At 60.0% G+C, this 54,630-nt stretch carries 56 protein-coding genes and 1 tRNA gene; 21 read left to right on the forward strand and 36 right to left on the reverse strand.

The features are described from left to right. Positions 1–208: hypothetical protein (locus tag Q0562_RS00670; protein ID WP_298639782.1), on the forward strand; the 208-nt coding region annotated here is incomplete at its 5' end. A 363-nt stretch (positions 209–571) separates the two neighbouring features. Here Q0562_RS00670 and Q0562_RS00675 read toward each other — a convergent pair. The 5 genes from Q0562_RS00675 to Q0562_RS00695 form a co-directional block, all read right to left on the reverse strand. Then, positions 572–985 carry a hypothetical protein gene (locus Q0562_RS00675; RefSeq protein WP_298639783.1) on the reverse strand — a complete coding sequence of 138 codons (414 nt, stop codon included), beginning with the start codon at positions 983–985 and terminating at the stop codon, positions 572–574. Continuing rightward, positions 978–2,648 (reverse strand): hypothetical protein, encoded by a 1,671-nt coding sequence (locus Q0562_RS00680; protein ID WP_298639784.1) that lies wholly within the window; start codon positions 2,646–2,648, stop codon positions 978–980. The genes Q0562_RS00675 and Q0562_RS00680 overlap by 8 nt, the downstream gene beginning before the upstream one ends. Then, the gene (locus Q0562_RS00685) at positions 2,641–3,246 is read right to left on the reverse strand and encodes a hypothetical protein (protein WP_298639785.1); all 606 of its coding nucleotides are present in this window, start codon (positions 3,244–3,246) and stop codon (positions 2,641–2,643) included. Before Q0562_RS00685 ends, Q0562_RS00680 begins: the two co-directional genes overlap by 8 nt. Positions 3,247–3,402: 156 nt before the next feature. After that, positions 3,403–3,684 (reverse strand): hypothetical protein, encoded by a 282-nt coding sequence (locus Q0562_RS00690; RefSeq protein ID WP_298639786.1) that lies wholly within the window; start codon positions 3,682–3,684, stop codon positions 3,403–3,405. A 53-nt stretch (positions 3,685–3,737) separates the two neighbouring features. Then, on the reverse strand, positions 3,738–4,994 hold the full coding sequence (locus Q0562_RS00695) for a lytic murein transglycosylase (protein ID WP_298639788.1): 1,257 nt from the start codon (positions 4,992–4,994) through the stop codon (positions 3,738–3,740). Between the two features lie 179 nt (positions 4,995–5,173). On the opposite strand from Q0562_RS00695, the gene Q0562_RS00700 reads away from it, so the two are divergent. The 7 genes from Q0562_RS00700 to Q0562_RS00730 all read left to right on the forward strand — a co-directional run bounded on the left by Q0562_RS00700 (position 5,174) and on the right by Q0562_RS00730 (position 12,651). Next, positions 5,174–6,055, forward strand: a complete 882-nt coding sequence (locus Q0562_RS00700) for a factor H binding protein domain-containing protein (protein WP_298639790.1) — start codon at positions 5,174–5,176, stop codon at positions 6,053–6,055. A gap of 38 nt (positions 6,056–6,093) precedes the next feature. Then, entirely contained in the window at positions 6,094–6,978 is an 885-nt protein-coding gene (locus Q0562_RS00705) for a factor H binding protein domain-containing protein (protein WP_298639791.1), read from the forward strand. Between the two features lie 90 nt (positions 6,979–7,068). Further along, positions 7,069–8,364 carry a tRNA lysidine(34) synthetase TilS gene (tilS, locus tag Q0562_RS00710; protein WP_298639793.1) on the forward strand — a complete coding sequence of 432 codons (1,296 nt, stop codon included), beginning with the start codon at positions 7,069–7,071 and terminating at the stop codon, positions 8,362–8,364. After that, a complete protein-coding gene (locus Q0562_RS00715; protein WP_298639795.1) occupies positions 8,361–9,995 on the forward strand; it encodes a CTP synthase in 1,635 nt (544 codons plus the stop codon). The genes tilS and Q0562_RS00715 overlap by 4 nt, the downstream gene beginning before the upstream one ends. Next, positions 9,992–10,804 carry a 3-deoxy-8-phosphooctulonate synthase gene (gene kdsA / locus Q0562_RS00720; RefSeq protein WP_298639797.1) on the forward strand — a complete coding sequence of 271 codons (813 nt, stop codon included), beginning with the start codon at positions 9,992–9,994 and terminating at the stop codon, positions 10,802–10,804. The genes Q0562_RS00715 and kdsA overlap by 4 nt, the downstream gene beginning before the upstream one ends. 18 nt (positions 10,805–10,822) lie before the next feature. After that, on the forward strand, positions 10,823–12,115 hold the full coding sequence (gene eno, locus Q0562_RS00725) for a phosphopyruvate hydratase (RefSeq protein WP_298639799.1): 1,293 nt from the start codon (positions 10,823–10,825) through the stop codon (positions 12,113–12,115). 5 nt (positions 12,116–12,120) lie between these two features. After that, positions 12,121–12,651 carry a septum formation initiator family protein gene (locus Q0562_RS00730; protein WP_298639801.1) on the forward strand — a complete coding sequence of 177 codons (531 nt, stop codon included), beginning with the start codon at positions 12,121–12,123 and terminating at the stop codon, positions 12,649–12,651. Between the two features lie 390 nt (positions 12,652–13,041). Here Q0562_RS00730 and ilvE read toward each other — a convergent pair whose 3' ends face one another. The 14 genes from ilvE to Q0562_RS00800 all read right to left on the reverse strand — a co-directional run bounded on the left by ilvE (position 13,042) and on the right by Q0562_RS00800 (position 25,035). Next, a complete protein-coding gene (ilvE, locus tag Q0562_RS00735; RefSeq protein WP_298639805.1) occupies positions 13,042–14,043 on the reverse strand; it encodes a branched-chain-amino-acid transaminase in 1,002 nt (333 codons plus the stop codon). Between the two features lie 180 nt (positions 14,044–14,223). Next, positions 14,224–14,775 carry a metallophosphoesterase family protein gene (locus Q0562_RS00740; protein ID WP_298639807.1) on the reverse strand — a complete coding sequence of 184 codons (552 nt, stop codon included), beginning with the start codon at positions 14,773–14,775 and terminating at the stop codon, positions 14,224–14,226. Between the two features lie 124 nt (positions 14,776–14,899). Continuing rightward, complete coding sequence (locus tag Q0562_RS00745) at positions 14,900–15,688, reverse strand: transferrin-binding protein-like solute binding protein (protein WP_298639810.1); 789 nt, start codon at positions 15,686–15,688, stop codon at positions 14,900–14,902. A gap of 575 nt (positions 15,689–16,263) precedes the next feature. Beyond that, the gene (locus Q0562_RS00750) at positions 16,264–17,178 is read right to left on the reverse strand and encodes a mevalonate kinase (protein WP_298639813.1); all 915 of its coding nucleotides are present in this window, start codon (positions 17,176–17,178) and stop codon (positions 16,264–16,266) included. 465 nt (positions 17,179–17,643) lie between these two features. Next, entirely contained in the window at positions 17,644–17,823 is a 180-nt protein-coding gene (locus Q0562_RS00755; RefSeq protein ID WP_298639816.1) for a hypothetical protein, read from the reverse strand. Between the two features lie 102 nt (positions 17,824–17,925). After that, positions 17,926–18,546 (reverse strand): YdbL family protein, encoded by a 621-nt coding sequence (locus Q0562_RS00760; protein WP_298639819.1) that lies wholly within the window; start codon positions 18,544–18,546, stop codon positions 17,926–17,928. Between the two features lie 24 nt (positions 18,547–18,570). Then, positions 18,571–19,140, reverse strand: a complete 570-nt coding sequence (gene efp, locus Q0562_RS00765; protein ID WP_006984540.1) for an elongation factor P — start codon at positions 19,138–19,140, stop codon at positions 18,571–18,573. Positions 19,141–19,187: 47 nt separating this feature from the next. After that, positions 19,188–20,282, reverse strand: coding sequence for a redox-regulated ATPase YchF (gene ychF / locus Q0562_RS00770; protein ID WP_298639823.1), 1,095 nt, complete (start codon positions 20,280–20,282; stop codon positions 19,188–19,190). A gap of 66 nt (positions 20,283–20,348) precedes the next feature. Beyond that, a complete protein-coding gene (pth, locus tag Q0562_RS00775; protein WP_298639825.1) occupies positions 20,349–20,921 on the reverse strand; it encodes an aminoacyl-tRNA hydrolase in 573 nt (190 codons plus the stop codon). 2 nt (positions 20,922–20,923) lie between these two features. Further along, complete coding sequence (locus Q0562_RS00780; protein WP_298639828.1) at positions 20,924–21,565, reverse strand: 50S ribosomal protein L25/general stress protein Ctc; 642 nt, start codon at positions 21,563–21,565, stop codon at positions 20,924–20,926. A gap of 69 nt (positions 21,566–21,634) precedes the next feature. Further along, a complete protein-coding gene (locus Q0562_RS00785) occupies positions 21,635–22,573 on the reverse strand; it encodes a ribose-phosphate pyrophosphokinase (protein WP_298639830.1) in 939 nt (312 codons plus the stop codon). A gap of 44 nt (positions 22,574–22,617) precedes the next feature. Further along, positions 22,618–22,693 (reverse strand) — tRNA-Gln (locus Q0562_RS00790). Between the two features lie 109 nt (positions 22,694–22,802). Beyond that, positions 22,803–23,357 (reverse strand): lipoprotein insertase outer membrane protein LolB, encoded by a 555-nt coding sequence (locus Q0562_RS00795; protein WP_298639832.1) that lies wholly within the window; start codon positions 23,355–23,357, stop codon positions 22,803–22,805. After that, entirely contained in the window at positions 23,341–25,035 is a 1,695-nt protein-coding gene (locus Q0562_RS00800) for a tetratricopeptide repeat protein (protein ID WP_298639834.1), read from the reverse strand. The genes Q0562_RS00795 and Q0562_RS00800 overlap by 17 nt, the downstream gene beginning before the upstream one ends. A gap of 88 nt (positions 25,036–25,123) precedes the next feature. Between Q0562_RS00800 and hemA the strand changes: the two genes are divergently transcribed. After that, positions 25,124–26,407, forward strand: coding sequence for a glutamyl-tRNA reductase (hemA, locus tag Q0562_RS00805; protein ID WP_298639837.1), 1,284 nt, complete (start codon positions 25,124–25,126; stop codon positions 26,405–26,407). Continuing rightward, complete coding sequence (gene prfA, locus Q0562_RS00810) at positions 26,408–27,487, forward strand: peptide chain release factor 1 (RefSeq protein WP_298639841.1); 1,080 nt, start codon at positions 26,408–26,410, stop codon at positions 27,485–27,487. Between the two features lie 79 nt (positions 27,488–27,566). Here prfA and Q0562_RS00815 read toward each other — a convergent pair whose 3' ends face one another. Continuing rightward, positions 27,567–27,776 (reverse strand): hypothetical protein, encoded by a 210-nt coding sequence (locus Q0562_RS00815; RefSeq protein ID WP_298639844.1) that lies wholly within the window; start codon positions 27,774–27,776, stop codon positions 27,567–27,569. A 134-nt stretch (positions 27,777–27,910) separates the two neighbouring features. Here Q0562_RS00815 and prmC point away from each other — a divergent pair, with 134 nt between their 5' ends. Further along, entirely contained in the window at positions 27,911–28,741 is an 831-nt protein-coding gene (gene prmC / locus Q0562_RS00820) for a peptide chain release factor N(5)-glutamine methyltransferase (protein WP_298639846.1), read from the forward strand. A gap of 76 nt (positions 28,742–28,817) precedes the next feature. Here the strand turns inward: prmC and manA are convergent, their stop codons facing one another. The 5 genes from manA to pbpC all read right to left on the reverse strand — a co-directional run bounded on the left by manA (position 28,818) and on the right by pbpC (position 33,701). Next, positions 28,818–30,005: a mannose-6-phosphate isomerase, class I gene (manA, locus tag Q0562_RS00825; protein ID WP_298639848.1), complete on the reverse strand. Its 1,188-nt coding sequence runs from the start codon at positions 30,003–30,005 to the stop codon at positions 28,818–28,820. Between the two features lie 72 nt (positions 30,006–30,077). Further along, complete coding sequence (locus Q0562_RS00830; RefSeq protein WP_298639850.1) at positions 30,078–30,740, reverse strand: hypothetical protein; 663 nt, start codon at positions 30,738–30,740, stop codon at positions 30,078–30,080. Then, positions 30,737–30,988, reverse strand: coding sequence for a hypothetical protein (locus Q0562_RS00835; RefSeq protein WP_298639852.1), 252 nt, complete (start codon positions 30,986–30,988; stop codon positions 30,737–30,739). Before Q0562_RS00835 ends, Q0562_RS00830 begins: the two co-directional genes overlap by 4 nt. After that, entirely contained in the window at positions 30,985–31,491 is a 507-nt protein-coding gene (locus Q0562_RS00840; protein WP_298639855.1) for a DUF986 family protein, read from the reverse strand. Before Q0562_RS00840 ends, Q0562_RS00835 begins: the two co-directional genes overlap by 4 nt. 218 nt (positions 31,492–31,709) lie before the next feature. Next, positions 31,710–33,701, reverse strand: a complete 1,992-nt coding sequence (pbpC, locus tag Q0562_RS00845) for a penicillin-binding protein 1C (RefSeq protein WP_298639858.1) — start codon at positions 33,699–33,701, stop codon at positions 31,710–31,712. Positions 33,702–33,718: 17 nt separating this feature from the next. Between pbpC and Q0562_RS00850 the strand changes: the two genes are divergently transcribed. Further along, on the forward strand, positions 33,719–33,967 hold the full coding sequence (locus Q0562_RS00850) for a hypothetical protein (RefSeq protein ID WP_298639860.1): 249 nt from the start codon (positions 33,719–33,721) through the stop codon (positions 33,965–33,967). Between the two features lie 187 nt (positions 33,968–34,154). On the opposite strand, the gene Q0562_RS00855 is transcribed toward Q0562_RS00850, so the two are convergent. From Q0562_RS00855 to rapZ, 6 genes are all read right to left on the reverse strand, one after another. Further along, on the reverse strand, positions 34,155–34,757 hold the full coding sequence (locus tag Q0562_RS00855) for a VWA domain-containing protein (RefSeq protein WP_298639862.1): 603 nt from the start codon (positions 34,755–34,757) through the stop codon (positions 34,155–34,157). 36 nt (positions 34,758–34,793) lie between these two features. Next, positions 34,794–36,053, reverse strand: a complete 1,260-nt coding sequence (gene sstT, locus Q0562_RS00860; protein WP_298639865.1) for a serine/threonine transporter SstT — start codon at positions 36,051–36,053, stop codon at positions 34,794–34,796. A gap of 137 nt (positions 36,054–36,190) precedes the next feature. Continuing rightward, positions 36,191–38,032: an ABC transporter ATP-binding protein gene (locus tag Q0562_RS00865; protein WP_298639867.1), complete on the reverse strand. Its 1,842-nt coding sequence runs from the start codon at positions 38,030–38,032 to the stop codon at positions 36,191–36,193. Positions 38,033–38,061: 29 nt separating this feature from the next. After that, entirely contained in the window at positions 38,062–38,997 is a 936-nt protein-coding gene (locus Q0562_RS00870; RefSeq protein WP_298639870.1) for a hypothetical protein, read from the reverse strand. 36 nt (positions 38,998–39,033) lie between these two features. Further along, on the reverse strand, positions 39,034–39,681 hold the full coding sequence (gene grxB / locus Q0562_RS00875; protein WP_298639873.1) for a glutaredoxin 2: 648 nt from the start codon (positions 39,679–39,681) through the stop codon (positions 39,034–39,036). 26 nt (positions 39,682–39,707) lie between these two features. Beyond that, complete coding sequence (gene rapZ / locus Q0562_RS00880) at positions 39,708–40,580, reverse strand: RNase adapter RapZ (RefSeq protein ID WP_298639875.1); 873 nt, start codon at positions 40,578–40,580, stop codon at positions 39,708–39,710. Between the two features lie 110 nt (positions 40,581–40,690). On the opposite strand from rapZ, the gene fumC reads away from it, so the two are divergent. Both fumC and Q0562_RS00890 read left to right on the forward strand, forming a co-directional pair. After that, complete coding sequence (fumC, locus tag Q0562_RS00885; RefSeq protein ID WP_298639878.1) at positions 40,691–42,079, forward strand: class II fumarate hydratase; 1,389 nt, start codon at positions 40,691–40,693, stop codon at positions 42,077–42,079. A gap of 69 nt (positions 42,080–42,148) precedes the next feature. Next, positions 42,149–42,664: a hypothetical protein gene (locus tag Q0562_RS00890; RefSeq protein ID WP_298639881.1), complete on the forward strand. Its 516-nt coding sequence runs from the start codon at positions 42,149–42,151 to the stop codon at positions 42,662–42,664. 163 nt (positions 42,665–42,827) lie between these two features. Here the strand turns inward: Q0562_RS00890 and Q0562_RS00895 are convergent, their stop codons facing one another. After that, on the reverse strand, positions 42,828–43,133 hold the full coding sequence (locus tag Q0562_RS00895) for a PepSY domain-containing protein (RefSeq protein WP_298639883.1): 306 nt from the start codon (positions 43,131–43,133) through the stop codon (positions 42,828–42,830). Between the two features lie 202 nt (positions 43,134–43,335). Between Q0562_RS00895 and Q0562_RS00900 the strand changes: the two genes are divergently transcribed. From Q0562_RS00900 to uvrA, 3 genes are all read left to right on the forward strand, one after another. Next, positions 43,336–43,590 (forward strand): BrnT family toxin, encoded by a 255-nt coding sequence (locus tag Q0562_RS00900; RefSeq protein ID WP_298639886.1) that lies wholly within the window; start codon positions 43,336–43,338, stop codon positions 43,588–43,590. Beyond that, complete coding sequence (locus tag Q0562_RS00905; RefSeq protein ID WP_298639889.1) at positions 43,583–43,837, forward strand: hypothetical protein; 255 nt, start codon at positions 43,583–43,585, stop codon at positions 43,835–43,837. Before Q0562_RS00900 ends, Q0562_RS00905 begins: the two co-directional genes overlap by 8 nt. A gap of 105 nt (positions 43,838–43,942) precedes the next feature. After that, complete coding sequence (gene uvrA / locus Q0562_RS00910) at positions 43,943–46,777, forward strand: excinuclease ABC subunit UvrA (protein ID WP_298639892.1); 2,835 nt, start codon at positions 43,943–43,945, stop codon at positions 46,775–46,777. A gap of 224 nt (positions 46,778–47,001) precedes the next feature. On the opposite strand, the gene Q0562_RS00915 is transcribed toward uvrA, so the two are convergent. Next, the gene (locus Q0562_RS00915; protein ID WP_298639895.1) at positions 47,002–47,457 is read right to left on the reverse strand and encodes a peroxiredoxin; all 456 of its coding nucleotides are present in this window, start codon (positions 47,455–47,457) and stop codon (positions 47,002–47,004) included. Between the two features lie 92 nt (positions 47,458–47,549). Here Q0562_RS00915 and dapA point away from each other — a divergent pair, with 92 nt between their 5' ends. Together dapA and bamC are read left to right on the forward strand one after the other, a co-directional pair. Beyond that, positions 47,550–48,425 (forward strand): 4-hydroxy-tetrahydrodipicolinate synthase, encoded by an 876-nt coding sequence (gene dapA / locus Q0562_RS00920; RefSeq protein ID WP_298639898.1) that lies wholly within the window; start codon positions 47,550–47,552, stop codon positions 48,423–48,425. Positions 48,426–48,459: 34 nt separating this feature from the next. Next, positions 48,460–49,620: an outer membrane protein assembly factor BamC gene (bamC, locus tag Q0562_RS00925; RefSeq protein ID WP_298639901.1), complete on the forward strand. Its 1,161-nt coding sequence runs from the start codon at positions 48,460–48,462 to the stop codon at positions 49,618–49,620. A 46-nt stretch (positions 49,621–49,666) separates the two neighbouring features. On the opposite strand, the gene Q0562_RS00930 is transcribed toward bamC, so the two are convergent. After that, positions 49,667–50,431, reverse strand: coding sequence for an ADP-ribosylglycohydrolase family protein (locus Q0562_RS00930; RefSeq protein WP_298639903.1), 765 nt, complete (start codon positions 50,429–50,431; stop codon positions 49,667–49,669). 175 nt (positions 50,432–50,606) lie between these two features. On the opposite strand from Q0562_RS00930, the gene dhaM reads away from it, so the two are divergent. After that, complete coding sequence (gene dhaM, locus Q0562_RS00935) at positions 50,607–52,010, forward strand: dihydroxyacetone kinase phosphoryl donor subunit DhaM (protein ID WP_298639905.1); 1,404 nt, start codon at positions 50,607–50,609, stop codon at positions 52,008–52,010. Continuing rightward, positions 52,007–53,071 carry a dihydroxyacetone kinase subunit DhaK gene (gene dhaK / locus Q0562_RS00940; RefSeq protein ID WP_298639908.1) on the forward strand — a complete coding sequence of 355 codons (1,065 nt, stop codon included), beginning with the start codon at positions 52,007–52,009 and terminating at the stop codon, positions 53,069–53,071. The genes dhaM and dhaK overlap by 4 nt, the downstream gene beginning before the upstream one ends. 187 nt (positions 53,072–53,258) lie before the next feature. On the opposite strand, the gene Q0562_RS00945 is transcribed toward dhaK, so the two are convergent. Both Q0562_RS00945 and Q0562_RS00950 read right to left on the reverse strand, forming a co-directional pair. Next, positions 53,259–54,254: a zinc ABC transporter substrate-binding protein gene (locus Q0562_RS00945; protein ID WP_298639910.1), complete on the reverse strand. Its 996-nt coding sequence runs from the start codon at positions 54,252–54,254 to the stop codon at positions 53,259–53,261. Positions 54,255–54,421: 167 nt separating this feature from the next. Then, the coding region (locus tag Q0562_RS00950) for a U32 family peptidase C-terminal domain-containing protein (protein ID WP_298639913.1) at positions 54,422–54,630 on the reverse strand (209 nt) is incomplete at its 5' end.

Raw genomic sequence — 54,630 nt, forward strand, 5'->3', positions numbered from 1 at the left:
GCGCGGCAAGCTGTGCGGCGCTTTGCTTGCCTTCGCTGTAGCGCTGCCAAAGGGTGTTGGGATTAAGGCGTTGGCCCCCTATGAATTGGCGCTTACAGGAGCCGCAATGGTATTGCTGTTTCCCGTTGTCACGATGCCCGTTTTTCTTGACCTGTTTGGAGCCGCAGAAAAAGCATTTTTTGTGTTCAAAGGTTTTGACCCCGCGTAAAGCCTTGCAGCGTAAGGGCTACAACGATTTTTAGCATGAAATTTGTCCATTACGCCGCATATCCCCATATATAGCTAATGCTCTTAATCCTTCATACAAATATGCCCTGAATGCTGCGTAGATGCAGCAAGTTTGGCATCAATGCCGTATGAAAAAATAAGCTGATTAACTCTAGTCGCTTCAAACAGGATGAGACAAGGCGGCGAGCCGAAGATAGCACAAATAATACGGCGAGGCTCGCCAACAACGTATCAGTTCTAGTTGAAACGGCTATACGCCGCTTGGCAGCATTTCTTCCGTGCCACTATCAAGAACGCAAAAGCAGGTGATGCCATAAAGATTTGTCATTAAATTTTTATCATTCTATTGAATTTCTGAATATAAGAAACAATAGATCTCCTCTAATTTGAAGAGTAAAAAGTAGATTTTCTCAACTCCGCCTATACTAATATAATTATAATATCTGTTTGTTTTATCACATAATTTGCTGCATAATACTTTATCAAATGAAATGCAAATCTTTGTTTTTACTTCTATTTTTTCTCCATTCCTACTTGTATTTAATAAGTATTTATAAAAATATTCAAATTTTATTTTTTCATTTCTATAAAAATCACTGAATGATATCTGTTCTTCAAAGGGTACTATATCAAAATTATAAATATCTCTAACAAAGAGAAATTTTTCTATTTCTTTCTGAAAGAAGCAGGTAAATATTTTATCATATTTATTCAGCGTTATTCCAATGACAAAATTACTTATAAAAGTATCATTCATCTAAGTAAGCCTCCTGTATCATATAAAAATTTACATATATAATCTCAATTCCCGATATATTCGTTTCTTTAGCCGCAGAAAATGGACATTGTGATTTTGTATAAAACAGTAATCCAAATTGACTTCTTATCTTTTTCTCTTGGTAAGTTTTTTGACTAGAAAGACAAAATTCATATATTAATTGCTTATTAATATCAAGTACTAATTTCTCAGATTTCTTATTGAAGAAATCAAGCGACAAATATTTCCAATCTATAATATAAATATCTGGATTACTATCTTTAGGTTTCATTCCTTTTTGAAAAAAATTATCTAGCATTAAACTTAACTTCTCTTTTTCTATGTTTTTTATAGAAAAAGAGTATTTGGTTCTTGGGAGAAAACGAGCTTTTGGGGAAATTCTTTTATGTTGGCTAGAAAGATTGTTACGTAATCTGTCAAGAAATCCAAGAAAAAATGTATCATGATGATACTCATCTTTAAGTGTAAATTTAACTTCCTTATATATATAAGAGAAATGGCTTTCTTCAGCCCGTCTGCGTATACCATTATTAAAAAATTCTTCAGCTTTACTATTGACTGAAAAATTTTCTCTATTCTCTAGAACCATATCAGGGCGCATCCAGCGTTTTTTGTCATTAAACTCAATATAGAAAGGATTATAAAAATCTTTATTTATATATACTGAGTGCCCACCATAATTTTTCTTTATTAATCCCTCTCTATTAATAGGTGTCAGAGTATCGCAGTACAATATATTTTGTTCTTTACTCTCACTTGCCATATAATAATTGCACATATCTTCCCAAACTTGAGAGAAATTGTTAATCCCCCAGAAGCCTTCTTCATTATTATCTATGTTTGCTTCTAATTCTCCATATAAAAATTTTTCTATCGCTTCATAAATCAACCAATATTGGTTACTCTTATACGAAGTTAAATTATGTATTTTATTTAGAATATCTTTGAGAGTTAAAATAGTGGAAATAAAAGAATTTTCATTAAATAAGCTTTGATTATAAGAGAGATGTTTTGCAGAAAAAGATGCTGATATATCTGCTATAGCAACATCCAAGTCTACTTTTAATTCAACGGCAAGTTCTTTATAAATATAACAGTACATCTCAATTAAGTCTGAAGGAATATCCTTTATCGCATTTCTCCTGTCTAATGTAAACTCTATAAATATCGCATTATTTTTTTGATAGATACCTTTATCAATCAAATAATCTATTTTTGAATAGTCTACATCTTCTGTTAGTCCGATTTCCCTAACTAGGGTAGCAATTTCCAGCTCTTTGCAGAGATCTATAATGCTATCAATAGCATCAATCTTGCTATATAAAATTACTTCTTCATTATTTTCCTTATTGACAAATCTATATAAAAACCCATTGTTTTTCATTAGATTATCTTTAGATTGTGGTTTTTCATCAGAAATATCATCTAATTTATTTTCATAAACATGACGAAACTTTTTAAATGTCCTATATATCTTAAAGAATAATTCTTTAACATTGTTATATGTTTCTTCAAAATCATCAAATCCCTTAGGAAGGCTAAAGGCTAAATTACCGCTCTTATCTCTTCTAATTCCCACAAAAGAACCATATCCTTCTAGTTCTTCACCTTTAACTATTTTTATTTTATTAAAATCAAACATAATATTCTTTTATGGCATTAATAAAATCATCTACCTTTGATGAAAAATCTCCAAAAGTTACCAGTTTATTGTTATTTAACAAATCCATAAGCGGCTTTTTATCTTGCGGAAAAACACTATCCCAAATAAAAAACATCAGTTTATTCTGAATATCAGCTTTAGAAATTATTTCATTTTTTATAAAATATTTTCCAATTTGCTTATCCTCGATACCACGAATATAATTATTATTGTTTTTAATAAATTTATTAATATTGTGTACAAATTTTTCCCACTCTTGCCGACTTGAAAATGCGTTACCTGGGCTTTTTATTAGATTAGAATTTATATCCACAAATTCCCAATCCCATCGCCTTTTGAAAGCTGAATCCATGTGATATATGGAATTGTCAGAGGTGTTCATGGTTGCAATGATAGATAAATTAGATGGTATTTTTATTGTTTTATTAATTAAATCAAAATTTAAGAAGGAAATTCTGTTCTGAAGAGTCTCTAATTTTTTGACCCCATCATAGGGTGATAATCTATATTCATCAATTTCTTGATTCTTATCATACGTAAAATTACATCCTATTAGTTCTAATAATTTTATAAACATGATGCCATTAATACTTGTATTATAACTTGACCATCCGTCATTATCTCTATCTAATAGTTGAAATATAGAGCCAAAAATAGCAGATGAATTTCCTCTATTAATTTCATCAATTACTAATGCAACATTTTCAATTTCTTTATTTTCATCCTTATTACCCTACTTATCATATACTTTCAAAATATTTTTATATGCTTGGCTTAAAGCTTTTAAAAAATGCCCTTCATAGAAATTATATTCTACTTGTCCTGCCTTTGTCATGGGCAATAGTTTTCCCATAAAGTCTCCAAAAGTATACTCAGGATGAAATACAGCCTTAATGACATTTTCTGGATTTTCAGAGATATCAATTCCCAATTCATTAGGAATAATATTTTTATCCACTAAATAGCTCTTCCCTGTACCAGGACTGCCAAAAATTATCTTTTGTATATATTTCATATGCTTCCTCCAAAATTAATTACATACTTATCTTATCAATTCGTTGCATATAATCAATACCCGCCAATCAGCACCGCCGCGCTGCGTTGGCTGATGAAGCCGTCCGGGATTTGGCCGCTGGCGGCTTGCCACTGGCGGAAGGCGCTGCGCGTGTTCGCGCCGAGGATGCCGTCCGTGCCTTTGGTGTCGTAGCCGGCGGCGGTGAGGGCCTGTTGCAGGCGTTGTACGTCGTCGCGGGAAAGCGCCTGTTCGTCGCGCGGCCAGGCGGCCCTGATGCCGCCGCCGCTGCCGCCGATGCCGTCGGCGAGCAGGCCGATGGCAAGCGCGTAGCTGGAAGAGTTGTTATAGACCTTGATGGTTTTGAAGTTCGGGTAGAGGAGCAGCGCCGGGCCGCTGTGCCCGGCGGGCAGCCACAGGGTGGCGTGCAGGTTTTCCTGCGGCAGTGCCGCGCCGCTCACCTGCCGCACGCCACGTTGCCCCCATTGCGCGAGCGGCAGGGTCTGGTCAATGTCGCGGTAGTCGAAGGCGGCGGGCAGGCTCACTTCGCGCCCCCAGCGCTGGCCGCGCTGCCAGCCGGATTGGCTCAGGTAGTTGGCGGTGGATGCCAGCGCGTCTTCGATTTGCCACGGGTCGCGGCGGCCGTCGCCGTTGCCGTCCACGCTGTATTGCAGGAAGGTGGTGGGGATGAATTGGGTGTGCCCCATGCCGCCCGCCCATGAGCCGCGCAGTTCGTCCCAGCCCACGTCGCCGCGCTCGATGAGTTGCAAGAGGGCGATGAGTTGCTGTTCGGCGAAGTCGCGGCGGCGGCCTTCGTAGGCCAGGGTCGAGAGTGCCTGGATGAGGTCAACGTTGCCGGTGTTCTCGCCGTAGGCGCTTTCCATGCCCCAGAAGGCGACGATGTAGGCCGCGCCGACGCCCGTCTGCGCCTCAATCTGCTGCAAGAGGTCGCGGTAGCGGGCGAGCTGGGCGCGCCCTTTCCGGATGCGGTCATCGGAGACGGCGTTGTCGAGGTACGCCCAGACCATTTTGTTCAGCTCCGGCTGTTTGCGGTCGGCGCTGACCACTTTTTCTTCGTAATGGGTGCGGGCGAGTAATTGCCGGATGTCGCTGTCGGCGATGCCGGCGGCGGCGGCGCGCCGGGCGAAGGCCTGCTGCCATTCGGCAAAATTGGCAGGCTGGGCGGGCTGCGCCGGGGTTTCCGGCTCAAGCGGCGGTTGCACGGGTTCGACGGGCAACAACGGCGGGCGCGTGCCGCAGGCGGTGAGCAGGTAGGCAACGGCGAAAACCAGGATGGAACGGAACAGGGTCATGGCGGCAATCCGGCAAAAATGAAGAAGCGGTTAGGATAATGGCAGACGGGCGGGGCGGCAACCGCACGGCTGCGATGCCCGGCGGCATCGTCCGCCCGAACGGGCACAGAATAACTTGTTGATTGCAAAAAAAAAAAATAAACTAAACTCCGACATTCAAACAGCACAGGAGTAACACCATGCACAAAACCACCCTCAACCTGGCCGCCATCGTCGCCGCTACCCTGCTCGCCGCCTGCGGCGGCGGTTCGGATGACACTATCACCCCCGCCGATAACGGCAACCGCAACGCGGGCAACGTGACCCCCAATAACGGCGGCAATACGGGCAGCGGCAGGATCCTCGTCCCTGCCCCCGCACAACCGACGGCAGCCGAAACGGCGGCGTTCAATACCGGTAAACAGTTCCGCACTGAGGCGGTAGTGTTGGTCAGCGACGGCTTTCGCCCTTACACCATCAACGCCAACGGCCGCACTCTCGTTCGCGCTTACAAAAATGGCGACACGGGCCTCCTGGAAGGGGATTTCCGCAGCCTGCCGAGCGGTTTTTCCAGTATCACCGGTACCGGTACCGAAAGCGGTTCCAGTACCACCATGCCGGCCAGCATCCGCAGCTATCAGGGTTTCCGCAGTGGTGTAACCATTGTGTATAACACCAACGACGTATCTGTCGTTTACTTGCCTTATGGCATACACACCCCGCCCGTCACCATCCCCACGGCAGGCAAGGCAACCTATACCGGCACTGCTTTCGACCGGAACGAGCGCGGCAGTCTTACTTACAACGTAGATTTCGGCGCGAAGAGCGGTGAGGGGCGTATTGACGGCCTCAGCCGCTACGGCAATATCACCCTCGCAAAAAGCAATTTTGGGACGCGGCAAATGCTTGATGGCAATACCGCCACAGGCATCGCAGGCACGGCATCCACTACTGATGGCGACCGTTTCGCTTATTCCCTGGGTTTTTACGGCGACCATGCCGAGGAAATATCCGGCTTCGCGGTCAACAATTCGTTGGAAGGCATCGGCCTGCACGGCACACGCGGCGCGATTACCGAATAAAGCAGCAACAACAAGCCAACTGCACAGGAGACACAACCATGCACAAAACCACCCTCAACTTGGCCGCCATCGTCGCTGCCGCCCTGCTCGCCGCCTGCGGCGGCGGTTCGGATGACGCCATCACCCCCGCCGATAACGGCAACCGCAACGCAGGCAACGTGACCACCACCCCCAATAACGGCGGCAATACGGGCACCCGCAGCGGCAGGATCCTCGTCCCCGCCCCCGCACAGCCGACGGCGGCCGAAACGGCGGCGTTTGATGCCAGAAAAGCCGGCAGCCAGCAGGCAGAAATTATTGGCGGCAACGTTTTCCGCCCCATTACGATTACCGTCAATAACCGCCCCTTCATAAAATCCGAACGGCGCGGCAGCGGCTATGTCAGCATCCATGACTACCGCAGCCTGCCGTCCGGCTATGCCAGCCTCAGCGGCGTTGCGACGGACGACAGTGGCAGCGCAACGGTCAACGTGCGCAGCTATCAGGGCTTCCGCAGCGGCGTGGCTGCCACCTACAACGGCAACGAGTTCTTGACTATCAATCAATATGGCGACATCACGCCGGAGTCCGCCGTGCCACGGGCGGGCAAGGCAACCTACACCGGCATTGCCTTTGATCAGGGCGAACGCGGCACCTTCACCTACAACGTCGATTTCGGCGCAAGGCGCGGTTCGGGTTACGTCAGGAACATGGCCCGTTACGGCGGCGGTATCACCCTTGCCGAGGCCCCCTTCCACACCTACACTCTGCAAGACGGCAGCATCAGTACCGACATCAGCGGCGATGCGAGCGGCCTGCTCGACGACTATCAATACATCTTGAGCTTTTACGGCAACCGCGCCGAAGAAATCGCCGGTTTTGTCGCGGGCGAAGAGCTGGAAGCCATCGGTCTGCACGGCACACGCGGCGCGATTACCGAATAAAGCGTCTGCCGATGACAAAAGCCCGCGCAAGCGGGCTTTTTTATGCGCCGCTTGCTGTATCCTCACGCTGTTTTTCTTCGGGATATTTTGATGCTGCTTTCCGGGTCTTCCCCTTTCTGGCGCTGGCAGGCGGCGTACCGCCCCGCCGCGTATGTGCTCGCGTTGAGCGGCGGGCGCGACAGCATGGCGCTGTTGCAGGCGCTGGTCGCCGTGCGGCAGCGGCTCATCGTGCCGCTAACCGCCTGTTATGTGGATCACGGCTGGTCGACGGCAAGCGGTGCGTGGGGCGCGTTTTGTGTGCGTGAGGCGGCGGCGCGCGGAGTCGCTTGCGAGGTGTTGCGGCTCGATTGGCAGGCGGCGGCGGGGGAAAGCATGGAGGCGCGGGCGCGGGCGCTGCGTTATCAGGCACTGGCGGCGCGTCTGCCGCCGCGCGGGGTGCTGCTTACCGCGCATCACCGCGAGGATCAGGTGGAGACGTTTTTTTTGCAGTTGTTGCGCGGCAGCGGGCTGGACGGCCTCGCCGCGATGCCCGCGCAGCGGCCGTTCGCGGATGGCGCGCACTGGCGGCCGCTGCTGGATACGCCGCGCGCCGATATTGAGGCGTTTGTCGCCGCCGAGAGGGTGGCGTTTCTCGATGATCCCAGCAATGCGGATACGCGTTTTGCCCGCAACCGCCTGCGGCATACTGGTTTGCCGCCGCTGGCGGAGATGGCGGCAGCGGTCGCGCGTTCGGCGGGCTGGCTGGCGGAGGCGCAGGCGGTGCAGCAGGCGTTGCTGGACGGGATTCTGGGCGCGGCGCAGACGGTATTGCCGTGGGATGCGCTGGTTGCCGCGCATGGGGCGATGGTCGCGAAGGCGTTGTTGCGCCGCTGGTTGCAGCGCGCCGGACAGCCTGCGCCGCCGGGCAAGCGGTTGTTGTCATTTGTGGAGGCGCTCGGCGGGCAGAATGGTCATGCGGAATTGTGTTATGGCGGGACGGTGGTGGTGCAGCATCGCGGCTGTCTGCATCTGTTCCGCGCCAGCACTCCACAATCGCCGCCGCCGTTTGCGGCGGTAAGCGATTGGCCAGGCGTGGGCGTGTTGCGCCTGCGCGCGGGGCAGGATTTGCTGGCGGGCAGGGATTGCCGCTGGGCGCTGTTCCCTTGTGCGGCGCGCTGGCAGGCGCCGGGGCAGCGTTATCCGCAGTCACTGAAAAATTTCTTGCAAAACAGCGGGGTGCCGCCGTATCTGCGCCGCCGCCTGCCGCTCCTCCTGGTGGACGGCGAGGCGGCGTGGCTGGGCGGTTTCGGCGCGGCGGCAGGCCGGGACGGGCTGGCGTTTGACTGGCATCAACAGGCGCATTCTGTTAGCATTTCGCATCATTTTTCATCGGTTTCGGACGCATGACCAAGTTTATTTTTGTTACCGGCGGCGTGGTTTCTTCTTTGGGGAAGGGCATCGCCGCCGCTTCTTTGGGCGCCATTCTGGAATCACGCGGGCTGCGCATCACGCTGATCAAGCTCGACCCTTATATTAATGTCGATCCGGGGACGATGAGCCCCTTCCAGCACGGCGAGGTGTTCGTCACCCACGACGGCGCGGAAACCGACCTCGACCTCGGCCACTACGAGCGCTTCGTGCGCATGCGCGCCACCCAGTTCAATAATTGCACCACCGGCCGCATTTACGCCGAGGTAATCCGCAAGGAACGCCACGGCGATTATCTCGGCGCGACGGTGCAGGTCATCCCGCATATTACCGATGCCATCAAGTCTTACGTATTGCGCGCCGCCGAAGGAGCGGATATTGCGCTGGTGGAAATCGGCGGCACGGTCGGCGACATCGAATCGCTGCCGTTTCTCGAAGCCATCCGCCAGCTCGGTGCCCAGCTCGGCCGCAGCCGCTGTATGTATATCCACCTGACGCTCCTGCCCTACATCGCCGCCGCCGGGGAACTGAAAACGAAGCCGACGCAACACAGCGTCAAGGAATTGCGCTCCATCGGCATCCAGCCGGATATGCTGATCTGCCGCGCCGACCGCGATATTCCCGACGACGAGCGACGTAAGATCGCCCTCTTCACCAATGTCCCCGCCGATGCCGTCTTCGCCGGACTGGACGTAAAAAATATCTACGAAATCCCGCTGCTCTATCACAAGCAGGGTGTGGACGAAGTCGTCATGCGCCACTTCGCCCTCGATGCCGCCCCCGCTGATCTCAGCGACTGGCAGCAGGTCAACGACGCCATCGCTAACCTGAAGCACGAAGTGACGATTGCCATGGTCGGCAAATACGTGGATCTCACCGACGCCTACAAATCGCTCAACGAAGCGCTCTATCACGCCGGCATCCGCAGCGGCAACGCGGTGAACATCCGCTACATCGATTCCGAAGACCTGCACCGGCAGGGCGTGTCGCTGCTGGAAGGCGTGGACGGTGTTGTCGTGCCGGGCGGCTTCGGCAATCGCGGCATCAACGGCAAAATCCGCGCCGTGCAATACGCGCGCGAAAACCGCATCCCCTACCTCGGCATCTGCCTCGGCATGCAGCTCGCCGTCATCGAATACGCGCGCCACGTCCTCGGCATCGAAAACGCGGGCAGCACCGAATGGGGCGATAGCAGCCAGGAACCCGTGGTCGCTCTCGTCACCGAATGGGTGAACGAACGTGGCGAGACCGAACAGCGCGACAAACAAAGCGACCTCGGCGGCACCATGCGCCTCGGCGCCCTGCCGGCGCGGCTCAAATCCGGCAGCAAAATTGCACAAATCTACGGCGCGGAAATTATCAACGAACGCCACCGCCACCGCTACGAAGTGAACAGCCACTACGAAAAACGCCTCGAAGAAGCGGGGCTCGTCATCTCCGGCCGCTCCGAAGACAACGGCCTCGTCGAAGTCATCGAACTGCCCGATCACCCGTGGTTCATCGCCTGTCAGTCGCACCCCGAATTTACCTCCACCCCGCGCAAAGGGCACCCGCTCTTCGAATCCTTCATCCGCGCCGCGCGCGCCCATCACGACGGAGCAGACCGATGAACCTCTGCGGACACCACATCGGCAACGACCGCCCCTTCTTCCTCATCGCCGGTCCCTGCGTCATCGAGTCCGAAGCCCTCGCCCTTGCAACGGCGGAAACCCTGAAAACCATCACCGAGGACCTCGGCATCCCCTTCATCTACAAATCCTCCTTCGACAAGGCCAACCGCTCATCCGGCGCCAGCTATCGCGGCCCCGGCATCGCCGAAGGGCTGCGCATCCTCGCCAAAGTCAAAGCCGAGATTGGCGTCCCTGTCCTCACCGACGTGCACGAAGACACCCCGCTCGATGAAGTCGCCGCCGTGGTGGACGTGCTGCAAACCCCCGCCTTCCTCTGCCGCCAGACCAACTTCATCCACAACGTCTGCGCGCAAGGGCTGCCCGTCAACATCAAAAAAGGCCAGTTCCTCGCGCCGTGGGATATGCGCCACGTCGCCGACAAAGCCAGAAGCACCGGCAACGGGCGCATCATGCTGTGCGAACGCGGCGTGAGCTTCGGCTACAACAACCTCGTCTCCGATATGCGCTCGCTGCCGGTGATGAAAGAAACCGGCTGCCCCGTCGTCTTCGACGCCACCCATTCCGTGCAACTGCCGGGCGGACAAGGCGCCTCCTCCGGCGGGCAGCGCGAATTCGTGCCGGTACTCGCGCGCGCGGCAGTTGCCGTCGGCGTCGCGGGGCTGTTCATGGAAACCCACCCCGACCCGGACAAAGCCCTCTCCGACGGGCCGAACGCCTGGCCACTGGGACAAATGTCCGCGCTGCTCAAACAACTGCAAGCGCTCGACAACATCGCCAAAACCCTCTAACCAACAGGAGCCAACACAATGACGACAACCGTACAAAACGTCAAAGCCCTCGAAATCCTCGACTCGCGCGGCAACCCGACCGTGCAAGTCACCGTCACCCTCTCCGACGGCGCACAAGGCACCGCTGGCGTTCCTTCCGGCGCCTCCACCGGCTCGCGTGAAGCCCTCGAACTGCGCGATGGCGACAAAGCCCGCTACCTCGGCAAAGGCGTAACCAAAGCCGTTGCCAACGTCAACGAAAAACTCGGCCCGGCGCTCAAAGGCAAAGCCATTGACGACCTCACCGCCCTCGACAAAATCATGCTCGACCTCGACGGCGACGACTTCAAAAAGAACCTCGGCGCAAACGCCATCCTCGGCGTCTCCCTCGCTCTCGCCCACGCCAAGGCTGCCAGCCTGAAAAAACCGCTCTACGCCGTGCTGCACAACACCACCGGCTACACCCTGCCCGTACCGATGATGAACATCGTCAACGGCGGCGAACACGCCGACAACAGCGTGGACATCCAGGAATTCATGATCATGCCTGCCGGCTTCAATAGCTTCCACGAAGCCCTGCGCGCCGGTTCCGAAATCTTCCACACCCTGAAAAAAGTCCTGCATGACAAAGGCCTTTCTACCGGCGTCGGCGACGAAGGCGGCTTTGCCCCTGACCTCGGCTCCAACGAAGAAGCCCTGCAAGTCATCATGGAAGCCATCGCCAAAGCAGGCTACAAAGCCGGCGAACAAATCTACCTCGCCCTTGACGTTGCCGCTTCCGAACTCTACGAAAACGGCAAATACAGCCTCGCTTCCGAAGGCAAAACCTTCACCTCTGCCGAATTTGTGGACTACCTCGCCGGCCTCGTTGAGCGCTACCCGATCGTCTCCATCGAAGACGGCCTTGACGAAAGCGACTGGGACGGCTGGAAAATCCTCACCGACAAACTCGGCGGCAAAGTGCAGCTCGTCGGCGACGACCTCTACGTCACCAACACCCGCATCTTCAAAGAAGGCATCGAAAAAGGCATCGCCAATGCCATCCTCATCAAGCCGAACCAAATTGGCTCCCTCTCCGAAACCCTGCAAGCCATCAAAATGGCTGAAGATGCCGGCTACGCCGCCATCGTCTCGCACCGTTCCGGCGAAACTGAGGACACCACCATTGCCGACATCGCCGTTGCCACTAGCGCCACGCAAATCAAGACCGGTTCACTGTGCCGCTCTGACCGTGTCGCCAAATACAACCGCCTGCTGACCATCGAAGCCGAACTCGGTGCTGAGGCCCGCTACGGCGGCAAAGCCGCCCTTCTCGGCAAAATCAAAAACTGAGCGGCATGAAAAAAGCGTTTATTACCCTGATGCTGCTCGCCATCGTGGGAAGCCTCGGTCTCATAAACGCCTACCTGTGGCGGTTGCAGAACCGTACCCAGGAACATATTGCCGACCTGCGCCAGCAGGTCGGCTTGCATTTGCGCGAAAACAAACTATTGAACGACCGCAACGACGCCCTGCGTGTCGAAGTCGAAAATCTCAAATCGCCCGAAGCCTACTACGCCCTCGAAGAAAAAGCGCGCGAGGACTACGGCATGATCGGCAAAAACGAAACCTACTTCGTCCTGCCCGACAGCGAAATGGCGGACATCCCCGACATCCCTGCCCTTGTCGAGCGGGAAAAACGGCGCAAGGCCACCGCCGCATTCACGACCGGTGCCGAGCCCTTGCTGCCGCCGGATGCCCGCCCTCTTGATCGGCAACTCAAACTCGAAACCGACCCGGCCGCGACCGCCGCCAGCGGCAAAAACAGCGTCGAACCCATCCCCGTCAGCGCCGTACCGCTGGAACTCGAATCCCTGCCCGCCCGGTAGCCTCCCATCCCTTCACCCAACCGGTGGCGCAATCTCTTTGCCGCATTACCGCTTCTGGCACATCGCCGCATGGTCCTTTGGACACGGCAAATCTTTTTTGATGTTGTTTTCCATGTTTCTTCCCTACCGTCGCCGGGCGACCGCAAGCGGGAAGGTTTTTCTCCATGCAAACGGCTTCATTCCGGGGCGCTTCATTTTTTGCCATACACGAAAAAGCCGGTACGAAACGGTGCCAACCGCTCTTCCCTTCCCCCCGCTTGCGGGACGGGAACAGCTCGCGCGGCGAGAAAGAGGTAAGGGTGTTCGCCCGCAGGACGAATTTTGTCATGTGCGCAACGCCGCATAAAAAACGCCGCATTGTCGCGGCGTTTTTTATGCGGCAGGCGGGCATCAGGCGACTTTGTGAATCCAGCCGTAGCGGTCGGGGGCGATGCCGTACTGGATGTCGGTGATGGCCTTGCGGATGGCGAGACCGCGTTCCTGTCCGCCGGTAACAGGGATTTCTTTGCCGTGGATGACAAAGGCGGTAACGGGCGAGATGACCGCCGCCGTGCCGGTCAGTATCGCTTCCGCGCCGCCTTCGACTGCCGCTTGCAGTTCGGCGACAGTGAAATCGCGCTCGCTGACGCGGTAGCCGAGGTCGGCGGCGATTTGCAGCACCGAGGCGCGGGTAACCCCGTGCAGGAATGCATCGGTGAGCGGTTTGGTGATGATTTCGTCGCCCTTGATCAGCATGAAGTTGCTGGCACCCGTTTCCTGCACGTCGCCACCCGGACAGAAGAGCACCTGGTTTGCGCCGTATTTTGCTTTGGCATCCAGCACCCACGGCAGGGCGGAGGCGTAGTTGCCGCCGCATTTGATGCGCCCCATGTGCGGCGCGCAGCGCATGTGTTCGGTCTCGACCAGCAGTTTCATCGGCGAGCCGACTTTGAAGTAGTCGCCGACCGGCGAGGCGAGGATGTAGAGCAGGGCGCTCGTCGTGCCGCTGCCCGCCTTGCCGATAACGGGGTCGGTGCCGACCAGGGTCGGACGCAGGTACATGGCGTTCGGCGCATCGGGGACGATGTCGGCAGCGCGCTTGACCAGTTCGAACAGCGCGGCGCGGTAGGTATCCGCTTCCGGTACCGGCATTTGCAGCAGGCGGGCGCTTTGCCGCATGCGCGCGATGTTGTCGTCGGGGCGGAAGATGACGATGTCGCCGTTTTGCTGGCGGAAGGCTTTCAGCCCCTCGAAGCATTCGCTGCCGTAATGCAGGGCGTGCGCGCCGGGCGGGAAGGGCATTTCCGCGCTGCTTTGCCAGCGCAGCGGCTGCCAGGCGCCGCCCTCAAAGGCGATGACCGGCATTTCGGGGTAAAACACGCTGCCGAAGACGGCGGGGACTTCTCTGCTCATGGGATTTCCTCTGTGATATGGGTTGGGGGTGGCACGATAGCGCGCCGCCTGCCGCTTGGCAAGGAATGGCGCGCGGATTGAGCGGGTTTTACCGCATCACGTAATCATTGTAGGTATTCCCGCCTTGCATCCGGGAGAAATGATGATAACGCCGCCGTGCAGTGGTGATTTTCGCCAGTGTCAGGTGTGCCTGGGCGGATGCGGCGGGTAGGGCAGCGGCAGGATATGCGCCAGCCGCGCGCGCACGTCGTTCCAATGCCAGAGCCGGAAGGCGGGGTGGGCGTCGATGCCGACATCCAGCGCCGCACCGTGCAGCCGTACGCAGCCGTGGGTGTGGCCGTAGAGATGCCAACTGCCGCGCTGCGCGCCGCGCCATTCCAGAATGGGGTAATGGAACATCACCAGCGTCTGTCCATCCAGTGTTTCTTCGTGGTAGGGCCTGATCCAGCGGAAGCGCTCGGCGAGATAGGGATCGGCGCCGAGTTCGTCATCATGATTGCCACTGATGAGGCAGATTTCGCCGTTGAGTTCGGCGAGCAGGCGGAAGGTTTCGGCCAGTCCGCCGAAGGAGACATCGCCGAGGTGGTAAACGCGGTCGCCCTTGCCGACCTGGGCATTCCAGCGGGCGATGATAGCGCTGTTCATCTCGTGCACACTGCGAAAGGGGCGGTGGCAGTACTTGATGATGCCGTGATGGAAGAAATGCGTATCTGCGGTAAAAAATACATTCATGCCTGTTTCCATTGAATTTTTCGTTGCATGATAACAAAAAAGGAGGGCGCCATTTCAGGGCGCGCGTCAACAGAAAGCCCCTGCGACGCAGGGGCAGGACGAAGAAGGCGATCCCGTCAGTCTGTCAATTCGTACCGGTACCGCGCGACCATTGCTGTGTGCCGCCGAACGCACCCTGGAAATTCTCCGTCGGGTTCGTGTAGTGCCCGGCCATCTCTTTGGCATTGTCGCCGTAGAAGGCACCGTCAACGTGCGTATTGTTGGTAATGCCTGAAAATTTGTTGCCGTTAATCGTCGCTTCCAGATTGCGATCAACGAAATTGCTCTTGTCGCCCGGTTTGGTAAAGGCCATTTTCAGGGTCTTGTCGGCGAAATTGGCCCTCGCAATCATCACGCCGTTGCTGTAAGCGTTATCGGCATTATTGACATGAAGCACGTCGCCGACATATTCCGCCTCGCCTTTTGCCGGGACATTGGCAGACAAATATCCCTGATGGAAGACGATATTGTTGCCGTCGTAATTGAGGGCACCAAAGCGGGCATTCGCCTGTCGGGTCGTGCCGACATAGAACTTCCTGTAAGAAACGCCGCCCAGCACCACGCCCCTGTCCAGGGCAACGATCCGTCCGTTTTTTATACCAGACACGACCAGCGGCAATTCCCTGCCATTGAAGGTCAGCGTATCGAAACTGGGCGCATTGCCGGATACCGAACCATCGGCAGCGTGCTTGTCGGTGTTGTAAGAACGCATGCTGCGATAGACATTCTTGCCGGGCGTTGGCGCGGGCGCAGGAATATTGGGCGTGGGCTTGGGCGATGGGACAATCTTGATACCGGGGCCACCGCCGCCGCAACCGGCAAGCAATAAGGCCAATGCAACACCGCTTATGGTACCCATGAATCTGGAAGACATAACAATCTCCTTACATTTTGAATAAAAACAACAGGGGATTCATCGCAAACAGCATGCAGGCATCGGGCAATGATGCGGGAATTGTCCGGAATCGCCCACCTGCATTCAGGTAACGCCGAATCCGTGCATCATTATGTGAAGCGGCCATGATTTCCGTCAAGCAAACAGAACGGCATAACGCGTACTTTGCCCGTTTATCGCGCTGAATATACAAGGAAAATATTGATAATTACTAAATACGCATATTGCGGACAGAATTTATTTATCTGTACGGCGACGTGTATCGGCGCAATATAGGTGGTAGGGAATCTCACCATAATCCGGCAGAATAGGGCGCGATATGTGCACATAAAAGGAAAACCATAGGCAAATGAAACAAAACCGTCATCAGGAAATATACATATCCGATTGTATCTGGCCGGTATCAGCAATAAGCAATAGCAATACGCGCGGCGGGCAAGTCGCTGAAAACCGCACGACCCCGCCCGGGCGCTCCGCTTGCGGTTTTTCCGCCCGCCGCATGAGGTCTGCCCCGTTTGCTGCGGCCATGCAAAAAAACCGGCGGCTGCCGGTTCTTACGCATCAAAGCGAATGCCGTCGGCGGCGATGGTGACCGGCTGATGCTGCGGTGGCGGGGTGTCGGCAAGCGCGAGGATACAGTCGCCGAGGCCGCTGCCGCTGATTTTTACTGCATGGGCATGCGGGCGGGCAGCGGCGATGTGCGCCGCTTGCACCGCATCACAGACGCCGAGGGCGGTCATCAAGGTCTGGTAATCATTCAGCAGGCGGTAAACGTCCGGCCAGTCACCGCTTGCGGCGGCTGCGATGGTGGCCGCACTGTTCGCGCCCATTTGCGCGTAGCATTCCCGGTAACGCTGTGGTTCGGCTGCGGCACGGGCGGCGAGCTGCGCCAGCACGGTAGCGGTCGGCGTTTTGTAGCCCGCATAGCGCAGGCTGAGGCCGGTGGGCGGCAGTGGCAGTGGGCGGATGCGGGCAGATGTGATGTCTGTGGCGGGGGTGTAGGCAATGATGCTGCCCGCCAGCGAGGCGGCGAGGTCGGCACCGCTGCCGCGCTGTTGCACGGTGAGGATGGTACGGTGCGCCGCGCGGTGCAGGGCAGGCGGGTCGCAGGCATCGCCGCGCAGGCGGGCAAGCAGGGCGGTGCAGGCGGCGGTTACGGCAGCAGATGAACCGAGGCCGAGGGTGGGGTCGATTTCGCTGAGAATGTCGAGTTCCAGGCCGCAGGCGGGTGGTGTCTGGCGCAGGGCGGCGAGGATAAAGCGCAATTTGGGATGGTCGGCGAGGGTGTCGAGGTCGGTGGTGTGTGCAGCCAGCGCGCTGTGGATGATGAGGCGGCGGTCGGCGCGGGTTGTGGCATGGATGCGGATGCGCGCGGCGACAGCGCAGACGATGGCGGACGCCCCATAGACCACGGCGTGCTCGCCGCTGATCATGATTGAGCCGGGGGCGGAGACGGTGAGTTGTGTCATCAGATGCCGCCTTGTGGCCGGGCGGCAAGCGGTTTGTGCGGGGTGTGGTTGAATCGCCCAAACATGGTGGCGACAAGGAGAGGCGGGGCAGGCTGCAGCCCGCCGTGATAACGCCGATGGTGGGCTAAAGCCCACCCTACAAATCCTGTCTTGCTTCTTGGGATTGGCATGACGCCGCGCTCGCCGGCGGTCAGTAATTCATTCCGCGTCATCTTGAAATATGAGCCATCCGGATAATGATCCGAGCGGTATGCCGTTTGGCATGCGGGCGGGTTTAGGCGGCGCTCCCGGGAATAAAAACAAGGGATTTTCTCCCTTGTTTTTTCTCTTTGTGTTATTGATGGATTCGTTGGGCATATCTTTCGGATCACCACTTGCAAGAAGTTGTGCTTGGGCACAGAACATCAAATAAAACAAAGAGAACCAATACACCACCTAAGATTATCATAAGTCTGGATATAATAATTATTGTGCCCTCAACAAGGCCTTTGCTTGCAACTTTTGTATAACTGTCATCAGTCCCCCCCCCCCCCCCCCCCCCATTTTTTCTCTTTCAATGCGGCGATAAAACTGTCTTCTATCAATAGCGATTAAACAAATTACGCCAATAATTATAAAGATAATACCGATTGTGAAGTTTCCCATTTTTTACTCCTGATTCAATGGTTGGGATTCAGCAATGGAATATTTCCCCATGCTGCATGGATTTGTGAGAAGCCTGTTTTCAGGCATCTCACGAATAGGGTTTTATTTCTGTTTCCAGCCGCCGCCGCTTTGGTACCACCAGCCTTTGCCGGCCTGGCTGATCCAGCGTTCGGCGAAGGTTTTCTGGATTTGTGCCGCCCAGTTTGGCTGGTTGTTGGCATCCGCAATGGCCTGGTAGAGGGCTTTGCGGTCTTTGTTTTCGGCGTTGACGAGCTGGTTCATGCGGGCGCGGTCGCGCATTTCGGCGGCGCCCGCGTCGCGCACGGCGATAAGGCCGTCGGCGGTGAGGCCGATCGCGCCTTTGTCGAGAAAGGGGCGCAGTTCGCCGAAGCGCCCCGCCATGCGCGCCTTGATTTGCTCGATTTGCGGCGAGGTGGCATTGAAGTCCACGTTTTGCGCGTGGGCTTCGCTGCTGATGCCGTTCAGCACGGCGATGAGGATGTGGCGCGGATCAAGGCGATGCGCGCTGTGTCCGCTTTTTGCCGGTGCGGTTTCTTGTGGTGCGCCGTCGGTTGCACTCCGGTTGCCGCTGTTTTGCCGCCAGACATCGTGGATGATTTGGTCGGCGGCTTTTTCGACGGCCGCCGCCGGGAAGTAGATGTTGACGGTGACGCAGGAAACGACGACGATGGGGGCAAGCAGGGCGAGGCTGCGGCTGAGCATGGTGTGCTCCTTCCCGTGCGGGGGTTATTCTTTGGCGCGTCCGAGGTATTCGCCGCTGCGGGTATCGACGCGGATGACGTCGCCAATGTTCATGAAGAGCGGCACGCGGACGACGGCGCCGGTTTCGAGGGTGGCCGGTTTGCCGCCGCCGCCCGAGGTGTCGCCGCGCAGGCCGGGGTCGGTGTCCACGACTTTGAGTTCGACGAAGTTCGGCGCGGTAACGCTGATGATGTTGCCGTTCCAGAGGACGACGGTGCACAGCGCCTGTTCGAGCATCCATTTGTCGGCGTCGGCGACGGCGGCGGCATCGGCTTGCAGTTGTTCGAAGGTCTCGGGGTGCATGAAGTGCCAGCTGCTTTCGTCTTTGTAGAGGTATTGCATTTCGGTTTCGTGCACATCGGCGGCTTCGACGCTGTCGCCGGATTTGAAGGTGCGCTCGATGACGCGGCCGGTTTTGAGGTTGCGGACTTTGACGCGGTTGAAGGCTTGGCCTTTGCCGGGTTTGACGAATTCGTTTTCGACGATGTTGTAGGGGTCGCCGTCAAGCATGATTTTCAGGCCGGCCTTGAATTCGTTGGTTGAGTAGTTTGCCATTGGGGTTCCTTAGTGTGTTGTGTGGTGAGGGCGCTATGTTAGCGGAATCAGACGTTGAAGCGGAAATGAATGATGTCGCCTTCCTGAACGCGGTAGTCTTTGCCTTCGAGCCGCCATTTACCGGCTTCTTTGGCACCCGCTTCGCCGTGGTAGCGGATAAAGTCGTCGTAGGCGATGACTTCGGCACGGATGAAGCCGCGCTCGAAGTCGGTGTGGATGACGCCTGCGGCCTGCGGCGCGGTGGCGTTGGCGGGCATGGTCCAGGCGCGGACTTCTTTGACCCCGGCGGTGAAGTAGGTGCCGAGACCGAGCAGGTCGTACCCGGCGCGGATGACGCGGTTCAGGCCGGGTTCGGCAAGGCCGTAACCGGCGAGCAATTCGCCCTGTTCGTCGCCTTCCAGTTGCGACAGTTCGGCTTCAATCGCCGCGCAAACGGTGACGACGACGGCACCGCTTTGTCCGGCTTTGTCGCGCACTTGCTGCACGTAGGCGTTGTCGCCGTTAATGTGCGCTTCGTCCACGTTGGCGACGTACATCATCGGCTTCATGGTGAGCAGGAAGAGTTCGCGCAGGGCTTTTTTCTCTTCGTCGGCCAGCGGCAGGGTGCGCGCAAGGTTGCCGTCTTCAAGATGCGGGGTAAGACGGGCGATGATGTCGAGTTTGAGCTTGGCGTCTTTGTCACCGCCTTTGGCGATGCGGGCCAGGCGTTGCTGGGCTTTTTCCAGCGAGGCCAGGTCAGCCAGTATCAGCTCGCTTTCGATGACCTGAATGTCGCTCAACGGGTCAATTTTGCCTGCGACATGGACGACGTCGTCGTTATCGAAGCAGCGCACGACTTGGGCGATGGCGTCTGTCTCGCGAATGTTGGCGAGGAACTGGTTGCCCAGTCCTTCACCCTGGGATGCGCCGGCGACGAGGCCGGCGATGTCCACGAATTCCATGGTGGTCGGCAGGACGCGTTCGGGTTTGACAATGGCTGCCAGTGCATCCAGGCGCGGATCGGGCATATAGACGATGCCGGTGTTGGGCTCAATGGTGCAAAAGGGGTAATTTTGCGCATCAATGCCCGCGTTGGTCAGGGCATTGAAGAGGGTGGACTTGCCGACGTTCGGCAGGCCGACGATGCCGCAGTTGAATCCCATGTGGTGTTTCCTCTTGTTTCGTGTGAAACGGCCGCATTGTGAATCGCGGCGGTTTTTATGTCTGTTTCAGGCGGTACTGTGCAGGCGGTGCATGGCTTTTTCCGCACCTTCTTGCAGCAGAACCGGCAGGATGTGCAGGCCGCGCGTGATGGCGGTGTCGATTTGTGCCTGCTCGACTTTGCCTGGCGGGTGCAGGACGTAATCTATGACCTGGTTGCGGTCGCCCGGATGGTTGATGCCGAGACGGAGGCGGTAAAAGTCTTTGCTGCCGAGCGCGGCGATAATGTCGCGCAGGCCGTTATGCCCGCCGTGTCCGCCGCCGTATTTGAGTTTGACCGCACCTTCGGGCAAGTCGAGTTCGTCATGGACAACGAGGATTTCTTCCGGGGCGATGTCATAGAATTTGGCCATAGCACTCACCGCCCGCCCGCTGGCGTTCATAAAGGTGAGCGGCTTGAGCAGGTGCAGCGGCTGGTTGGCCAAAAAGATTTTGCCGTACTCACCCTGGAATTTTTTGTCTTCGACGAGACGGGCGCCTTCGTTTACCGCCAGTTGATCCAATAACCAAAAACCCGCGTTGTGGCGGGTTTTTTGGTAGCGTTCCCCGGGATTACCGAGGCCGACGATCAGTTTGATCATGTTTATTCGGCATCGCTGTCGCTTGATGCGGCGCTTTCACCATCACTGTCGTCAGCGGCTGCCGCACGGTTCGGATGAACGATTTGCGCGACAACGGCATCGGCGCGTTCGTCATCGTGAACGAGGCGCACACCTTGCGGCAGTTTGAGATCACGCAGATGGATTACATCACCCAAGGCAACCTCTGCCATATCAACGGTGATGTTTTCCGGCAGGTCACGCGGCAAACAGATAATGTCCACACTGTTGAGATGGTGTTCGACCAAGCCGCCCGCCTTGACGCCGACGCTGCTTTCTTCGTTGGCAAAGTGCAGGCTGACGGTGGCTTGCAGTTCCTGACCACGCACGACGCGCTGGAAGTCAAGATGCTGATACAGCGGTTTGTAGAGGTGGCGTTGTACGTCACGCACGATGACTTCGACATCACCCTGCCCTTCAACTTGCAGGCAGATGATTTGTGAGTAGAAGCTGTCGAATTTGCCGTAGCGCACCAGTGCGTCTTGCGAGAGGGCGATGGATAGCGGTTTGTCTTCACCGCCGTAGATGATGGCGGGTACCAGTCCTTCCCGACGCAGGCGGCGGCTCGCACCTTTCCCGTTGTCCTGGCGGACTTTGGCACTCAGGGTATAAGCGTAGTTACTCATATTTTTCTCCTTAAAGATAAAAAAGAGCGCTTGCGACCAGCGCTCTCCTGTTTTTCGTATTCGTCCGGTTCAGTTGACGAACAGCGAAGAAATGGATTCTTCCACGTGAATGCGGCGGATGCTTTCCGCCACCAGTCCGGCAATGGACAGGACGCGGATTTTCTTGCAGGCTTTGGCCGGTTCGCGCAGGGCGATGGAATCCGTCACAATCAGTTGATCCATGCCGGATGCCTCGATGTTTTCGATAGCTTTGCCGGAGAGGATGGCGTGGGTGCAGTAAGCAGTAACGGAACGCGCGTTGCGTTCTTTCAAGGCTGTCGCGGCGTTGGTCAGGGTGCCGGCGGTGTCAACCATGTCATCCACCAGGATGCAGTCGCAGCCTTCGATGCTGTCACCGATGATGTTCATCACTTCGGATTCATTCGGCCGCGGACGGCGTTTGTCGATGATGGCCAGTTTGGCATTCATTTGCTTGGCAGTAGCACGAGCCCGCAAGACACCGCCAATATCCGGCGAGACGACTACCGGGTTTTTGAAGTCCTGTGCCAGCAGGTCATTGAGGATGATGGGCGTGGCGTAGATGTTGTCCACCGGGAAATCAAAGAATCCCTGAATCTGGTCGGCATGCAGGTCAAGCGTGAGAACGCGATCTATGCCGACGCCAACAATCATGTTGGCGACGACTTTGGCGGAAATCGGCACCCGTGCCGAGCGCGGACGACGATCCTGACGGGAATAGCCAAAGTAGGGGATAACGGCAGTAATGCGGTTGGCAGAAGCCCGGCGCAAGGCATCGCTCAAAATGAGCAGTTCCATGATGCTGTCATTGGTCGGATGACTGGTCGGCTGGATAACGAAAACATCCTTGCCGCGTACGTTTTCTTGCAGTTCGACGCGGATTTCGCCATCCGAGAATTTATCGACTATGGCATTGCCGAGCGGCAAGCCGAGATGCTGAACGATCTGACGGGCAAGTTGCGGATTGGCATTGCCCGTGAATACGGTCATGCTGCCTCTGGACACGTGTTCACCTTGCATATGGGAAGGAAAGATGGCTGGGGTGGAAGGATTCGAACCTACGAATGCCGGGATCAAAACCCGGTGCCTTAACCACTTGGCGACACCCCAGTATTATGGCGGATGTTCCGCCCGTCCTCTGCCGCTGTCAGCGCGAGGCGGGCATTATAGCGATTTGTCATTGCCCCGCAAGGGAAAAGACAGCTTTTTGTGCATCTTGCTATATCGCATACATATTTTGCACGACGAGGCGTGTCTGATAGTCCTTTTGCCGCAGGCGGATACTGCGGTAATGCGTACCCTGCCAGTCGCCCAGTTCGACATGCCAGCCTTCGGCATCGAAGGTTTCATCAGCTCGTTTTGTCGTCAGCCAGGCAGCCAATGATTCAAAGGGCAGCGGCATACCCATTTCGCGAATCATATCGGCGCGGTTGAAACTGCGTTCTTGCGAGCCTTCGCGCACGCTGACCACGCCGTTGCCATAGGTAATCCGCATCCGTTCCTGCCCCATCGGGTCAGACAGAACCAGCATTTCCGTCTTGTTTTGATGCGTCCAAGCGGCGGTCGCCATGACGCTTTTTTCCTTGCAGCCATGCACTTTCGAGCATTCCGGATAGCGCAGGGCGATTTTGCCCTCGGCCAGCCAGCGTTGCGGGTTGAAGGCGACATACACCTGCGGCTGCGTGGCATCCGTCGGCGGCGTTTGCGCGCAACCGGCCAGCAGCAGTGCGAGAGCCAGCACCCGGATGATGTTTTTGTTATTTTTTCTTGCCATGTTCCAGTTTCAGTTTTTTGCCAATTTCTTTCAGCGACGCGTTGTCCGGCTGACCTTGCCGCTCGTAGCGATAGACCTCTTGTGCCAGCGCCTTTTCACCGGCGGCATAGAGCGCCTCGATATAGTGCGCGGAAATCTCGTTGCTGCGGTAGGCGGCGTAAGCGCGCCGCAGCCAGGATAGTGCCTCTTCCGTCTTGCCCTGGCGGAACAGCAGCCAGCCGTAGCTGTCCTGAATCGCCGGTGAATCGGGGTACAGCTTGATGGCTTCCTCAATCAACTCTGCCGCTTTTTCCGCGTCATTCGTTTGCGTCAACAGTAGATAGCCGTAAGCGTTGAGCGCGTCGATATTGGCCGGGTCGATGGCGAGAATCTTGGCAAACTGCGCGGCGGCGTCCTCAATCTGCCCGTGTGCGGCGTGATATTCGGCGAGGACATACAGCAAATCCACCTGATCGGGATAACGGGCGAGCGCTTCCTGCAACAGCGTTTCCAGCCGCTTCCACTGCTTCGCCTGCTGCAACTGCGCCGCTTCAATCAAATAGGTATCCAGCACCTGTGCGTCATCGGGGAAATCCTTGCGCAATGCGGCAAAACGCGCCTGCGCCGAATCATAAGCGCCGCGCCGGAAAGCGAGCAATGCCAACTGTTCCTGCGCCTGCAAATAGCGGGTCGAATCCTTGCTGACCTCGCCCAGCATCGATACCGCCATATCTGTCTGCCCCGCACGTTCGGCGGCGTTGGCAACGAAAAACAGATACGTGTTGAGATCGATCCGCCGCGCGTCCAGCAACTCGCGAAACGCCTGCGACGCAGCGGGGAAATTCCCGGCGGAAGCATACAACTGCGCCACCAGCTGCCGCACTGCACTGTCCTGCGGCTGCAATTCCTGCCAGCGCAGCGCCAGCGGCAGCGCATCCTGCCACTGATAATGCGCGGCCAGCATATCCACATACGCCGAGAGCACATTCGTATCCTGCGGGTAACGTGTCGTCATCCTGTCCATAATCTTGCGCGCATCCTGCAACCTGCCGATGCTCGCCAGCACCTGGGCCTGCATCAATTCCAGCTCGCGCCAGTTGCCGTCCAGCGCAATCGCGCGGTCAAACGCGTCCAGCGCGACTGTCACCTTGCCCTGCTCCTTGGCCATCAGCCCCAAATAATAAAAAATATACGGGTTCTTCGGGAACAGCCCGGCCAGCTGCTGCAACAAATCCAGCCGCACTGTGCCATCCGGCAAATCCGCCAGCGCGCGGAACACCTGCGCCACCATCTGCGGCCCTCCGTCCCGCTCCAACAGCGTCGTTATATGCCCCAGCGCCTCATTACTGCGTCCGTCGGCAAGCAGCACACGCAACAGCGCCAGCCGCGCCGCTTCGTCCTGCGGGAACGCGCCGAGCCAGGCGCGGGCGATCTTCTCCGCGCGGACAAAATCCCGCGTATCCCAGGCGAGGCCGAAACCATATTCCAGCGCGTCATACTCGCCGCTTTGCACCGCGACCTCGGCCATCGTGTCCAGCGCGGCCGAATACTTGCCCGCATGATCCTCAAAACGCGCCGTCATCGCGCCGTAGAGCCACTGCGCGGGCTGCGACCACTCCTGCTGGGCCCGCTTCTGCGCGGGTACGGCAAAAGCCTGCACATACAAAGACGGCAGCGCGCAGAACAAAGCAAAAGACAAACAATTACGGCGTGGCAACCTATCCACCATCGGCTGAAAGAGAAAGCGCGATAGCTTAAAATAGAAGCATCAAAAAAATAATGACCATATGTTGACCCCCCTTGACGAACCCGTAAAAACCATTACCGCCTACGGCCTCAACCACCACACCGCCGACGCCGCCGTGCGCGAAAAAATCGCCTTCACCCCGGAAGAAACCGCCGCCGCCCTTGCCGACTGCCGCCGGCAGACCGGCGTGGACGAAGTCGCCCTGCTCTCCACCTGCAACCGCAGCGAAATCTACGCCGTCGGCGGACACGCCGCGCAACTCGCCGCCTGGCTCGCCGCCTGCAAACACCTCGCCCCCGCCGCGCTCGCCCCGCTCACCTTCCGCGTGCACGACCGCGAGGCCATCCGCCACATCTACCGCGTCGCCAGCGGCCTCGACTCCCTCATCGTCGGCGAACCGCAAATCCTCGGGCAAATCAAGCAGGCCTACCGCCTCGCCCGGCAGGCGGGCACCATCGGCAGCGTCCTCGAACGCCTCTTCCAGCAAAGTTTCGCCGTCGCCAAACAAATCCGCCACAGCACCGCCATCGGCGCCAACAACGTCTCCGTTGCCGCCGCCGGCGTCAAACTCACCCACCGCTTCTTCGACGACCACAACCGCCGCACCGCCCTCATCATCGGCGCGGGCGAAACCGCCCAACTCGTCGCCAAATACCTCAAAGACACCGACATCAAACGCCTCATCATCGCCAACCGTACCCTCGCTCACGCGCAAAAACTCGCCGAAGAGCACGGCGGCTTCGCCATCAGCCTCGAACAACTGCCCGCCCAACTGCACGAAGCCGACATCATCATCGGCGCAGCACGCAGCGACCACCTCCTCATCAGCCGCGAACACACCAAAGAAGCACTAAGACGGCGGCGCAACCACCTGCAAGTCTTCATCGACCTCGCCATTCCGCGCAACCTCGACCCCGCCATCGACACCCTCAACCAGGCCTTCCTCTACGACGTGGACGACCTCGCGCAAATCATCGACGACAACCTCAAAGCCCGGCAAAGCGCCGCGCGCCAGGCCGAAGCCATCATCAACCTTTACAGCGACGACCTCATCGGCTGGCTGCGTTCCAAACCCCAGCAACAAATCGTGCGCAAAATGCGCGAAAACGCCAACACCATCCGCGAACAACTCCTGCAAGAAAGCTACCGCCGCCTCGCGCACGGCGAAGACCCCGCGCATCTGCTCGAACAACTCAGCCGCAAACTCACCAACAAACTGCTGCACAACCCGAGCGAACTCATCCACGCCATCCCGCCGGATCACAAAGACTGGCTGGCCATCATTGCCGACACCTTCAAAACCGAAACCCACGAGAACCCCTGAATGCACCCCGCCATCCGCGAAAAACTCGCCAGCCTGCGCGAACGCCACGAAGAACTCAACGCCCTGCTCGCCGACCCGGCGACCGCCGCCGACACCGCCCTGCTGCGCCGCTACGCGCAGGAACACGCGCAAATCGCGCCCGTCATCACCATCCTCGACGACACCGCCCGCCTCGAACAAGAACTCGCCGACCTCGCCGACCTCGCGGCAGACCCCGACATGGCCGAACTCGCCGCCGCCGAACGCCCGGCGCTCGAAGCGCAAATCGCCGCCAACGAACACGCCCTCGCCCGCCACATGATTCCCAAAGACCCGCTGGACGGTGCCGATGTCTATCTCGAAATCCGCGCCGGCACCGGCGGCAACGAAGCCGCCATCTTCGCGGGCGACCTCTTCCGCATGTACGGCAAATACGCCGAAGCAAAACGCTGGAAACTCGACATCCTCAGCGAAAACCCCGGCGAACACGGCGGCTACAAAGAAATCATCAGCCAAATCAGCGGAGAAAACGTCTATTCCACCCTCAAATACGAATCCGGCGCGCACCGCGTGCAGCGCGTCCCCGAAACCGAATCCGGCGGGCGCATCCACACCTCGGCGGCGACCGTCGCCATCCTGCCCGTGGCCGATGAAATCGAACCCATCGACATCAACCCGGCGGATCTCAAAGTGGACACCTACCGCGCCTCCGGTGCCGGCGGCCAGCACATCAACAAAACCGACAGCGCCATCCGCATCACTCACCTGCCAAGCGGTATCGTCGTCGAATGCCAGGAAGAACGCTCACAACACAAAAACCGCGCCAAAGCCATGCGCCTGCTTGCCGCACGCCTTTTGGACATCGAGCGGCAAAAAGCGCAGGACGAACAGGCGGCCGAGCGCAAAAGCCTGGTCGGCAGCGGTGACAGAAGCGAACGCATCCGCACCTACAACTACCCGCAAAGCCGCGTTACCGACCACCGCATCAACCTCACCCTGTACAGCCTCGCCGACGTGCTGGAAGGCGGGCTGGACGCCGTCATCATCCCGCTGCAACAAGAACAGGAAGCCAATGCCCTGCTCGCCCTGCAAAACGGCTGACGCCGCCTTGCCTGCCGACACGGGGCGGCAACAAAAAAGCCTGTCGCAAGGACAGGCTTTTTTATGCGCAACGGCACTATCAACGGGGAGCGGTGGGAGACTGCGCGGAAACCCGTGCCGTATTCAGTTGCTCGATAGCGGCGACACCCGAAGCATCGCTCTTGTCGGGCGGGGTAATCGTGCTGATGTGGGTGATGGTGAAATACATCGTCAGGCCCAGCACGATCGGGGCAAAGAGGGCGGCGGCGACGGAGAAAACCGGAGACTGGATGGTGTGTTGCTCGGTCATGATGAAAAACCTCTGTTGAAATAAAAAACGGGCATCCGTTATACCAAAATATCGCGCCGGGCGGCGCAAAATAATACAGTAGCGCGGACGGACGTCTTGTCTCCGCCCTCTATTGCACCCCTGCCGCCACACTCATGAAACTTAGCCACTGGATTATCCGCAGCGCCGCCGCCCATCCCGATACAGATGTCGCCCTCATCGAAACCCGCCACCTTGCCGCCTTCGTCACCGGCCTCAGCCTGACACGACAACGCATCCACGACCCCGACCTCACGGCGGGCGAAGAAGCGGCGCTTGACGCGCTCGCCGCCCGCCTGCACGCGGGCGAACCGCTCGCCTACCTGCTCGGCAACCAGCCTTTCTGCGGCCTCGATCTCGCCGTCAGCCGCGCCACCCTCATCCCGCGCAGCGACAGCGAAGCGGTGGCCGAACGCGCCCTCCATCTGCTGCGCGGCATGCACCGCCCGGCCGTGCTCGACCTCGGCACCGGCAGCGGCGCGCTGGCGCTGGCGATTGCCTCCGCCCGCCCCGATGCCATCGTGCGCGGCAGCGACCAAAGTCTTGATGCCCTCGCTGTCGCCGCCGCCAACGCGCACCGCCTCGGCATTGCCAACGTCCGCTTCCTGCATGGCGACTGGCTCTCGCCCTTTGCCGATGCGAGCGCCGACCTCATCATCAGCAACCCGCCCTATATCGCCCCCAATGACCCGCACCTCGCCGCGCTCCACCACGAACCGTCAAGCGCGCTGGTCGCCGCCGATGACGGCTACCGCGATCTCTTCGCCATCATGGACGGTGCGCCGCGCGTGCTGAAAACGGACGGCTGGCTCATCATGGAACACGGACGGCAACAGGGCGAGACGCTGCGCAATCGTGCCGCCCGCCATCCGGTCTGGCAGCACATCGCGACCGGGCAGGATTACGCCCGCCGCGACCGCTACACGGAAATGCAAAAGCGCGGCTAGTGGCACCAGCCGCTTGGCGGGCGCAGGACGGGCTGAAGCCCGCCTGCGAAAACCGTTTTATTTCCTGGGCCTGGTGTCAGCGGTTGCTCGCGATCACGGTGTAGCCATCTTCCAGCGCGTCGAGGTGGACGCGGCTGCCCGGGGTGAGGTAGGCCGCTTCGCCGCCGTGCAGTTCGAGGCTGTTGCCTGCCCCGGTCACGCGCAGGCGGCCCGCGAGGTTGAGGAGGATGGTCGCCTCCGGGTTGGCGAGCGGCAGGTTTGCGCCATCGGGCAGGTGGATGGTGGTGAGGGTGTAGTCGTCCACCGGCGCGGGATAGGCATAAGGCGCGTGGTTGCCGGGCGCGGGCGGCGGCAGGATGGCGGGGTTGACCGGGTTGGCATCGACAATGCGCAGCAGTTCGCCAATGTCGATGTGTTTCGGGGTGAGCCCGGCGCGCAGGACGTTGTTGGAAGCGGCCATCAGTTCGATGTTCTGCCCGCGCAGGTAGGCGTGCGGCAGGCGGGCGCGCTGGAAGATGCCTTCGCCCGTTTTCATGTGGACGATGTTGAAGAGGTAGAAGGAGAGCAGGCCGGGGTCGGGGCGGGCGGGGTCGATGTGCATGGCGCGTGCGGCGTAGTGCAGCCAGTAGTCGGGATTGTCCGAAACGTCTTCCGGCGCGGGCGCGGCGAAGAGCGGGGCGAGCCAGGCGGCAAGGGTGGCGCGCGGTGCCTGCATGATGCGGGCGTAGGCTTCATGCAGGCCGTGTTGCCGGATAAGGGCGGCGATGGGCGCGAGGGCGGGGCGGGCATCGAGGCGGCGGGCGATGATGTCGGGCGGGGCGAAGCCGTGCAGCAGCCAGAAGTCGCCGAGGGCGATCATGCTTTCCGGTTTATGGTTGTCGTCGGGGTAGTTGCGCGTCGGCGCGTCACGGGCGATTCCCGCCGCTTCTTCGCGCGCGTAGCCCGCTTCCGCCTGCGCCTTGTCGGGGTGGAGCTGGATGGAGAGCGGCAGGCGCACATCGAGGATTTTCAGCAGATACGGCAGGCGGTCGCCAAAGCGCCGGCGTGAATGGGCGCTGAGGGCGCGCGCGGGGTTTTCGGCAATCCAGGCGTCCAGCGGCAGCAGGCGGCCGTCGGCGTCGATGGTGGCGGGTGCCTGCGGGTGGTCGCCGAACCACAGTTCGGCGGCGGGTTTCTCGCCGGGCTCGCGCCGCAGGAGTTGCGGGATGTAGTCGTAACCGCCCCAAGCGTAGGGCTGGATGGTGCCGTGCAAGCGGTAAAGCATGGGGTTCTCCGTGTGTGGGTGTGCCGTCATGCTACCGCTTTTGCGGGATGGGGGCGAAGTGGCTTGCCGCCGTTACAACGGTTCGCCCAGTCCGCTGAGGATGGCGTCCATCGCCGCGAAGTGTGCCGCGTCTGACGAGGCGTATTTGAGCTGGGTGTCGGCTTCGCCGGCGTTGAGCAGGACGATGCTGTCGCTGTCGTGATTGCCGTAGATGGCGATGCCGCACAGCCAGTGCGCAAAGCCAAAGGGTTTGCGGCGGAAGTAGCGTTCCAGTTCGCGGCGCGCCGCGCCATCCAGTTGGTAAAAGCCGTCATCGCCGCCGTAGGGCAGGGCGAACATCGCTTGCAGGTGCGCCATCGCCAGCAGGAAAGCGCCGGTGGTCGCGCTTTCTTGTTGCCAGTGTTGGCGGTCTTCACTGACCCACACCGGCGGGTCGGCGCGGTGCAGGTCGTCGTGGCGGATGCCCCACACGCAGCAGCCCTGGTTTTCGGTATAGAAGACGAGGTGGCCGGGGGCTTGTTCGCGGGCGGCGTTGTCCGGGGTGAGCAGGTCGTCCTGGGTGTGGTTCAGTTCGCGGTGTTTGCCGAGGGTGCGGTAGTAGTGGGCGAGGACGGCGGGCAGGGTGCCGCAGAGGGCGTGCAGCGGCGCGAGTTCGGCGGCACTGTAACCGTAGTCGCCATCATCGAGGGCGTAGAGGCGGCGGATTTGCGGGCAGGGGTCGGCGGGGGTGGTCATGATGTTTCCTTGGGCAGGCGGAGGAGGGCGATGTACTGCGCCGGGCTGATGTCGCCGTCAACGAGGTGGCGGATGAGTTGCGCCTCGAAGTCATCGGGCGGCGGCAGGCCTTCGATACGGTTTTTGCGCGCGAGACGGGCCTGGTGGCGGGCGCGTTCCTGCCGGGCGGCGGGACTGCGGTCGAGGCCGGGGTAAGCTGCAGCGGCATTGGCGGCGAGGAGGGCGGCAAGTTGTGCGGCGGCGGTCATGCGGTTTTGCCCCCGCCGGCGGGCGGCGCGGCGCGGTGGAAGAGGTGTTGCAGCGCCTCTGCGCCGGTGAAGAAAGCGGCGGCGGCTTCGAGGTCTTCAATGCGGGCGACGGGCAGGACAACAGGTTGGCCGTTGGTGAGGGTGAGGACGAGCACACCGTCTTCGGAAAGCTGCATGGCGGCGATGGCGTCGTACGGCCAGTAGCGGCCGCCGGCGGTGAAGCCGTCTTTTTTCAGCCGCCATTTCGGGTAGCGCAGGCCGTGGATGAGGACGAGCAGGAAGAAGCCGCCGAGGGCGAGGCTGTTCACGGTGTGGCGCATGCTGATTTCATGATAGAGGGCAGCGGCGACGATGAGGTTGAGGAAGACGGCATCGGCGAGGCGGCGGCGCAGGCGTACGGCGACTTGTGTCTTGCCGAAGCGCTGTGCCTGCACCCAGCCGTCGTAAATGAGGAAGGCGGCATAGGCGAGGTCAATAAGGCAGAGGGTGAGGGTGGTCAGCATGGCGGTTTCCGGAGCGGTGGGTTCGGCGGCATCTTACAGGGTTTGCGTCAGTGCCGGCGGTGCTGTTACCGCCTTCCCGCGCACCGCCGACTCCGCCCGCAGCGCCTGGCGGCAATCCGCAGTATTCCCCGCAGCGGTCTCCCGCCGTGCATCCTGTTCTTCCCCTTCCCCTCCTGCCCTTGCGCAAAGCCGCCGCCTGCGCCACCTTCCCACACCTTTTATGGTGCCGCTTGCAGTTTTACCGTCGCCGGTTTTTGCTGCGGGTTTTGCAGGCGGATGTGGATGCGGGCGTGGTTGCCGGCGCGGTCGGTGGTCTCGATGTCGTAGTCGCCGTCGCCTTCCGGTTGCCACAGGGTCTGCGGAGTGTGGCTCTGTCCCAGCAGTTCGCGGTTGACGAGCCACAGGTAGGGCGGGTTGTTGCCGTTGGTTTGTAGGGTGATGGCCTGACCCCGGTTTTCGATGATGGCGCCATCCACCGGCGCAGTGATGCGCAGGACGGGCGCGGGCGGCGGCGCGCCGGTGTCACCTTTGGTGTTCCAGGCGGCTTTCGGCGCGGTGTAGCGGCGTGGCGGGTTGGGCAGGAAGGCGATGATTTGCCGCATGATGGGGATAAGGGCATCGACGCTGGCGCGCTGGTCGCTGTAGCCGCCGTCGGCGCGCCCCGCCCAAAGCAGCACGGTGTAGTCGCGGGTGTAGGCGATCGCCCACAGGTCGCGCCAGCCGTAGGCAGTGCCGGTTTTCAGGGCGACGGGTTCGGCGCCATAGGTGAGCGCGCCCCGGCTGTCGCCGACTTTTTGCAGGATTTGGCTGGTTTGCAGGCAGGCGCGCTGGCTGGCAAGCGGTGCGGGCAGTTCGGGGCGGTAGGTGCAGTTGGCGAGTTTGCGGTAGAGGCCGGCGAGGTCGGTGGCGCGGATGCCGACGCCGCCGAGGGCCAGGGTGAGGTTGGGCGGGCTGTTGTCGAGGGTAGCGAGCGGCAGGCCGTTTTCTTCGAGCCAGCTCGCGAGGGTATCGGCACCGATGCGGGACAGCAGGCGTACTGCCGGGGTGTTGCGCGATTTTTGCAGGGCTTCGGCGAGGGTGATGCGGCCCAGGTATTGTTGGTCGTAGTTCGCCGGGTTGTAGCTGCCTTCAAGCGGGGTGTCGTCGATGAGGGTCTGCGGGTGCATGCGGTAGCGATCCAGCGCGTAGAGGGTGATGTAGGGTTTCAGGGTGCTGCCGGGCGAGCGGATGGCGGTGAGCAGGTCGTTCGCGCCGAGGCGTTCTTTGTTGTGATACGCCGCGCTGCCGAGGTAGGCGCGGGTTTCGCCGCTGGTGTTGTCGAGGATGAGCGCGGCGAGGTTGCTGCGCGGCGGGCGTTGTTCGAGGGCGGCGCTGAGGGTGGTTTCGAGCTGGCTTTGCAGGCTGCCGTCGAGGGTGGTGCGGTGTTCGCCGCGTTTCAGGGCGAGGGCGGCGTAGTGCGGTGCGTGTTGCGGGAAGGGGTGCGGCGCAGGGTGCAGCGGTTCGCGTTTGGCGTTTCGCAAGGTTTCCTGGCTGATGATGCCGTTCGCGGCGGCGCTGTCGAGGATGCGGTCACGCGCAGCGCGGGCGCGGACGGGGTCGGCCAGGCGGTTCGGCGATTGTGGCAGGGCGATGAGCCAGGCGGTTTCGCTGGTGGAGAGTTCAGCCGGGGCTTTGCCGAAGTAGTACCAGGCGCCGACACGGATGCCTTCGAGGTTGCCGCCCATTGGCGCGAGGGTAGCGTAGCAGTTGAGGATGGTCGCTTTGTCGTAGTGGTATTCGAGTTGCAGGGCGCGCAGGCTTTGTTTGATTTTGCCGCCGAGGTCGTGCGCGGTGTGGTAGTTGAGGCGCGCCGCCTGCATGGTGAGGGTGGAGGCGCCGGAGACGGTGCGCCGTCCGTGCAGGTTTTGCCACAGGGCGCGCAGGATGGCGCGGATTTCGATGCCGTGGTGCGCGTAGTAGCGGCGGTCTTCGTAGTTGAGCAGGAGTTTTTGGTAGGTGTCGGGCAGGGCGCCCGGCGGCAGGCGGCGTTTGCCGTCGGCGGTGAGGTAGCTGTGCAGCACGGCGCCGTGGCGGTCGTGGACGACGGGCGAATAGTCGGTGCAGGCGTGAATGTCGGGCGGGTAGGCACGGTCAAGACGCAGCAGGGTGAGGATGGCGAGCAAGGTTGTCAGGCAAAGGCCGAGGATTATGTGGAAAATGGTGCGCTTCATTGGTTTGCGAGGTCGGTATGAAATTTTTGTTGTGGTTTGCGCTGGTCGCGTTTGTGGTGTGGAAGATTGGCCGCGACTGGCGGCGCGCGCGCGGTGTGCAGGGGCGCCTGGAAGCGCGCGCGGCGGCGGAAGCCGCTTTTGAGCGGATTATGTTTTCGCTGGAATGTCAGCTCGCTAACGGCGAGATTGACGAGGCGCAGTTTCGCATTTTGCGCGAACACGCGTTTTCGCAGTTGCAGCGGGCGTTAAAGGAGGCGGGATTTTGAAACCTCGCTAATGGATTATTGGCGAATGTGTTTATGCACGGCATATTATTTTTTCTGTCGGATTTTGTTGTTTATTGTCATACCAAAATAAAAAAATAATCTTGTCATAGGGCGGTAATCAGTCCGTTGAAATGATGTGGATGGGGGTTATCGGCAGATGTGTTTAATCTTTTGGAGTAACAGTCGGTTAAGACCGAAAACGATACATCCAAATATTATAAAAATCGTTTATTGTTGCAGTTTCCAGAGGAATAATGGTGTCGGTCAGCTGTTTCAGGGCGACCAAATCAGCCTTCTGCCCGATAGTGAAGATCCCAATATCTGGAGATAAAGCCCGAATTGTTGGAATCATCGCGTGGTAAGCAAACGGGTCGCTGGGTTTGCCATCCGTAAAAATGAGGAGAACAGGTTTGTAATCGCCTTTAGAGTTGGCAGTAGAGCGGATGCAATTACGCCTGACCGATTGCACTACCAGTTCAAGCGCCGCACCGAGGCAGCTTGCACCGCTACAAGTAAATTCCTGCGTAGAGAAGGGAAGTTTCCTTAATTCTAATTTTGTCAGTGGCTCTGTTTCTTTAGCATGAACATTGTAAGTAATGGTACTCAGATAAGCCATCTCCAACATATAGGGATCTTGGTGTAGCCTGGACTCAAGTATTGTTAAATATTTATAAACCCTTTTTATGGGTTCACCGTGCATGGAGCCGGAGGTATCGATACAAATATAGATAGGAAAACGTCGCATGGATGTATCTTTTATTTTTTCTGCCGAATTCTGTTCTGTGTGCAAACCGCGCAGCGAAGTCGCTACGCGGTTTTTTTGTCGTCAGGCGGTAGTTGCGCCATTTTTGCGCCGGTCGGCAAGGTCGGCGGCGGCAGTGAAGATCACGTCCGAGGAGGAGTTGAGCGCGGTTTCGGCGCTGTCCTGGATGACGCCGATAAGCACACCGATGGCGATGACTTGCGCCGAGGTCTGGCCGTCGATGCCGAGCAGCGAGCAGGCCATCGGGATGAGCATCAGCGAACCGCCGGGAACGCCGGAGGCACCGGCTGCGCCCAGGGTGGCGAGGAAGCAGAGGATGAGCGCGTTCAGCGGGTGCACGGCGAGGTGCAGGGTGTGCGCGGCGGCGAGCGAGAGGACGGCGATGGTGATGGCCGCGCCCGCCATGTTGATGGTCGCGCCAAGCGGGATGCTGATGCTGTAAGTCTCTTCGCGCAGGCCGAGCTGCTCGCTGAGGTTGAGGTTGATCGGGATGTTCGCCGCCGAGCTGCGGGTGAAGAAGGCGGGGATGCCGCTTTGGGTGAGGCAGCGCCAGACGAGCGGGTAGGGGTTCTTGCGCAGCATGATCCAGACGAAGAACGGGTTCACCAGAAGGGCGACCACGGCCATGCTGCCGAGGAGGACGGCGATGAGGCGGGCGTAGGTGGCGAAGGTGGAAAAGCCGGTGGTGGCGACGGTGGCGGTAACGAGGCCGAAGACGCCGTAGGGTGCGATGCGGATGACGATGCCGACGATGTAGTGGATGACGCGGGCGGCGTCGTCGAGGGCAATTTTGCTGGTGTCGCTGGCGTGGCGCAGGGCGATACCACTGAGGATGGCCCAGGTGAGGATGCCGATGTAGTTGCCCTGCACGGTGGCGTTCACCGGGTTGTCGGTCATCTTGAAGAGCAGCGCGGTGAGCACGGCATTGAGGTTTTCCGGCGCGGCGGCGGTGTCTTCGGCACTTTGCAGGTAGAGTTCGGTCGGGAAGAGGGTACTCGCAAAAACGGCGATGGCAGCGGCGGCGAAGGTACCGACGATGTAGAGACCGATGATGCTTTTCAGGCCGCGTGCCTGCCCCTGGCGGTGGCGGGAAATGGCGTGGGTGATGAGGATGAAGACGAGGATGGGAGCGACGGCGCGCAGGGCTTTGGTGAAGAACTCGCCGAGGATCTGGAAGTATGCGGCGGCGGGGACGAGATAGGTGCCATCGGGCTGCGGTGTGCCGGTCTGCATGAGGATGCGGCCGATGATGATGCCGAGCAGCATGGCGATGATGATTTGGCGAACGAGGCTGCGGTTGAGCCAGCGGAGGAGGTCGCGCATGGGGGTTCCTTGTAGTGGTTGAAGGGGTGGCTATATTACCTGTTTTTCCCGCGCGCTCCGGGGTGTTCCGGGGCGAGGGGCGGCGCAGTGCCGCTGCCTTTTGCCGCCGCTTGGACGGCGGTGGCCCGCCGTTTGTTTCATTCCCCGCCGAGATAGCCGCCGGTCTGCCGCGCCCACAGCTGCGCGTAGATGCCGCCGCTTGCCAGCAGTTCGTCGTGGCTGCCCTGTTCGACGATGCGGCCACCGTCGAGGATGACGAGGCGGTCCATCGCCGCAATGGTGGAGAGTCGGTGCGCGATGGCAATCACGGTTTTCCCCGCCATCAGGCGGTTCAGGCTTTGCTGGATGGCGGCTTCCACTTCGCTGTCGAGCGCCGAGGTGGCTTCGTCGAGGATGAGGATGGGCGCGTCTTTGAGCAGCACGCGGGCGATGGCGATGCGCTGCCGCTGCCCGCCGGAGAGTTTGACGCCGCGTTCGCCCACTTGCGCGTCCAGTCCGGTATTGCCGTAGCTGTCGGAAAGGCCGGCGATGAAGTCGCCCGCTTCCGCCTGTTCGATGGCGCGTTGCAGTTCTTCTTCTGTCGCGTCCGGGCGACCATAGAGGATGTTGTCGCGCACCGAGCGGTGCAGCAGCGAGGTGTCTTGCGTCACCATGGCGATGTGGCGGCGCAGGCTGTCCTGGCTGACGGCGGCGATGTTCTGCCCGTCAATGCGGATTTCACCGCCGTCCAGGTCGTAGAAGCGCAAGAGGGTGTTGACCAGGGTCGATTTGCCCGCGCCGCTGCGTCCGACCAGACCGATTTTTTCGCCGGGACGGATGTTGAGCGAGAGGTCGTGCAGGATGTGCGGCTTTTTCACGTCGTCCTGGTGGTAGCCGAAGCTGACGCGGTCGAAGGCGATTTCGCCGCGCGTGACTTCCAGTTCTTCGCAATCCGGGCGGTCTTGCACGGCGACAGGGCGGGTCATCATCGTCATGCCGTCGGTGACGGTGCCGATGTTTTCCGAGAGGCCGCCGATTTCCCACATCACCCAGGTGGACATGCCGTTCAGGCGCAGGGCAAGGCCGCCCGCGACGGCAATCGAACCGACACTGAGCGCGCCGTGCAGCCACAGGGTGATGCCGACCGCGCCAATCAGGAAGAAGAGCGAGTAGTTGAGGGTGAAGAGGCAGATATCCAGCGTCGAGACCATGCGGAACTGGCGGTACACGGTGGCGAGAAATTCGTGCATGGCGCCGCGCGCGTAGTCCGCCTCGCGCCGCGTGTGGGCGAAGAGCTTGACGGTGGCGATGTTGGTGTAGGCGTCGGTGATGCGCCCGGTCATGGTCGAGCGCGCATCCGCCTGTTCCTCGGCGACGCGTTTCAGGCGCGGCAGGAAATGGCTGATGATGGTGGCGTAAGCGGCGAGCCAGGCGAGCATCAGGACGAGCATCGCCCAGTGCTGGCTGGCCATCAGCGCGATGATGGAGAAGAAATAGGCGACGACATAGACCATCACGTCCATGCAGCTGGTGGCGACGGCGCGCACCGCCAGCGCCGTCTGCATCACCTTCGCCGAGACGCGGCCGGAAAATTCATCCTGATAGAAGCTGAGACTCTGCCCCAGCAGGTAGTTGTGCATCCGCCAGCGCACCGCCATCGGCATGTTGCCCATAATCATCTGGTTACGCGCGACAGTGCCGACGAGATTGCACAGCGGCAGGAACACCAGCACCACGAGGCCCATCAGGGCGAGGTGCCAGCCCTCCTCCTGCAACAGCGTATTGGGCGAGCGCGCGCCGAGCCAGTTGACGATGTCGCCGATAAAGCCGAACAGCAGCACTTCCAGCACGGCAACGCCAATCCCCGCCAGCATGATGATAACGAGCGGCGCATAAAAGCCGCGACAGTAATAACGGATAAAGGGCAACAACCGCTGCGGCGGCGTTTCGGCCCAGTCGGTGGGAAAGGGCGACGTGCGCCGCTCGATTTTGTCGAACATGAAAACCTCGGTGATGAAGAAAAGCGGGATTATAGCGCGGCGGCCGGGCGGCTCCGGCGCGGCACATCCCGCCGGCCGCCGGGATAACGCCATGCGAAGACAAACAGCGGCAAATACAGCGCCGTGGCAAGCGCCGCCTCGCGCCACGCCGCCGCATCCACCGCCGCTTCAATGAAAAACCCCATCGGGCAGAAAATCAGCATGAGCGGTATCAGCAACCGACACAGCGTGGCGAAGAGCGAATAAACCACCGCCCGCAGCCGTCGCCCGCGCGACCACAGCGTGCGCGGCGCGATGGCGGCAACGCCCGCTTCATCCAGAAGGCGCGACAAGAGCGGATAAGCAGCCGCCACCATCAGCGGGAAAAAACACAACTGCAAGCCCAAGAGCAGCAACACCCCATCCGCCACGGGTGAGGCCAAAAACGCGGCGGTGTCGGCAAACTGCGCGGCAAATACCGTGTCGCGTATCTCGATATTGAACCAGCCCGGCGCAACGGACGCGTCATGAAGCGCGCCGCTGTGCGCCCGCAGCCAGTCAAGCACTGCGCCCAGCCACGCGAGACGCCACAGCAAAACGCCCTCGCGCAACCACGCGCCGAGCACAAATGCCTCGAACAGCAACAGCGCCGCCACCAGCGCAAACACCAACCGCTGTTCATAAGCGGGCAGCCGCGCGGCATCCAGGCGGCGGCGCAAGCACGCATCCGCCTGATGCACGGCATAAAACAGCAGCGCCGCCAAAGCGAGAAACAGCGAGCTGTGCTGCGCGATATTCAGCACCGCATCCCGGCGCAACGGCAACGCAAACAGCCATTGCCCGATGCAGACGATTGCCGCGCACAAGACGGACTGGCAGAGCACATAAAGAAAAAACGGATTAAAAGGCATCGCAACCTCCTTCGGCTGATACAGGAAAGCCCCATGCGGGGCTTTCCTGGTGGCCGGATGGCGGCCATCCGGCAATCCCTCCCCCGCTTGCGAAGAGAGGAGGGCGGCGCTTCACACCGCCTTGTCGTCATAGAGCGGCACGCCGCTGAGTTTGGCCATGCGTTCGACGTAGAAACGGATTTGCTCCGGATATTGCAGCCCTTTGACCATGGTCAGGTTGCGCAAGAGCGGGAAGGTGATGATGTCTTCGTAGCCAAGTCTTTCGCCGATGTGGCCCTCACTGTGGATAAGGCCTGCCAGTTCGGGCAGATCGGCGTGCAGCTGCGCGAGGTATTCGGCGGTGCGGGCGATGTTTGCCGCAAAATCGCCGTAAGCGGCGGTTTTCTTCGCGGTGTAATAGGCGCGCGCCGATGCGGTCGCAAATTCCGGCAGGCCGATTTGCACGCAGCGCGGCATAATCAGTTTGTTGGCGTATTTACCGACTTTGTCCAGCCAGGCCTGTATTTCCGGGCGGATGGTCTCATCCAGGCGTTCTTTGCCCGCGTATTCGTCCACGAAGCGCACGATGTCGAGGCTCTCGTCCATCGCCGTGCCGTCGGGCTTGATGAGGATCGGCACCACTTTTTCTCCGATAAGCGCAGTCGGCCCCGCTTCGTCGTCGTTGGCGAAGACTTCTATCTCCACGGGCAGGCCGCGCAGGCCGAAAATCATGCGCGCGCGCACGCAGAAGGGGCAGTGGTCGTAGATGTAGAGTTTCATGGTTGGCTCCTGGGTTGTGGGTGAATTTATTCATGGCTGTTGCCTGACGCACAGGCTTTGCGGTCGCGGTGCTCGATATGCAGGCCGGGGAAGTCGGGTTTGAGCAGGGCGCCGATTTTTTCGGTGACGTACACGCTGCGGTGCTGGCCGCCGGTGCAGCCGATGCCGATGGTGAGGTAGGCGCGGTTGCTGCCCTGCACGAAGGCGGGCAGCCAGGTTTTCAGGTAGGCGGCGGTGTCGGCGACGAAGCGGCGCGGTTCGTCGTAGCGTTCGAGGAATTCGATAATGGGTGCATCGCTGCCGCTGTACGCGCGGATGGCGGGATCCCAGTAGGGATTCGGCAGGAAGCGCACGTCATAGAGGAAGTCGGCATTGACCGGGGTGCCGTGTTTGAAGCCGAAGGATTGCAGGGTGATGATGAGCGAGGGCGCGGCGTCGCCGAGGATGGTGCGCAGGCGGTCTTTGAGCTGGTACACGCTGTAATGGCTGGTGTCGAGGATGATGTCGGCGAGGTTCATCAGCGGGTTCAGGAGGTGCCGCTCGTATTCGATGGCTTCCGGCAGGGCGCGCGGGTTTTCGGCGTGGATGTGCAGCGGGTGCGGGCGGCGGGTTTCGCTGTAGCGGCGCACGAGGACGTCGGTGTCAGCAGTAAGGAAGAGAATCTGGATGTCCGCCTGCGCGCGCAGGCTGCGGATTTTTTCCGGCAGGGCGGCGAGGTCGGCGGCGTTGCGCGAGTCCATGGCGACGGCGACGGGCTGCGGCTGTTTGTCGGCGAAATCGCGCACGAGGCTGTCGAGCAGCGCGCTTGGCAGGTTGTCGATGCAGTAGTAGCCAAGGTCTTCGAGGGTGTCGAGGGCGATGGTTTTGCCCGCCCCGGCCAGTCCGGTGATGATGAGCATGGCGGTGTCCGTTCCTTTTTGTGGATACGGCGTTATTGTAGGCTTATCGCCGCGCCCCTGCACGGGGCGGGTGTTATAATTGCCACACTTTTCAACACGAGGTAAACATTATGACGACACGTACCGAACACGACACCATGGGCGATGTGCAAGTTCCGTCCGAAGCCTATTGGGGCGCGCAAACGCAACGCAGTTACCAGAATTTCAAAATCGGCGGGGAAACGCTGCCCAAGCCGCTGATTTACGCGCTGGCGCTGGTGAAAAAAGCCGCCGCGCAGACCAACGTCGCGCTGGACCGCATCAAGAAGGAACAGGCGGATTTGATCGTCCGCGCGGCCGACGACGTACTCACCGGCAAGCTGGACGGGCAGTTCCCGCTGGTCGTCTGGCAGACGGGGTCCGGCACGCAGTCGAACATGAACATGAATGAAGTGCTGGCCAACCGCGCCAACGAACTGGCCGGCACCGGGCTTGCCGCCTACAAGCCCGTGCACCCGAACGACCACGTCAACCACGCGCAATCCACCAACGACAGCTTCCCGACCGCCATTCACGTCGCCGCCGCCATCGAAATCAACCACCGCCTGATTCCCGCCGTCAAGGCGCTGCGCGACACGCTGGACAAAAAGGCGAAAGACTTTGCGGGCATCGTCAAAATCGGGCGCACCCACCTGCAAGACGCCACCCCGCTGACCCTTGGTCAGGAATTTTCCGGCTACGTCAGCCAGCTCGACCACGGCCTCACCCGCCTGCATGATGCCCTGCAAGGGCTGTACGAACTGCCGCTGGGCGGTACCGCCGTCGGCACCGGGCTGAACAGCCACCCCGATTACGCCGTCAAAGTCGCGAAGCAGCTCGCCGACCTCACCACCCTGCCGTTCGTTACCGCGCCGAACAAATTTGAAGCCCTCGGCGGGCGCGATGCCGCCGTTTTCGCCTCCGGCGCGCTGAAAACGCTGGCCGCCAGCCTGAACAAAATCGCCAACGACGTGCGCTGGCTCGCCTCCGGTCCGCGCTGCGGCCTCGGTGAAATCAAGATTCCGGAAAACGAGCCCGGTTCCTCCATCATGCCGGGCAAGGTCAACCCGACCCAGTGCGAAGCGCTGTCAATGGTCTGCTGCCAGGTCTTCGGCAACGACGTCACCATCAACTTCGCGGGCGCTTCCGGCAACTTCGAGCTGAACGTCTATATGCCGGTCATCGCCTACAACCTGCTGCAATCCATCCGCCTGCTCGGCGATGCCTGCAACAGCTTCAACGACCACTGCGCCGTCGGCATCGAACCGGTGCCGGAAAAAATCGACTACTTCCTGCACCACTCGCTGATGCTGGTGACCGCGCTGAACCGCAAAATCGGCTACGAAAACGCGGCGAAAGTGGCGAAAACCGCCTACAAGAACGATAAATCCCTGCGCGAAACCGCCGTCGAACTCGGCCTGCTTTCCGGCAAAGAGTTTGACGCGCTGGTCAAACCGGAAGACATGGTGCATCCGAAATAAAGCCGCACCGCTGCAAAGCGCCGCCGCAGGGTGGCGCTTTTTTATAGTCGCTTCAAACAGGAACCACCCATGAAATACCCCCCCCTGCTGCTTCTCCTTACCGCCTGCACCGCCATCAACAGCATCGGCACCCAGTTCAAGCCGATGGCGGAGCCGCAGGACGGCGACCGCGCCCGTGTGCGCGTCTCTGCCAATATGCTGGTGCGCGGCTCGCCCAATACCGACTGCATGGACTGGAACAGCGACAAGACCGGCACCATCCTCGGCGGCATCGTCGGCAGCAAGGGCTTCCGCGACCGCGACCTCGGCATTCCCGACCCGAATCACGGCAAAACGCGTGATTACGCCGAGTTTTATGTGCGCGCGGGCGAGCCTTTTACGCTGATGCTGACCAACACCCCGGAAAGCCGCATGACGTGCGGCGTCGGCGCGACCTTCATTCCGGACAAGGATCATGATTATGAGTTCGTGCTGCTCACGACGATGCGCGGCAGCCTCTCTTCGCAATGCGCCGTGCAGGCGTATGACGTGACCGGCGGGCAGAGCACGCCAATTGCCATCAGCGAGGCGCGCAGTTGCCATTGACCCCGGGTTCTTGGCGCGTGGCGAAACATAAAGCCCCAAAATGAAGCCGTTGCACGAAGGCAACCCTTCCCCCGCCAGCGGGGGAAGGCGACCGGAAGGGGACAATCCGGCAAAGCCGACAAAAAAACAGCGCCGGGCGGCGCTGTTTTTTATGCGGGCGGTCTCAGTCGTCCCGCTTGACGTAGCGCACCTTGCCGCTGCGCGCGTCGATTTTTACGTCGTACTCGCGGCCGTCGGCGGTGCGGACTTCCACGTCGAAATGATCATCGCGGCGGTCGTGGTCGAATTCCACGCCCGTGACCCGGCCGCCTTTCACCGCCTGCCGGGCGATTTGCGCGGCGCGTTCGTGCGAGATGTACTGTTTGCGGTGGCGGGCGTAGTAGGCGTCGTCATCATCGGCGCGGGCCGGGGCAGAGGCGAAGACGAAGGTCGCGGCGATAATGCTGCCGGCAAAGAGAAGGGGGTTCATAAGGGCTCCTTGAAGTCTTGAAAGAGTCGCCGGCGGTGCCGACGCCGCGCATTATGACGGCTTATTCTTAGGGGAAAGTTAGCGGCGGATGTCGGCTGTGTAAGTCGGGATGTACAATAAGCGGCGAGAGTCGGTCTTGATTGACAAGCGGCTTGGCAAGGGAGCCTTATATGGATACATGGGTTTATAGTGCTTCTGCCAAATGAAGAGCGATGATTTTGAATGGGATGACCATAAGGCGAACATCAATCTGAGAAAACATGGTGTTTCCTTTCAGGAAGCATTGACTGTTCTTGACGATCCTGGCGTTTATACCAGTGAGGATTTTCGCAGTGAGCAGGAAAGTCGTTATGTTTCCATCGGATACAGCCTGCAATATCGAAAACTCTGCGTTATCTGGGTGATACGGGAAGGCAGGGCAAGAATCATCTCAGCGTGGAGAGTAAAACATGAATGATATAAAAGATGAAGAAGACATTGATGCCATCTACGAGCAATACAAGGATTTTGATTTTTCCCATGCCAAACCGGTCGCGGAAATCCCTTTCTTGCGGGAATTTCAGGCACGCAGGCGGGCGGAACCGGAAAAAATCGGCATCAGACCCGCCTTGTTGCAGCGCCTCCGGCAGAAAGCGGAGCAGCGCGGCGAGGATTACCGGCGGCTTGCTGAAATCGCCATTGAAGAATATCTGGCAACGCATTGAGTCATAAAAGGAAAGCTCTGTCGTCACAGCAGGGCTTTTTGCTGCGCCAAAGCCGCCGCCCGCGCAAGGTTTATCATATTTCCTTTCACCCACACGGAAGCACACATGGACACCATTTCCATACGCGGCGCGCGTACGCACAATCTGAAAAATATCGACCTCGACCTGCCGCGCGACAAGCTCATCGTCATCACCGGCCTTTCCGGCAGCGGCAAATCCTCGCTCGCCTTCGACACCATCTACGCCGAAGGACAGCGGCGCTATGTCGAATCCCTTTCCGCTTACGCGCGCCAGTTCCTCTCCATCATGGACAAGCCCGATGTTGACCACATCGAAGGCCTCTCACCCGCCATCTCCATCGAGCAAAAATCCACCTCGCACAACCCGCGCTCCACCGTCGGCACCATCACCGAAATCCACGACTACCTGCGCCTGCTCTTCGCCCGCGTCGGCATCCCGCGCTGCCCGGAGCACGGCATCGAGCTGAACGCGCAGACCGTGAGCCAGATGGTGGACAGCATCCTCGCCTTCCCGCCGGAAAGCCGCTGGATGCTGGTCGCGCCGCTGGTGCAGGGCAGGAAGGGCGAACACGGCAAACTGTTGCAGGACATCCGCCAGCAGGGCTTCGTGCGCGCGCGTATCGACGGCGAAACCTACGACCTCGACACCCTGCCTGCCATCGACGGGCGACGCAAACACGACATCGGCGTCGTCGTTGACCGCTTCGTCAACCGCGACGGCATCGCGCAGCGCCTCGCCGAATCGCTGGAAACCGCGCTCAGCCTCGCTGACGGTATCGTCCAGCTGGTTGCCATGGACGACGGCGGCGCGACGCACACCTTCTCCTCCAAATACGCCTGCCCCGTCTGCGGCTACGCCCTGAGCGAGCTGGAACCGCGTCTCTTCTCCTTCAACAACCCGCACGGCGCCTGCCCCGAATGCGACGGCCTCGGTGTGAACAGCTTCATCGACCCCGCCCGCGTCGTCATGCACCCCTACCTCTCCATCGCCGCCGGCGCGGTGCGTGGCTGGGACCGCCGCACCCCCTACTTCTACCCGCAGATGCAGGCGCTCGCCGCCCATTACGACTTCGACCTCGAAAACACCGCCTTTGAAGACCTGCCGGAGCGCATCCAGCACCTCGTCCTCTACGGCAGCGGCGGCGAAAAAATCCCCATGCCGAGCATCGGAGCGGGCGGCGTTACCCGCCTGCGCGAAGCCGCCTACGAAGGCATCATCAACACCATGAACCGCCGCTACCGCGAAAGCGACAAAGCGGGCGTGCGCGACGAAATCAGCCAGTTCCTCACCAACCGCGAATGCCCCGCCTGCCACGGCACCCGCCTGAACCGCGCCGCCCGCCACGTTTACATCGACGACACCACCCTGCCCGATATTAACCGCCGCTCCATCGCCGACGCCAAACAATGGGTGGACAACCTCAACCTCAGCGGCGCGCGCGGCGAAATCGCCGCGAAAATCCTCAAAGAAATCCGCGACCGCCTGGGCTTTCTCAACAACGTCGGCCTCAACTACCTCACCCTCGCCCGCAGCGCCGAAACCCTCTCCGGCGGTGAAGCGCAGCGCATCCGCCTCGCCTCGCAAATCGGCGCGGGACTGGTCGGCGTCATGTACGTCCTTGACGAACCCTCCATCGGCCTGCACCAGCGCGACAACGCCCGCCTGCTCGAAAGCCTCCTGCGCCTGCGCGACCTCGGCAACACCATCATCGTCGTCGAACACGACGAAGACGCCATCCGTGCCGCCGATTACGTCGTTGACATCGGCCCCGGCGCGGGACTTCACGGTGGACGCATCACCGCGCAGGGCACCCCCGCCGAAATCGCCGCCCATCCCGACTCCCTCACCGGCAAATATCTCTCCGGGCGCGAAACCATCGCCGTGCCCGCCGCGCGCACCCCGCGCGACAAAACCCGCCTGCTGCACCTCTACGGCGCGAGCGGCCACAACCTGAAAAACATCAACCTCGAACTGCCCATCGGCCTCCTCACCTGCGTGACCGGCGTCTCCGGCAGCGGCAAAAGCACCCTCGTCAACGAAACGCTCGCCAAAGCTGCCGCCAGACACCTGAACCACGCCGGCGACGAACCCGCCCCCTACGAACGCATCGAGGGACTCGACCAGTTCGACAAAATCATCAACATCGACCAGTCGCCCATCGGCCGCACGCCCAGATCCAACCCCGCCACCTACACCGGCATCTTCACCGCCATCCGCGACCTCTTCGCCGGCACCCAGGAAAGCCGCGCGCGCGGCTACACGCCGGGGCGTTTCTCCTTCAACGTCAAAGGCGGTCGATGCGAAGCCTGCCAGGGCGACGGCGTCATCAAGGTCGAAATGCACTTCCTGCCGGACGTGTACGTCGCCTGCGACATCTGCCACGGCGCACGCTACAACCGCGAAACCCTCGGCATCACCTACAAGGGCAAAAACATCAGCGAAGTGCTGGATATGGACATCGAAGAAGCCTGGCACTTCTTCGCAAACATCCCGGCGCTGCAACGCAAACTGCAAACCCTGCTCGATGTCGGCCTCAGCTACATCCGCCTCGGACAAAACGCCGTGACCCTCTCCGGCGGCGAAGCGCAGCGGGTCAAACTCGCGCGCGAACTCTCCAAACGCGACACCGGCCGCACCCTCTACATCCTCGACGAACCGACCACCGGCCTGCACTTCCACGATGTGCGACAACTGCTGGACGTGCTGCACCGCCTGCGCAACGGCGGCAACACCATCGTCGTCATCGAACACAACCTGGATGTCATCAAAACCGCCGACTGGATCGTGGACCTGGGCCCGGAAGGCGGCAGCGGCGGCGGGGAAATCATCGCCGTCGGCACCCCAGAAACCGTCGCCAAAAACCCGAAAAGCTACACCGGACACTTCCTCAAACCGCTGCTGACAGGCGGAGACACGTAAAACGCCGCCAGGCGGTGTGAAGGGCGGGCCTCAGCCCGCCGGACAGTCGCCGTCTGCACTAAAAAGCCCCGCCCCTGCTTGCGGAGGAAGGTCGGGGTGGGGCGATAAAAAACCGCGCAGCGACAAAAGCCCATAACCACGCCGCTTGGCAAAGCTTGCCATGCACAAAGAAACGCAACAGCAAAAAGCCGCTGCAAGCAGCGGCTTTTTCATGCACGATGTTTCTACCCCGTCATCTCTTGCAGCTCCTGCAATACCGCCGCCGCGTGCCCCGCCACCTTCACCTTGCGCCACTCGCGCACCACATCGCCCTGCGGGTCGAGCAGGAAGGTGCTGCGCTCAATGCCCATATACGTCTTGCCGTAGAGCTTCTTTTCCCTGATGACGGCGAAGGCGCGGCACAGCACTTCATCGGGGTCGCTGACCAGCGGGAACGGCAGCGCTTCTTTCGCGCGGAATTTGTCGTGCGCGGCGGGGCTGTCGCGCGAGACGCCGACAATCTCCGCCCCCAGCGCGCGGAAGGCGGCGTAGTGCTCGCGGAAATCCTGCGCCTCGGTCGTGCAGCCCGGCGTGGCGTCTTTCGGATAGAAGTACAACACCGTCCAGCGTCCCTGCAACGAGGTCGCGGAAAAGTCCTCACCGCCCGTTGCCACGAGGCGGAAATCTTGCGGAATATTCATATAGTTACCCTCTCTGCATGCCCTGTGGCGCGCTTGATTTTAGCATTGTGAAGCGCATACCATGACGCCCTCATTTGCTTGCAGGAACCCTTATGTTTAGAGGCTCTATCGTCGCCCTGGTCACGCCGATGCTCGATAACGGCGACATCGACTGGCCACGGCTTTCCCAACTGGTCGAATGGCATATCGCAAGCGGCACCGATGCCATCGTCGCCGTCGGCACCACCGGCGAATCCGCCACCCTCAACCCCGCCGAACACAAAGCCGTCATCCGCTACGTCGTCAAACAGGCGGCGGGGCGCGTCCCCGTCATCGCCGGTGCGGGCGGCAACGCCACCAGTGAAGCCATCGAACTTGCGCTTGCCGCCTACGATGCGGGCTGCGCCGCCACCCTGCAAGTCGTCCCCTATTACAACAAGCCGCCGCAACGCGGCCTTTACGCTCACTTCAAGGCCGTCGCCGATGCCGTGCCGATGCCGCACCTGCTCTACAACGTCCCCGGCCGCACCTCCTGCGACCTCTTGCCCGATACCGTCCGCGCCCTCGCCGCCATCGACAACATCATCGGCATCAAGGAAGCCAGCACCATGCAGCGCATGCAGGAACTGCGCGCCGTCTGCCCGCCGGATTTCACCCTGCTCTGCGGCGAGGACGGCCTTGCGGCGGAAGCGATGTGCAACGGCCTGGTCAGCGGCGTCATCTCCGTTACCGCCAACGTCGCGCCGGACGTGATGCACGCCATGACCGCCGCCGCACTCGCCGGCGAACACGAGCGCTGCTACGCGCTGAACGACCGCCTGAAAGACCTGCACGAGGCGATGTTCTACGAATGCAACCCGCTGCCGGTGAAATGGGCGCTCGCCCGCCTCGGCAAAATCGGCGGCGGCATCCGCCTGCCGCTGGTCCCGCTCGCGCCCGACGTGCAGCCGCGCGTCGAAGCCGCCCTGCACCGCGCCGCCCTCCTGTAAAAAGCCCCATAAAAAAGCCCCACGAGAGAACTCTGTGAACACACACGCCCTCATCACCCTCGGCACCGCCTTCGCCCTCGCCGCCTGTTCCAGCGCCGGCAGTCTCACCGACAAACTGCCCGACCGCCGCCCCGACTACCGGCAAAGCAACGTCAGCCGCCAGCTCGAAATCCCGCCCGATCTCAGCCGCAGCACCGTGGACGACCAGATGACCGTGCCGGGACTAAACCCGGGCGCAGTCGCCAGCTACCAGGCCTATAACGAAGACAACGTCGTGCGCAACCAGCGCGGCTACATCGAAGTCCTGCCGCAACTCTACGGCGTCGATGTCGTCGAACCGCCCGGCGCATTGCCCTACATCCGCGTCGCCGCCGACACCTCGACCACCTGGGCGGCGGTGAAAAAATACTTCGAGAACCACGGCATCCGCCTCAAAACCCAGGAACCCGCCATCGGCCTGATGGAAACCGACTGGCTGGAAAACCAGTCCGACCTGCCACGCACCGGCTTCAGCGGCCTGCTCAACAGCATCATCAGCCTCACCCACGACAGCGGCACCCGCGACCGCTACCGCATCCGCTTCGCCCGCGAAGCCGACAACACCACCGGCGTCACCCTCGTGTACAGCCAGGCCGCAGAAAAAGCCGTGCGCGACCGCCAAGGCAAAGAAGCACAGGGCTACCGCTGGCAGACCACCGACAACGACAACCCCGAAATGCAGCTCGAAATGACGCGGCGCGTCGCCCTCTTCATCTCGGCCGAACTGCGCCGCCAACAACAACTCGCGCAGAACCCGGCGGCGGGCGGCGGCGACATCACCGGCACACGGGCGACGCTGACCACCGCAGGCGGCCAGACCGCGCTCGCCATCCCCGGCAGCTACGCGCAAACCTGGCGCATCCTCGGCATCGGCCTCGACAAAGCCAGCTTCGCCCTGGAAAAACAGGACTACGCCAGCGGCACCTACCAGGTGCAATACCAGCCGCAAAGCGCCGAAAAGCAGGACAAACAGGGCTTCTGGTCGCGTCTCTGGGGCGGCAAAAAGAAAGCCGACAAAACGAACGCGCCGCGCTACCGCATCCGCCTCGCCGACCAGGGCAGCCAAAGCGTTGCCGTGGTGCAAACGCTTGACGGCCAGCCCGCGCCGGAAAACGAAGCCAAAGCGCTGCTCGAAACCGTGCAAAGCGCGCTGTAAAAACCGCAACGCCCGCAAAAAAGGCGCCGCAAGGCGCCTTTTTTCTTTACCGGCCCGTCTTGCCGAGAACGGCCAGCATATCCGCCGGCAGGCGGGCGAGGGCTTCCTGCCGTATCCCGGCGGGGATGTTGGGATAATAGGCTTCAGCGATGCTGCCGGTGATGGCGGCGAGGGTGTCGCTGTCGCCGCCGAGCGAGACAGCGAGGCGGATGGCGTCTTCAAAATCGCGGCTTTCGAGGAAGGCAATGATGGCCTGCGGCACGGTGTCCTGACAGGTTTCGTTGAAGCGGTAATGCGGGCGGATGGCGTCGCAGGTGGCGCTCAGGTCGTAGCCGTATTCTTTGCTGATGCTGCTTTTGATAAAGGCTTTGTCTGCGCCGTGGCGTGCCCAAAAGATGGCGGCGGCGGTCGCCTGTGCGCCCTTGATGCCTTCGGGGTGGTTGTGGGTGATGGCGGCGGATTTTGCCGCGTATGCGAGGGTTTCCGCGAGGGTGGCGCAGTGCCAAGCGACGGGCGAAACGCGCATCGCCGCGCCGTTGCCATAGCTGTTATAGGGCTGCGGATTGTTGCTTGCCAGCCAGGCGCGGAACATCCCGCCGTAGCTGCTGTCGTATTTGCGGCACCAGTAGCGCATATGGGCGGCGAGGTCGTCTTTGCCGCCCTGCTGCAACCATTCGGCCACGGCGACGGTGCAGATGGTGTCGTCGGTGAAGATGCTGGTTGTGGTAAAAAGATCAAAATCGGTTGCGCGGTAGTTGTTGAATTCAAATCGTGAGCCGACGATATCGCCGATAGCTGCGCCGAGTAGCATGGGGGTTCTCCGGTTGAAGATTGGTAGTATTGTACAAAGAAACACATAGTTGTCACGCCGGGGGGTGGTATTTTGTGCAGTTCACTGCCTGTGGTGTGTTTGCACACCGCCTGGCGCGTGGATAGCTGTGGTTTCGCGCGTATAATTGCCACAGAAATCACAGCCCGGAGACATTATGGTCCACCTCATCCTCGTCTCGCATCACCCCGCACTCGCGCAAGCGCTGGCCGAACTCGCGGCGCAAGTGAGTGCCGACCCCGCCACCATCCACACCGCCGCCGGTATCGACGATGCCGATAACCCCATCGGCACCGACACCGTGCGCATCATGGACGCCATCAACGCGGCCGATAACCCCGACGGCATCCTCATCCTCGTTGATCTCGGCAGCGCCATATTGAGCGCGCAGACGGCGCTGGATCTTGTCGATCCCGACGTGGCGGCGCGCTGCCGCATCGCCGCCGCGCCCTTCGTCGAAGGCGCGCTCAGTGCCGCCGTTGCCGCCGCCGGCGGTGCGGATTTGGCAACCGTCGCCCGCGAAGCCGAAAGTGCCCTGCTCGCCAAACAGCAGGCGCTGGGCGCAACCCCGCCCGCTCCCGCCGCCGCTGCCGCCGTTCCCGCAGGTGAAGCGGCGACCATTACCCTCACTAACCCGCACGGCCTGCACACCCGCCCCGCCGCGCGTCTCGTCGCCGCGCTGGCGCCCTTCGCAGCCAGCCTCACCCTCGTCAAAGACGGGCAAAGCGCCGATCCGCGCAGCCTGAACCAGCTCACCGCCCTGCACGCGCGGCAGGGCGACAGCCTCACCCTCTACGCCGATGGTGCCGACAGTGCCGCCGCCCTCGCCGCCTTCCGCGATCTCGCCGCCGCCCACTTCGGCGACATCCCCGATCATCTCCGGATAGACGCCGTGCCGCCGCTTGCCCGCGCCATCCCCGTCCTGCCGTCGCACATCCGGGCACCGCTCTATCACTACCCCGGCCGCCTCGTCTTTTACCGGAGTAGCGACGACCGTGAATTTTTCTCCTCTCTCGTCACCACCTACCGCCACCATCTCGGGAGGCTGCAAGAGCACATCAGCGCCTGCTACGGCGCGGATGCGGGCGACATCTTCGCCGCGCAGCAACAACTGCTGGACGAACTCGCCGCCAATGCCCTGGCGCGCCCCGAGACCGACATACTGGCCGCCTGGTGTGCTGAAACCGCCGACGCCGTTGCACAAATGCAGGCACTTGCCGACCCCTACCTGCGCGCCCGCGCCCTTGACATCGCCGACATCGCCGATGGCGTCCTTGCCGTACAGAGCATGACAACCCCCGTCAAATACCCACGGGACAAGCCCTTTATCCTCGTCGCCCCCGATCTCTACCCCGAGGTCGCTGCCACCCTGCCAGATAACTGCGTCGCCGTCGTCCTCGCCGCCGGGGACGCCAACAGCCACAGCGCCATCCTCTGCCGCCATGCCGCCCGCCCGCTCTACATCCAGGCGGGAGAAGGCATCCTCGCCCTGGCAAACGGCACACTGCTCACCATCGCATCCGATGGCACCCTCAACCCCCAACCCCAGGAACAGCCATGAAAAAACTCATCAACCGTGTGGACACCATCCTTGACGAACAGCTGCAAGGCTTCGTCGCCGCCCACCCCGGCCTCACCCTGCACCGTGACCCCACCTACATCACCCGCGCAGATGCGCCCGTTGCCGGCAAAGTCGGCCTCATCTGCGGCGGCGGCAGCGGTCACGAACCCATGCACAGCGGCTACATCGGCGACGGCATGCTCGACGGCGCCGTGCCGGGCGAAATCTTCACCTCGCCCACGCCGGATCAAGTCCTCGCCTGCGCCGAAGCGGTGGACAGCGGACGCGGTGTGCTGCTCATCATCAAAAACTACACCGGCGATGTTTTGAACTTCGAAACTGCCACCGAACTCCTGCACGACACGGGGCACGCCGTCGCCGTCGTCCTCACCGATGACGATGTGGCCGTCAAGGACAGCCTCTACACCGCCGGACGCCGTGGCGTCGCCGGCACCGTCCTCATCGAAAAACTGCTCGGCGCCGCCGCCCGCCGGGGCGACGACCTCGACCGCCTCGCCGCCCTCGGCCGCAAACTCAACAACCACTGCCACAGCATCGGTATCGCCCTCGGTGCCTGCACCGTGCCGGCAGCGGGCAAACCCTCCTTTACCCTCGCCGACAACGAAATCGAATACGGCGTCGGCATCCACGGCGAACCCGGCATCGAACGCCGCCCCTATACCGACCTTGATACCGTGGTCGGCCAAATGTTCGGCACCCTCATCGAACACGGCGCTTACAGCCGCCCCCTGCGCCAATGGAACCGCGACAGCGCCAGCTGGGACGAAGAAACCGTTGCCAAAACCGCGCTGCAAGCGGGCGACCGCGTCATCGCCATGGTGAACAACCTCGGCAGCGTGCCGCTCTCCGAATGCTACGGCGTCTATCACCGCCTGGCGCAAATCTGCGCGGCCAACGGCATCACCATCGCGCGCAGCCTCGTCGGCAGCTACTGCACCTCGCTCGACATGCAGGGCATCTCCATCACCCTGCTCGCCGCCGATGACGACGCCCTCGCCCTCTACGACGCCCCGGTACACACCCCGGCGCTGTATTGGTAACGCCGCCCGCCATTACCCCGGCGACATCACTTTACGAACTGGGCAGCCACCGGGCGGCGTCAATGCCGCCCGCCGGTAGCGGGACTGGCGGTTTTTTGCCGCTGTGCGGGCGGGGTGAAGGTGTTGCCCGTGCACGCAGGCAGCGGGCAAGAAAAACCCCGCACGGCGGCGGGGTTGGGCGGGGCAATCAGGGTTTGAGGCAGCCGTCGAGACTGTCGGCGAGGTTGGTGAGCAGTTGTGCATACATCGCCTTGCCGGCGGGAATATCCGCGCCGACAGGGTCCAGTACGGCGGTTTTCACCCCGCTTTCCTGCGCCAGTTTATCAACGATTTTCGCCGGGAATTGCGGCTCGCTGAACAGACACACGACCTTCTTTTGCATCAACTGCTCGTGCAATTCACCGATGCGTTTCGCGCCGGGTTCGTGTTCGGGATCGACGCGCACGGTGCCGACGGCGTTCAGCTTGTAATCCTGCTCGAAATACTGATAGGCGTCGTGGAAGACCATGAAGGGGCGTTTTTGCACCGGCGCGAGTTCGCCGCCGAGGGTCTGATGCAGGGCGTCCAGCGCGGCGCGGCTTTTCTCCGCATTCGCCTGATATTTGGCGGCGTTGCCGGGGTCAATCTTGCCCAGCTCGTCGGCAATGGCGGTGAGCAGCAGCTTGCTGCGCGCGGTACTCAGCCACAGATGGGCGTCGTATTTGCCGTGGTGGTGGCCGTCGTGCTCATGGTCATGATCGCCGTGGTCGTGATCATGATCGCCATGATCGTGGTCGTGATCATCGCCGTCGTGATGATGGTCGTGGCCGTCATCATCGCCATGATGATGCCCGCCTTCTTCCCACAAGCCGCCGTGCCGCGTCGGCAGCGGGTAGAGATTGGGGAGGGCGAGCCATTCGATGCTGTGCGCCTGCGGGCTTTTTTCCAAAAGCGGCGGCATGAAGGTTTCCAGTTCGTGGCTGACGTAGATGACGAGATCGGCACCATTGACCGCCGCCGCGTCCGACGGCTTCATCTGGTAGCCGTGCGGCGAGCCTTGTTTGATGAGCAGTTCGGGTTCGGCGATGCCGTCCATCACCTGCGCGGCGAGCGACTGCACCGGCTTGATGGTGGCGACGACTTTCGGCGCGGCCAGCGCCTGGCAAGCGGTGCCGACGAGGGCGGCGAGGATGAGTTTTTTCATGTGTGTCTCCGTGGTTAAACGGCGCAAAAGGATAGCACCCCGGGCATTTTTTGCAATGGCATAACGCCGCTGCGAGCACGACAACCACGCGGTTTTGGCTCATGGTTTTGTTTTTCTTGTCCATCATGCCGGTGATAACGACACCCGCGCAGGCGGCGGGACGGCAGTCAGAGGTTCTTCGCCAGCACGGTGTATTCGCCGACGGCGCCGAGATCGGCCTGCACCCGCCAGCCGCTGCCTTTGGCGGCAGGGACGGTGTCGCCGCTCTTCGCGTCGCGCAGTTCGCCGAGGGTGAGATGGCGGTTACCGCCCGGCTGGATGAGTTCGATGCTGTCGCCGCTGGCGAAGTGGTTTTTCGCTTCAATGGTGGCAAGGC

This window comes from uncultured Cardiobacterium sp. (genome assembly GCF_938028825.1).
Lineage (GTDB): Bacteria > Pseudomonadota > Gammaproteobacteria > Cardiobacteriales > Cardiobacteriaceae > Cardiobacterium.

Bases quoted from the DNA above. Each gene is read 5' to 3' on its own strand.
- Q0562_RS00675 (WP_298639783.1), bottom strand. From the start codon at position 985: ATGAATGATACTTTTATAAGTAATTTTGTCATTGGAATAACGCTGAAT.
- Q0562_RS00680 (WP_298639784.1), bottom strand. From the start codon at position 2,648: ATGTTTGATTTTAATAAAATAAAAATAGTTAAAGGTGAAGAACTAGAA.
- Q0562_RS00685 (WP_298639785.1), bottom strand. From the start codon at position 3,246: ATGTTTATAAAATTATTAGAACTAATAGGATGTAATTTTACGTATGAT.
- Q0562_RS00690 (WP_298639786.1), bottom strand. From the start codon at position 3,684: ATGAAATATATACAAAAGATAATTTTTGGCAGTCCTGGTACAGGGAAG.
- Q0562_RS00695 (WP_298639788.1), bottom strand. From the start codon at position 4,994: ATGACCCTGTTCCGTTCCATCCTGGTTTTCGCCGTTGCCTACCTGCTC.
- Q0562_RS00700 (WP_298639790.1), top strand. From the start codon at position 5,174: ATGCACAAAACCACCCTCAACCTGGCCGCCATCGTCGCCGCTACCCTG.
- Q0562_RS00705 (WP_298639791.1), top strand. From the start codon at position 6,094: ATGCACAAAACCACCCTCAACTTGGCCGCCATCGTCGCTGCCGCCCTG.
- tilS (WP_298639793.1), top strand. From the start codon at position 7,069: ATGCTGCTTTCCGGGTCTTCCCCTTTCTGGCGCTGGCAGGCGGCGTAC.
- Q0562_RS00715 (WP_298639795.1), top strand. From the start codon at position 8,361: ATGACCAAGTTTATTTTTGTTACCGGCGGCGTGGTTTCTTCTTTGGGG.
- kdsA (WP_298639797.1), top strand. From the start codon at position 9,992: ATGAACCTCTGCGGACACCACATCGGCAACGACCGCCCCTTCTTCCTC.
- eno (WP_298639799.1), top strand. From the start codon at position 10,823: ATGACGACAACCGTACAAAACGTCAAAGCCCTCGAAATCCTCGACTCG.
- Q0562_RS00730 (WP_298639801.1), top strand. From the start codon at position 12,121: ATGAAAAAAGCGTTTATTACCCTGATGCTGCTCGCCATCGTGGGAAGC.
- ilvE (WP_298639805.1), bottom strand. From the start codon at position 14,043: ATGAGCAGAGAAGTCCCCGCCGTCTTCGGCAGCGTGTTTTACCCCGAA.
- Q0562_RS00740 (WP_298639807.1), bottom strand. From the start codon at position 14,775: ATGAATGTATTTTTTACCGCAGATACGCATTTCTTCCATCACGGCATC.
- Q0562_RS00745 (WP_298639810.1), bottom strand. From the start codon at position 15,688: ATGTCTTCCAGATTCATGGGTACCATAAGCGGTGTTGCATTGGCCTTA.
- Q0562_RS00750 (WP_298639813.1), bottom strand. From the start codon at position 17,178: ATGACACAACTCACCGTCTCCGCCCCCGGCTCAATCATGATCAGCGGC.
- Q0562_RS00755 (WP_298639816.1), bottom strand. From the start codon at position 17,823: ATGGGAAACTTCACAATCGGTATTATCTTTATAATTATTGGCGTAATT.
- Q0562_RS00760 (WP_298639819.1), bottom strand. From the start codon at position 18,546: ATGCTCAGCCGCAGCCTCGCCCTGCTTGCCCCCATCGTCGTCGTTTCC.
- efp (WP_006984540.1), bottom strand. From the start codon at position 19,140: ATGGCAAACTACTCAACCAACGAATTCAAGGCCGGCCTGAAAATCATG.
- ychF (WP_298639823.1), bottom strand. From the start codon at position 20,282: ATGGGATTCAACTGCGGCATCGTCGGCCTGCCGAACGTCGGCAAGTCC.
- pth (WP_298639825.1), bottom strand. From the start codon at position 20,921: ATGATCAAACTGATCGTCGGCCTCGGTAATCCCGGGGAACGCTACCAA.
- Q0562_RS00780 (WP_298639828.1), bottom strand. From the start codon at position 21,565: ATGAGTAACTACGCTTATACCCTGAGTGCCAAAGTCCGCCAGGACAAC.
- Q0562_RS00785 (WP_298639830.1), bottom strand. From the start codon at position 22,573: ATGACCGTATTCACGGGCAATGCCAATCCGCAACTTGCCCGTCAGATC.
- Q0562_RS00795 (WP_298639832.1), bottom strand. From the start codon at position 23,357: ATGGCAAGAAAAAATAACAAAAACATCATCCGGGTGCTGGCTCTCGCA.
- hemA (WP_298639837.1), top strand. From the start codon at position 25,124: ATGTTGACCCCCCTTGACGAACCCGTAAAAACCATTACCGCCTACGGC.
- prfA (WP_298639841.1), top strand. From the start codon at position 26,408: ATGCACCCCGCCATCCGCGAAAAACTCGCCAGCCTGCGCGAACGCCAC.
- Q0562_RS00815 (WP_298639844.1), bottom strand. From the start codon at position 27,776: ATGACCGAGCAACACACCATCCAGTCTCCGGTTTTCTCCGTCGCCGCC.
- prmC (WP_298639846.1), top strand. From the start codon at position 27,911: ATGAAACTTAGCCACTGGATTATCCGCAGCGCCGCCGCCCATCCCGAT.
- manA (WP_298639848.1), bottom strand. From the start codon at position 30,005: ATGCTTTACCGCTTGCACGGCACCATCCAGCCCTACGCTTGGGGCGGT.
- Q0562_RS00830 (WP_298639850.1), bottom strand. From the start codon at position 30,740: ATGACCACCCCCGCCGACCCCTGCCCGCAAATCCGCCGCCTCTACGCC.
- Q0562_RS00835 (WP_298639852.1), bottom strand. From the start codon at position 30,988: ATGACCGCCGCCGCACAACTTGCCGCCCTCCTCGCCGCCAATGCCGCT.
- Q0562_RS00840 (WP_298639855.1), bottom strand. From the start codon at position 31,491: ATGCTGACCACCCTCACCCTCTGCCTTATTGACCTCGCCTATGCCGCC.
- pbpC (WP_298639858.1), bottom strand. From the start codon at position 33,701: ATGAAGCGCACCATTTTCCACATAATCCTCGGCCTTTGCCTGACAACC.
- Q0562_RS00850 (WP_298639860.1), top strand. From the start codon at position 33,719: ATGAAATTTTTGTTGTGGTTTGCGCTGGTCGCGTTTGTGGTGTGGAAG.
- sstT (WP_298639865.1), bottom strand. From the start codon at position 36,053: ATGCGCGACCTCCTCCGCTGGCTCAACCGCAGCCTCGTTCGCCAAATC.
- Q0562_RS00865 (WP_298639867.1), bottom strand. From the start codon at position 38,032: ATGTTCGACAAAATCGAGCGGCGCACGTCGCCCTTTCCCACCGACTGG.
- grxB (WP_298639873.1), bottom strand. From the start codon at position 39,681: ATGAAACTCTACATCTACGACCACTGCCCCTTCTGCGTGCGCGCGCGC.
- rapZ (WP_298639875.1), bottom strand. From the start codon at position 40,580: ATGCTCATCATCACCGGACTGGCCGGGGCGGGCAAAACCATCGCCCTC.
- fumC (WP_298639878.1), top strand. From the start codon at position 40,691: ATGACGACACGTACCGAACACGACACCATGGGCGATGTGCAAGTTCCG.
- Q0562_RS00890 (WP_298639881.1), top strand. From the start codon at position 42,149: ATGAAATACCCCCCCCTGCTGCTTCTCCTTACCGCCTGCACCGCCATC.
- Q0562_RS00895 (WP_298639883.1), bottom strand. From the start codon at position 43,133: ATGAACCCCCTTCTCTTTGCCGGCAGCATTATCGCCGCGACCTTCGTC.
- Q0562_RS00900 (WP_298639886.1), top strand. From the start codon at position 43,336: ATGAAGAGCGATGATTTTGAATGGGATGACCATAAGGCGAACATCAAT.
- Q0562_RS00905 (WP_298639889.1), top strand. From the start codon at position 43,583: ATGAATGATATAAAAGATGAAGAAGACATTGATGCCATCTACGAGCAA.
- uvrA (WP_298639892.1), top strand. From the start codon at position 43,943: ATGGACACCATTTCCATACGCGGCGCGCGTACGCACAATCTGAAAAAT.
- Q0562_RS00915 (WP_298639895.1), bottom strand. From the start codon at position 47,457: ATGAATATTCCGCAAGATTTCCGCCTCGTGGCAACGGGCGGTGAGGAC.
- dapA (WP_298639898.1), top strand. From the start codon at position 47,550: ATGTTTAGAGGCTCTATCGTCGCCCTGGTCACGCCGATGCTCGATAAC.
- Q0562_RS00930 (WP_298639903.1), bottom strand. From the start codon at position 50,431: ATGCTACTCGGCGCAGCTATCGGCGATATCGTCGGCTCACGATTTGAA.
- dhaM (WP_298639905.1), top strand. From the start codon at position 50,607: ATGGTCCACCTCATCCTCGTCTCGCATCACCCCGCACTCGCGCAAGCG.
- dhaK (WP_298639908.1), top strand. From the start codon at position 52,007: ATGAAAAAACTCATCAACCGTGTGGACACCATCCTTGACGAACAGCTG.
- Q0562_RS00945 (WP_298639910.1), bottom strand. From the start codon at position 54,254: ATGAAAAAACTCATCCTCGCCGCCCTCGTCGGCACCGCTTGCCAGGCG.